General features: G+C 44.8%; 50 protein-coding genes (1 of these 50 running past the window's edge). 15 read left to right on the forward strand and 35 right to left on the reverse strand.

Features of this window, described 5'->3' with window-relative positions:
* Positions 1 to 660: 660 nt before the first annotated feature.
* The gene (locus tag DSM107010_RS20855) at positions 661 to 888 is read left to right on the forward strand and encodes an indolepyruvate ferredoxin oxidoreductase subunit alpha (RefSeq protein ID WP_127023847.1); all 228 of its coding nucleotides are present in this window, start codon (positions 661 to 663) and stop codon (positions 886 to 888) included.
* Positions 889 to 924: 36 nt separating this feature from the next.
* Here DSM107010_RS20855 and DSM107010_RS20860 read toward each other — a convergent pair whose 3' ends face one another.
* Positions 925 to 1,149: a hypothetical protein gene (locus DSM107010_RS20860; RefSeq protein WP_127023823.1), complete on the reverse strand. Its 225-nt coding sequence runs from the start codon at positions 1,147 to 1,149 to the stop codon at positions 925 to 927.
* Positions 1,150 to 1,530: 381 nt separating this feature from the next.
* Here DSM107010_RS20860 and DSM107010_RS38610 point away from each other — a divergent pair, with 381 nt between their 5' ends.
* Together DSM107010_RS38610 and DSM107010_RS20870 are read left to right on the forward strand one after the other, a co-directional pair.
* On the forward strand, positions 1,531 to 1,695 hold the full coding sequence (locus tag DSM107010_RS38610; RefSeq protein WP_158631830.1) for a hypothetical protein: 165 nt from the start codon (positions 1,531 to 1,533) through the stop codon (positions 1,693 to 1,695).
* A 157-nt stretch (positions 1,696 to 1,852) separates the two neighbouring features.
* Positions 1,853 to 2,164 (forward strand): hypothetical protein, encoded by a 312-nt coding sequence (locus tag DSM107010_RS20870; protein WP_127023829.1) that lies wholly within the window; start codon positions 1,853 to 1,855, stop codon positions 2,162 to 2,164.
* A 553-nt stretch (positions 2,165 to 2,717) separates the two neighbouring features.
* Here DSM107010_RS20870 and psaB read toward each other — a convergent pair.
* On the reverse strand, positions 2,718 to 4,931 hold the full coding sequence (gene psaB, locus DSM107010_RS20875) for a photosystem I core protein PsaB (protein ID WP_015155246.1): 2,214 nt from the start codon (positions 4,929 to 4,931) through the stop codon (positions 2,718 to 2,720).
* A gap of 821 nt (positions 4,932 to 5,752) precedes the next feature.
* Here psaB and DSM107010_RS20880 point away from each other — a divergent pair.
* Together DSM107010_RS20880 and DSM107010_RS20885 are read left to right on the forward strand one after the other, a co-directional pair.
* Entirely contained in the window at positions 5,753 to 5,983 is a 231-nt protein-coding gene (locus tag DSM107010_RS20880; protein WP_015155247.1) for a hypothetical protein, read from the forward strand.
* Positions 5,984 to 6,015: 32 nt separating this feature from the next.
* Positions 6,016 to 6,213, forward strand: coding sequence for a hypothetical protein (locus DSM107010_RS20885; protein WP_015155248.1), 198 nt, complete (start codon positions 6,016 to 6,018; stop codon positions 6,211 to 6,213).
* A gap of 387 nt (positions 6,214 to 6,600) precedes the next feature.
* On the opposite strand, the gene DSM107010_RS20890 is transcribed toward DSM107010_RS20885, so the two are convergent.
* From DSM107010_RS20890 to DSM107010_RS20915, 6 genes are all read right to left on the reverse strand, one after another.
* On the reverse strand, positions 6,601 to 6,972 hold the full coding sequence (locus DSM107010_RS20890) for a hypothetical protein (protein ID WP_106171438.1): 372 nt from the start codon (positions 6,970 to 6,972) through the stop codon (positions 6,601 to 6,603).
* A gap of 169 nt (positions 6,973 to 7,141) precedes the next feature.
* Positions 7,142 to 7,444, reverse strand: a complete 303-nt coding sequence (locus DSM107010_RS20895) for a Mo-dependent nitrogenase C-terminal domain-containing protein (RefSeq protein WP_127023832.1) — start codon at positions 7,442 to 7,444, stop codon at positions 7,142 to 7,144.
* A 55-nt stretch (positions 7,445 to 7,499) separates the two neighbouring features.
* Positions 7,500 to 7,925 carry a hypothetical protein gene (locus DSM107010_RS20900; RefSeq protein ID WP_015155251.1) on the reverse strand — a complete coding sequence of 142 codons (426 nt, stop codon included), beginning with the start codon at positions 7,923 to 7,925 and terminating at the stop codon, positions 7,500 to 7,502.
* Positions 7,926 to 8,132: 207 nt separating this feature from the next.
* Positions 8,133 to 8,516: a response regulator gene (locus tag DSM107010_RS20905; RefSeq protein WP_106170810.1), complete on the reverse strand. Its 384-nt coding sequence runs from the start codon at positions 8,514 to 8,516 to the stop codon at positions 8,133 to 8,135.
* Complete coding sequence (locus tag DSM107010_RS20910) at positions 8,503 to 12,423, reverse strand: PAS domain S-box protein (RefSeq protein WP_127023835.1); 3,921 nt, start codon at positions 12,421 to 12,423, stop codon at positions 8,503 to 8,505. Before DSM107010_RS20910 ends, DSM107010_RS20905 begins: the two co-directional genes overlap by 14 nt.
* A 73-nt stretch (positions 12,424 to 12,496) precedes the next feature.
* Complete coding sequence (locus DSM107010_RS20915) at positions 12,497 to 14,833, reverse strand: response regulator (protein ID WP_127023838.1); 2,337 nt, start codon at positions 14,831 to 14,833, stop codon at positions 12,497 to 12,499.
* A 498-nt stretch (positions 14,834 to 15,331) separates the two neighbouring features.
* On the opposite strand from DSM107010_RS20915, the gene DSM107010_RS20920 reads away from it, so the two are divergent.
* Both DSM107010_RS20920 and DSM107010_RS20925 read left to right on the forward strand, forming a co-directional pair.
* Positions 15,332 to 16,363 carry a fatty acid desaturase family protein gene (locus DSM107010_RS20920; protein WP_106169147.1) on the forward strand — a complete coding sequence of 344 codons (1,032 nt, stop codon included), beginning with the start codon at positions 15,332 to 15,334 and terminating at the stop codon, positions 16,361 to 16,363.
* A 615-nt stretch (positions 16,364 to 16,978) separates the two neighbouring features.
* Positions 16,979 to 18,202, forward strand: coding sequence for a ParB/RepB/Spo0J family partition protein (locus DSM107010_RS20925; RefSeq protein ID WP_015155256.1), 1,224 nt, complete (start codon positions 16,979 to 16,981; stop codon positions 18,200 to 18,202).
* A 986-nt stretch (positions 18,203 to 19,188) separates the two neighbouring features.
* On the opposite strand, the gene DSM107010_RS20930 is transcribed toward DSM107010_RS20925, so the two are convergent.
* Positions 19,189 to 19,437 (reverse strand): helix-turn-helix domain-containing protein, encoded by a 249-nt coding sequence (locus tag DSM107010_RS20930; protein WP_015155257.1) that lies wholly within the window; start codon positions 19,435 to 19,437, stop codon positions 19,189 to 19,191.
* A gap of 1,356 nt (positions 19,438 to 20,793) precedes the next feature.
* On the opposite strand from DSM107010_RS20930, the gene DSM107010_RS20935 reads away from it, so the two are divergent.
* The 4 genes from DSM107010_RS20935 to DSM107010_RS20950 all read left to right on the forward strand — a co-directional run bounded on the left by DSM107010_RS20935 (position 20,794) and on the right by DSM107010_RS20950 (position 26,823).
* The gene (locus DSM107010_RS20935; RefSeq protein WP_106167098.1) at positions 20,794 to 21,399 is read left to right on the forward strand and encodes a helix-turn-helix domain-containing protein; all 606 of its coding nucleotides are present in this window, start codon (positions 20,794 to 20,796) and stop codon (positions 21,397 to 21,399) included.
* Positions 21,400 to 21,425: 26 nt separating this feature from the next.
* A complete protein-coding gene (locus tag DSM107010_RS20940) occupies positions 21,426 to 24,545 on the forward strand; it encodes a peptidase domain-containing ABC transporter (RefSeq protein WP_106167096.1) in 3,120 nt (1,039 codons plus the stop codon).
* Positions 24,546 to 24,564: 19 nt separating this feature from the next.
* A complete protein-coding gene (locus DSM107010_RS20945; RefSeq protein ID WP_106167095.1) occupies positions 24,565 to 25,956 on the forward strand; it encodes an HlyD family secretion protein in 1,392 nt (463 codons plus the stop codon).
* 66 nt (positions 25,957 to 26,022) lie between these two features.
* Positions 26,023 to 26,823 (forward strand): peptidylprolyl isomerase, encoded by an 801-nt coding sequence (locus DSM107010_RS20950; RefSeq protein ID WP_106167093.1) that lies wholly within the window; start codon positions 26,023 to 26,025, stop codon positions 26,821 to 26,823.
* A 167-nt stretch (positions 26,824 to 26,990) separates the two neighbouring features.
* On the opposite strand, the gene DSM107010_RS20955 is transcribed toward DSM107010_RS20950, so the two are convergent.
* From DSM107010_RS20955 to DSM107010_RS21035, 16 genes are all read right to left on the reverse strand, one after another.
* A complete protein-coding gene (locus DSM107010_RS20955) occupies positions 26,991 to 27,881 on the reverse strand; it encodes a hypothetical protein (protein ID WP_106167089.1) in 891 nt (296 codons plus the stop codon).
* Between the two features lie 283 nt (positions 27,882 to 28,164).
* Positions 28,165 to 29,286, reverse strand: coding sequence for a T3SS effector HopA1 family protein (locus tag DSM107010_RS20960; RefSeq protein WP_106167087.1), 1,122 nt, complete (start codon positions 29,284 to 29,286; stop codon positions 28,165 to 28,167).
* A gap of 25 nt (positions 29,287 to 29,311) precedes the next feature.
* Positions 29,312 to 30,520 carry a phosphotransferase family protein gene (locus tag DSM107010_RS20965; protein WP_106167084.1) on the reverse strand — a complete coding sequence of 403 codons (1,209 nt, stop codon included), beginning with the start codon at positions 30,518 to 30,520 and terminating at the stop codon, positions 29,312 to 29,314.
* Complete coding sequence (locus DSM107010_RS20970; RefSeq protein WP_015155265.1) at positions 30,517 to 30,768, reverse strand: hypothetical protein; 252 nt, start codon at positions 30,766 to 30,768, stop codon at positions 30,517 to 30,519. Before DSM107010_RS20970 ends, DSM107010_RS20965 begins: the two co-directional genes overlap by 4 nt.
* 294 nt (positions 30,769 to 31,062) lie before the next feature.
* Entirely contained in the window at positions 31,063 to 31,317 is a 255-nt protein-coding gene (locus tag DSM107010_RS20975; protein ID WP_015155266.1) for a hypothetical protein, read from the reverse strand.
* 235 nt (positions 31,318 to 31,552) lie between these two features.
* Complete coding sequence (locus DSM107010_RS20980; RefSeq protein WP_015155267.1) at positions 31,553 to 31,813, reverse strand: hypothetical protein; 261 nt, start codon at positions 31,811 to 31,813, stop codon at positions 31,553 to 31,555.
* A 644-nt stretch (positions 31,814 to 32,457) separates the two neighbouring features.
* Positions 32,458 to 32,769 (reverse strand): hypothetical protein, encoded by a 312-nt coding sequence (locus tag DSM107010_RS20985; protein ID WP_015155268.1) that lies wholly within the window; start codon positions 32,767 to 32,769, stop codon positions 32,458 to 32,460.
* A 1,600-nt stretch (positions 32,770 to 34,369) separates the two neighbouring features.
* Positions 34,370 to 35,152 (reverse strand): hypothetical protein, encoded by a 783-nt coding sequence (locus DSM107010_RS20990; protein WP_106167081.1) that lies wholly within the window; start codon positions 35,150 to 35,152, stop codon positions 34,370 to 34,372.
* A 416-nt stretch (positions 35,153 to 35,568) separates the two neighbouring features.
* The gene (locus tag DSM107010_RS21000) at positions 35,569 to 36,093 is read right to left on the reverse strand and encodes a DUF4242 domain-containing protein (RefSeq protein WP_015155270.1); all 525 of its coding nucleotides are present in this window, start codon (positions 36,091 to 36,093) and stop codon (positions 35,569 to 35,571) included.
* 153 nt (positions 36,094 to 36,246) lie between these two features.
* On the reverse strand, positions 36,247 to 36,540 hold the full coding sequence (locus DSM107010_RS21005; RefSeq protein ID WP_015155271.1) for a Mo-dependent nitrogenase C-terminal domain-containing protein: 294 nt from the start codon (positions 36,538 to 36,540) through the stop codon (positions 36,247 to 36,249).
* Positions 36,541 to 36,871: 331 nt separating this feature from the next.
* Positions 36,872 to 37,804: a hypothetical protein gene (locus tag DSM107010_RS21010; protein ID WP_015155272.1), complete on the reverse strand. Its 933-nt coding sequence runs from the start codon at positions 37,802 to 37,804 to the stop codon at positions 36,872 to 36,874.
* 457 nt (positions 37,805 to 38,261) lie between these two features.
* Complete coding sequence (locus tag DSM107010_RS21015; RefSeq protein ID WP_015155273.1) at positions 38,262 to 39,458, reverse strand: PAS domain S-box protein; 1,197 nt, start codon at positions 39,456 to 39,458, stop codon at positions 38,262 to 38,264.
* Entirely contained in the window at positions 39,455 to 41,923 is a 2,469-nt protein-coding gene (locus tag DSM107010_RS21020; RefSeq protein ID WP_127023841.1) for a hybrid sensor histidine kinase/response regulator, read from the reverse strand. Before DSM107010_RS21020 ends, DSM107010_RS21015 begins: the two co-directional genes overlap by 4 nt.
* Positions 41,924 to 41,926: 3 nt before the next feature.
* Positions 41,927 to 42,097 (reverse strand): hypothetical protein, encoded by a 171-nt coding sequence (locus DSM107010_RS38615; RefSeq protein ID WP_158631831.1) that lies wholly within the window; start codon positions 42,095 to 42,097, stop codon positions 41,927 to 41,929.
* 75 nt (positions 42,098 to 42,172) lie between these two features.
* The gene (locus DSM107010_RS21030; protein WP_106166879.1) at positions 42,173 to 43,630 is read right to left on the reverse strand and encodes a sugar ABC transporter substrate-binding protein; all 1,458 of its coding nucleotides are present in this window, start codon (positions 43,628 to 43,630) and stop codon (positions 42,173 to 42,175) included.
* A gap of 28 nt (positions 43,631 to 43,658) precedes the next feature.
* The gene (locus DSM107010_RS21035) at positions 43,659 to 45,005 is read right to left on the reverse strand and encodes an ABC transporter substrate-binding protein (protein ID WP_106166877.1); all 1,347 of its coding nucleotides are present in this window, start codon (positions 45,003 to 45,005) and stop codon (positions 43,659 to 43,661) included.
* A 314-nt stretch (positions 45,006 to 45,319) separates the two neighbouring features.
* On the opposite strand from DSM107010_RS21035, the gene DSM107010_RS21040 reads away from it, so the two are divergent.
* Positions 45,320 to 45,592 carry a hypothetical protein gene (locus DSM107010_RS21040; RefSeq protein ID WP_106166876.1) on the forward strand — a complete coding sequence of 91 codons (273 nt, stop codon included), beginning with the start codon at positions 45,320 to 45,322 and terminating at the stop codon, positions 45,590 to 45,592.
* Positions 45,589 to 45,966 (forward strand): clan AA aspartic protease, encoded by a 378-nt coding sequence (locus tag DSM107010_RS21045; RefSeq protein WP_106166875.1) that lies wholly within the window; start codon positions 45,589 to 45,591, stop codon positions 45,964 to 45,966. Before DSM107010_RS21040 ends, DSM107010_RS21045 begins: the two co-directional genes overlap by 4 nt.
* A gap of 19 nt (positions 45,967 to 45,985) precedes the next feature.
* Here DSM107010_RS21045 and DSM107010_RS21050 read toward each other — a convergent pair whose 3' ends face one another.
* From DSM107010_RS21050 to DSM107010_RS43045, 3 genes are all read right to left on the reverse strand, one after another.
* Positions 45,986 to 47,551: an AAA-like domain-containing protein gene (locus DSM107010_RS21050; RefSeq protein WP_015155278.1), complete on the reverse strand. Its 1,566-nt coding sequence runs from the start codon at positions 47,549 to 47,551 to the stop codon at positions 45,986 to 45,988.
* A 4-nt stretch (positions 47,552 to 47,555) separates the two neighbouring features.
* Entirely contained in the window at positions 47,556 to 48,917 is a 1,362-nt protein-coding gene (locus tag DSM107010_RS21055; protein WP_106166874.1) for an AAA-like domain-containing protein, read from the reverse strand.
* A 245-nt stretch (positions 48,918 to 49,162) separates the two neighbouring features.
* The gene (locus DSM107010_RS43045) at positions 49,163 to 49,366 is read right to left on the reverse strand and encodes a zinc ribbon domain-containing protein (RefSeq protein WP_158631832.1); all 204 of its coding nucleotides are present in this window, start codon (positions 49,364 to 49,366) and stop codon (positions 49,163 to 49,165) included.
* Between the two features lie 93 nt (positions 49,367 to 49,459).
* On the opposite strand from DSM107010_RS43045, the gene DSM107010_RS21065 reads away from it, so the two are divergent.
* Positions 49,460 to 49,705 carry a hypothetical protein gene (locus DSM107010_RS21065; RefSeq protein WP_106166872.1) on the forward strand — a complete coding sequence of 82 codons (246 nt, stop codon included), beginning with the start codon at positions 49,460 to 49,462 and terminating at the stop codon, positions 49,703 to 49,705.
* Positions 49,706 to 49,782: 77 nt separating this feature from the next.
* Here the strand turns inward: DSM107010_RS21065 and DSM107010_RS21070 are convergent, their stop codons facing one another.
* From DSM107010_RS21070 to DSM107010_RS21085, 4 genes are all read right to left on the reverse strand, one after another.
* Entirely contained in the window at positions 49,783 to 50,841 is a 1,059-nt protein-coding gene (locus tag DSM107010_RS21070) for a Fe(3+) ABC transporter substrate-binding protein (RefSeq protein ID WP_181245347.1), read from the reverse strand.
* A 96-nt stretch (positions 50,842 to 50,937) separates the two neighbouring features.
* Positions 50,938 to 51,606 (reverse strand): Fe2+-dependent dioxygenase, encoded by a 669-nt coding sequence (locus tag DSM107010_RS21075; protein ID WP_106166871.1) that lies wholly within the window; start codon positions 51,604 to 51,606, stop codon positions 50,938 to 50,940.
* Positions 51,607 to 51,782: 176 nt separating this feature from the next.
* The gene (locus DSM107010_RS21080) at positions 51,783 to 52,736 is read right to left on the reverse strand and encodes a histidine phosphatase family protein (RefSeq protein ID WP_199755672.1); all 954 of its coding nucleotides are present in this window, start codon (positions 52,734 to 52,736) and stop codon (positions 51,783 to 51,785) included.
* 183 nt (positions 52,737 to 52,919) lie between these two features.
* Positions 52,920 to 54,593: an ABC transporter permease gene (locus tag DSM107010_RS21085; RefSeq protein ID WP_127023844.1), complete on the reverse strand. Its 1,674-nt coding sequence runs from the start codon at positions 54,591 to 54,593 to the stop codon at positions 52,920 to 52,922.
* A 134-nt stretch (positions 54,594 to 54,727) separates the two neighbouring features.
* Between DSM107010_RS21085 and DSM107010_RS21090 the strand changes: the two genes are divergently transcribed.
* Positions 54,728 to 55,774, forward strand: coding sequence for an ABC transporter ATP-binding protein (locus tag DSM107010_RS21090; protein ID WP_015155285.1), 1,047 nt, complete (start codon positions 54,728 to 54,730; stop codon positions 55,772 to 55,774).
* A 19-nt stretch (positions 55,775 to 55,793) separates the two neighbouring features.
* Here the strand turns inward: DSM107010_RS21090 and DSM107010_RS21095 are convergent, their stop codons facing one another.
* The 3 genes from DSM107010_RS21095 to DSM107010_RS21105 form a co-directional block, all read right to left on the reverse strand.
* On the reverse strand, positions 55,794 to 56,288 hold the full coding sequence (locus DSM107010_RS21095; protein ID WP_106166869.1) for an anthrone oxygenase family protein: 495 nt from the start codon (positions 56,286 to 56,288) through the stop codon (positions 55,794 to 55,796).
* A 65-nt stretch (positions 56,289 to 56,353) separates the two neighbouring features.
* Entirely contained in the window at positions 56,354 to 56,632 is a 279-nt protein-coding gene (locus tag DSM107010_RS21100; protein WP_015155288.1) for a hypothetical protein, read from the reverse strand.
* Between the two features lie 227 nt (positions 56,633 to 56,859).
* Positions 56,860 to 57,671, reverse strand: the 3' portion of a protein-coding gene (locus tag DSM107010_RS21105) for a glycosyltransferase family 2 protein (protein ID WP_106166868.1). 220 nt of this gene lie beyond the right edge of the window; only the last 812 of its 1,032 coding nucleotides appear in the window; its start codon lies beyond the right edge, outside the window; the stop codon is at positions 56,860 to 56,862.

The raw sequence follows: 57,671 nt of genomic DNA on the forward strand, positions 1-57,671 counted from the left end.
GTATGCCTTCATTTTTATCTGGGCAGAATACACAACATTACTATTAATCGTACCTCAGTAGACTAGGAATTGCTCTATTACCTGCTTAAGTATCTACAGCTAGAACTAGAGGAGTTTATTTCATTTTTTGCGAAATTTAGTTGCTGCCTAAATTATTCTTGAAACGCTAGCCTCGTTTACTACTTCATTCAAACTCTATTTATAAAACTATAAATAGGGTCGAGCTTCCACCTTGATTATTCTTGCCACTAGATCAATTGTTAAATACCAAAGAGTAATTTATATATCCCTAGAGAGATAGTTTTTAGAACAAAAATTTGTTGTACAACATACATATCGCACATACCTATTGCATTGCTCGGTTCTAGCTTCTGAGTTTAAATTTACACTTATCTTTTTACACTGTTAATATGAATATCTTGCCTAATACTAAATGTTTAATACGCTACTTCGAGCTAAATTTAGTGCGTCATTCTCGATTGCTAAAGTTTATACGCAGCAGTAACTAAGAGATGTCTTGTATTAACGAGTACAAAGCAGCTTAATATTACGCTCTGACCCTGGATAGAAGAAGAAAAATAAGAATTATAGAAACCTAAAAAGCAATTAATAATTTTTTCCCCAAAGCTCATGGGTAAAAGTATTTTGAATGGAGATGTTATGGGATATACAATTATTGCTAACACTTGTGAAGGTATTGCCGATTGCATTGATGCCTGCCCCGTTGCCTGTATTTATCCAGGCTCAGGCAAAAATGCCAAAGGTACTGATTGGAACTGGATTGACTTTACTGGCTGCATTGACTGCGGTATTTGTCTGCAAGTATGCCCTGTGGAAGGTGCAATTCTTTCAGAAGAACGACCAGATTTGCAAAAAACTAATGCGTGATTTCATAATGCGTAAATTGGCGCGAAGCGACTCGACTTATTGGCTTCTGACTTGCTGCCAAACCTTTTTAATCAAAGTTTCCTCCTGAGGCGAACGAACTAATTTTTGCAGTAATGGTGCAACTCGATTGGCTTCTGCTGCTGCTACTCCAGCGTGGATAAGGTTCCTGACAAGAATCTGTTCCTGCACTGGATCTCTACCTTGAGCAGTCAGTTGCAAGTATTCCTCATCACTCATGCCTAGATCGAAAATTTCCGCCATAAATGCTTAGCCAACTCTTGTGCTTACCTCTTATGTAGAAGCGTTAAGACCTTATCCACTTTACCCAGGCTGAATACAAGTCCTCTTCTACAACTCCTCGCTTTCCAGAAGTTTCAGCGTAATCTACCAGTACTTTCAGTGTCGTTGTATAAACACCATTAAGTATTTCGTGTCCGTAACCAATGACTTTACCGATGTGCCCTGTCTTTTGATGAAGCACATACTCTCCAATGCCGAACATAAATTTCTATTCTTTTGGTGAAGTTAGTGAAGCACCTTTTCATCTCTTATGATGAAAAACTCTAAGTATTACAGCTTCATCCTTTCAGTCTGTTTTACCTAGACTGAAGATATATTTTAGGTTGAGAAAAAATTGTATTTTTGAATACAAAATATAGCGATGCCTTTGGCGGTTCGCAAAGCGACCATCTCACTTTGCTAAGGCTTCAGCCAAGTTACAGACGTAGTGAGAAAATTGCTGATATTCAAGCTTACGAATCGATCCCTTGTTTCGTGCGGCAGCGAAGACGTACAAACAACGAGTGATTGGTATTGTATTTAGCGTTACAACTAAACTTTAGATCGAGCTAACTCCTTTGATAGAAACCTTTTTCAAGCAGTTGGTTCTATAGAAAGATGCAGTCACTAATCAATATTTGAAACTATGGCAATACATGTGTTACTAAAAAACCACTAAACAATCATGCGATCGCCAGACAACCAAACACCAAACACTGAAACCCCCGACTCCCCCAAGGATACATCTCCTGAAATAGACAACCGCGAAACTGCGCGCCCAGATCCGGCATCGAAAACCTCTCCTGCTTTAGCAAACGACACAACTTCTCACATTAATCCTGACTCGAAATCTGAACCGATAACTCAGGTACAAGCAGATAGCGTACTAACCCGCGAGCAACTGCCTAATACCAAGTTTCGTATCACTCTCAGCATAGTGACTCTAGCAATTCTCGTTTTTATTGCTGCTCTCTACTTCGGCATCATTAACCCTTAGCTGAGTTCGACTCAAAAGTAGTGTCAAAATCTAATATTTAAGCTAATTTTCTCCTCCTTTCCTACCCGCCTGCGATATAACCCTGGCGGTTTTTCTTGCACCAATAAAGTAAAAATCCTAGAAAGCTAACCAGTGCCCAATCAGAGAAGAAAAACTATACCAGTTCTGTCTCTTTTAGGAAAGCTATCTAGGACAGTAAGTCTGCATGAGGCAGAGAATTCACTTATTTATAGATTAACTAAATGTATTAGAAGCTCAACACTAACTAAAGAAAGAGATAGTTGTTAAAAGTTATGTTTATATGGATACAAGTTGCTGTTAGAAAACGACACGAATTTTTACTAATTTCAAGACCGCTCTTCGTCGGTATAGGTAGTAGAGATATATTAACGTAAGTCTCTAAAAAATAGTATTTTACCTAATTGAGAAAAGCAAGAAATACTCATAATAAAAAACCCTACCTATAAGATAGAAATAGGTTGGGTTTTATGTAGAGACGCTACATCTAACGTTCGTAAAGTCTCAATTAAACATGTATTTCTCCTCTACAACCTCAACCAAATTTACCAGCGGTTGAAGCAATGAGAAAAGCGCCATAGGTAAGGATGTAGCCAACCGCAAAGTGAACTAAACCAACCAGGCGACCTTGAACAATAGACATAGCTACAGGCTTGTCTTTCCAACGAATTAGGTTGGCTAGAGGTGTCCGCTCGTGCGCCCAGACCAAAGTTTCGATCAACTCTTGCCAGTAACCGCGCCAAGAGATCAGGAACATGAAACCAGTTGCCCATACCAGGTGTCCGAATAAGAACATCCAAGCCCAGACAGATAAGTTATTCATGCCATATGGGTTATAGCCGTTAATCAACTGAGCCGAGTATAGCCAGAGATAATCGCGCAGCCAACCCATGAGGTAGGTAGAAGACTCGTTGAACTGAGCCACGTTACCTTGCCAAATACCTAAGTGCTTCCAGTGCCAGTAAAACGTCACCCAACCAGCAGTATTGAGTCCCCAGAAAGCAGCTAAGTAGAAGGAGTCCCAAGCGGAGATATCGCAAGTGCCACCCCGACCGGGACCATCGCAAGGGAAGGCATAACCGAAGTCTTTCTTATCGGGCATCAGTTTGGAACCACGGGCATCCAACGCACCTTTGACCAAAACCAAAACAGTAGTATGGATCGCCAAAGCAAAGGCATGGTGTACTAAAAAGTCACCAGGACCAATGGTCAAGAACAGAGAGTTCGTGGTGTTGTTAATCGCCTCATACCAACCTGGTAAATAGGTCGCGCCAGCTGTGGAAGCAATGCTATCGGGATTTGATAACAGAGTGTTAAAGCCATATAGAACTTTACCGTGGGAAGCCTGAATGAACTGTGCGAACACTGGTTCAATCAGAATTTGCTTTTCGGGAGTTCCGAAGGCAACCACTACGTCGTTGTGGACGTAAATCCCTAGAGTGTGGAAGCCTAAGAAGAGAGACACCCAAGATAAGTGGGAGATAATCGCTTCTTTGTGCTTCAAGACGCGATCGAGAACGTTACCCTTATTTTGTTCTGGGTCGTAGTCGCGTACCCAGAAGATCCCCGCATGGGCGAACGCTCCTATCATAAAGGCGATCGCAATGTACTGGTGGTGCGTGTACAGCGCTGCTTGAGTCGTAAAATCTTGCCCGATGAAGGCGTAGGGAGGCATGGCGTACATGTGCTGTGCCACCAAAGAAAGCGCCGTTCCTAACGCTGCTAAGTGAATAGACAGTTGGAAGTGCAGCGAGTTGTTATAGGTGTCGTACAGCCCTTGGTGAGGCAAGTTGAACTGACCTTCTGTTTCAATCCCAAAGAAGTTCTTAGCATTGAGCATCTCTTTGATGCTGTGACCGATCCCAAAGTTGGTGCGGTATTGGTGTCCGGCAATGATAAATATGACTGCGATCGCCAAGTGGTGATGTGCCATATCCGTCAGCCACAAGGACTGGGTTTGGGGATGGAAACCACCTAAGAAAGTCAGAATTGCAGTTCCTGCGCCCTCTGACGTGCCGAATACGTGGTTCGCCGTGTCGGGACTAACAGCATAAGCACCCCAGTCCCCAGTGAAAAATGGTCTCAATCCCTCTGGGTGTGGCGGAGTGGTGAGGAAATTACTCCAACCGACGTGCTGACCGCGAGATTCGGGAATCGCAACGTGAATTAGGTGTCCAGCCCAAGCCAGAGAGCTAACGCCAAATAGCCCTGCTAGGTGGTGGTTGAGGCGAGGCTCGGCACTCTTGAACCACGAAAGACTGGGACGGAATTTAGGTTGTAAGTGTAGCCAGCCAGCGTATAGGAACAGAGACGCTAGTAGTAGCAGGAATACAGCGCCCATATAGAGGTCGCCATTTGTCCGCATCCCGATGGTGTACCACCAGTGATAAACCCCAGAGTAGGCAATGTTAACGGGATAGTTTACCCCACCTTGGGTAAAAGCATCGACTGCGGCTTTACCAAAGTGAGGATCCCAAATTGCGTGAGCAATGGGACGAACGTGCAGTGGATCTTTAATCCATTGCTCGAAATTGCCCTGCCAAGCAACGTGGAATAGCAAGCTAGATGTCCACAAAAAGATGATTGCCACTTGAGCAAAATGAGTCCCGAAGATCTTTTGATAAAGGTTCTCTTCGGTCATCCCATCGTGGCTTTCAAAGTCGTGAGCTTGAGCAATCCCATACCAAAGCCGACGAGTTGTCGGGTCTTGGGCGAGATCCTGGCTAAACTTAGGAAATTTTGTTGCCATGAATTTTACTCACATTTTCTCTAACTGCCGATTTGAGTTGAAGCGCGATCGCAATACTTTACTGTAAATCTACGCTTTTTTATTATTCAACTCAAGGGCGACATGAATTAGCGTCATGGTGTTTTACACCAGATAGATAACAACATTTTAGAGATAAATTGGTTAAAAAAGAAAACAATAAAAATTATTTTTAATATTTTTATTTATCTTTGCTGTATTTGCTTATTCGAGCATAAAAAGTTTGAATTGCTAAGTAAATAGCAATTCAAAAAATTGAGGTTATGCTGTTACTGACACAAAACACTTTGTGCTGTTCGAGCGTATTATTCTTGCTTCTTCCTATGGGTAATCAACAAGATAACTACTCTTCAAAGCTCAATCCTCTAACTAAGGAAAGAGATAAATCTCAAGTTTCATTGTGATAAAAATAACTAGAATATTTACCTAGCAACCCAGCTAATATTCGCAGTCATTAAACTGAAATTTAAAAACCAGCGTCTCCTGAGACTTTATAGAAACTCCAACTTGAGTTGCCAAGCTTCCCCCAAGTTGATTTTTGAGAATCATAATTGAGCGCGCGTTCTACATCTGTCTCATAGTTCTGACACTTCCTAGTGAAACCGTAGTACAGCTCAAGCTTATTTCCTGTCTAGCTTCGAGCCACATTTCTAGCACCGGGCGATCGCCAAAGCAAACTAAGAGCTTTGTTTAGAGTTGTAACGATTTTTTGCAACAGTTAAGAAATATTGCCGTTACTTGCTGTAGTTGCTAACGTATGCATGACAGGACGAGATCGAGTATTTCTACTATCAGGAGGTTTTATGTTGCTCCCTTTACTGACATTCATTGCCTTGCTAGCTGGCATAGTTACTGTTTGGAGTAGCAAAGAGCGATCGCGATTGACTCAACCTGCTTTTCCCCGTCGTTCGTTCTCACGTTCATTCTCATTGTGGTCGTTCGTGTTATTCCTCTTTTTTCCGCCAGCAGAGACGCTATGGGCATCAAAGTACAAACCTAGCAGTAGGCAGAGGCATAACTACTCTGAAATTTAGTCAGACATTAAAGAGAGAATTTGGATAAATTTATGTCACACTTAGAAATTTTCTTCACCTTCAGTTCGATCTCGATTTTAGTTGTATTCCTCATCACCACTTGCTCTTACTTTCTACCTACGTTAATGGCTCTGTACAAAATTTTTGTCCGTCAACAGGATCGCCGAATTTCATCCAAGTACGTTTTGGACGATTTAAAGTTTAATCTAGCCAACGATGAGGAGGCTTAGCGAAATAAGGGGTGACATTGTTAGATTTCAAATTAATAGATGTCAAAAATCCTGTTGTGTGGCAGGAAAGCGTGGAACCGATCTTATGTTATGGGTAAAAAAAACTACTCCGGTTCTACCAAGCTATGCCTTGCCCACTATGTAGCCATGACAAGACCCATAAACAAGGGTTTAACAAGCTCATGTTGTCAACGATATTATTGCCCAAATTGTCAGCAAACATTCACGCTGAAGAACAAGTACGAATCATCTTACAGGCAGACTGCAAAGCAACAAGCCTACGTGATATTAGTCGGGTGAGTGGATTATCCTACAATACCGGAGTCAGCTTGATTCGAGCCGGAAGCCAAAAAGCACAACTGATTCATAGTAAGTCCGTTGTGGCTCTTAGTTTATCACCGCCTGAAGATCTGCTTCATACAGCACGATCGTTGTTTCGGGACCAATCCTACCCATTTCTGGCTCGGGACCTTGAGCCATTTCTACCATATAAAGCCATGCGCCAGCACTGGCTCTACAATTCTCGATCGTGCCTATACCACCAATGAAGCGAACCATCTGGCGCTTGCGAAATCTAGGTATTGGTAAAGAGAGCGAGGTTGATAGGTTTAATGAACCTTCTACACCGCGAGTGAGAGCAACTTTCTTTTCTACGCGCTTCATGTAGCAGTTACTAACACTTTGCTTTACCTGCGGCTGAGGCGCGAACGCCTGTTTTTTGCTCGCCTCGTCTAGAGTTTTTACTTGAGTGTCGGTCATTTAATACTCCCTTTGTTTCAACGAACTATCGGCATATATATAGCCTGCCGCAGGCTAGAAGCCTGCTTTACAAATCATTTAGAACTGCTATATCTCTAGTTTTCCATTCAATATAGTCTTGGCATAGACAATTTTTACAAATGGCGAACCATTGCGATCGCGAGACATATTAGTCTCCCATTGTTTGGTAGTAAATAGTTACATCTTCACCGCATTCATCTACTAAATAACATAAGGATTTGTAGCGCAGTTCAACTAATTGCTCGTAGAGAGGATTAAGCTTGCACAAGGGTGAGATGTAAAGTAACGTGCGGTTAAAAAGTTGAATCTTGCGCTCGAATGGACAACGAGCAGGAATAACTCGGCATACCAAGCGAGCTATTCCAGAATCAACAATTTTTATCGATTCAATCCACTGACGCAGCGGTGAAAATAAACTAATTTGAGAGCGGTTTGAACTCAGTGCGTTCATGTTTTAATTACCTGACTTTGATTTTTAAGTCCTACTTTTCAGTAATTTTGTACGATTATTCAACAACTTGTAAAATTTCTTTGAGAAAGTTCCAATCTGCATCTGATATATTTTTTAGCAAAGATATTTTAGCTGCTCGATTAAGTAAAATTTCTCCGTTGGCATTGGCACTAAAGTCTTTGCCCAGAACAAAACCTAACTCAATTAATTTTTGGATAGCAAACTTAATAGCTCCTTCGATTAATTGAAGACAAGCATCCAGCTCGTAAAAAGTGTGTAAAGCCCAGTGACAAGTATCGGAATCAGTTGCAGCTAACTGAAAGACTGCGGCAGTCATCATATCTGTTGTACAATCAGAACCAAACAGAGCAATAAAAGTCTTGCGGCAAGATTCTACAAGTGCCTTGTTTTTTAGCTTGAAAATATCAACTAATAAAGCGACGCTTGAATCAAATTCTTCTGTGCGATCGATGTTATACACGATAAATATCACTCCATCTGAGTTATCTATCTCTCCAGCTAGCTACAAGCACTGTACTAGAGTTTGAAATTTTCAGTCACTCAGAGCTGCGAAACGATCTTTGTACCTGGTTGAGCTACTCAACTTCAGTGAAAGTCAGGATCGGTTAGCTCTATCTTGAAGTTAGAGTGAAAAAATGGAGAACTCGTGGAGAGGGAAAAGATTTTTTCAGCAATTCCAGCCTAAGATTTCTGTCACTCGATCGGCTAATTCCATTGGATCGAAAGGTTTGTCGATTGCTGCTGCCATGCCGAGTTGAGCGAAGCGCTGCCGATCGGCAGATTGCACTTTCGCCGTAAGTAAAATGACTGGGATATGCCCAGTTGTTGGGTTGGCTTGTAGTTGTTTAAAGGTAGCAATGCCATCCATGTCGGGCATCATCACATCCAAGAGAATAGCATCAGGCTGTTCGGCTGCTGCTTTCTCCAATCCTTCTATACCCGAAGCGGCGGTTGCAACTTCCCAGCCACCTACTGCTTCTAAACTAAGTTGGGCTACTTCTCGAATATCATCTTCGTCATCAATAATGAGGATACGCTTAGCTACCACCATTGCTATTTCTCTTCCGATGATGAATAATGCGGTTAAGCAAGCTAATGACCTGTTGCTCAAATTCCTCTGGTTTAACTCGTCCTTTAGTAAGAAATAAAGTTTGTCCTAGCTTTAATCGCTCGCGGTCGGTAACGCTGATATCTTTTGCAGTGTAGACGACGAGCGACACTTGGCACAGACGGTTATGCTGTCGCAGCCAGTCTACTACGGCAAACCCATCGCCTTCTGGCACGATCAGATCGAGTACCAGCAAGTCAGGGATAATCTTTTGACCCAGTTGGATCGCTTCTGTGCCTGTTTGGGCATGAAAAGTTTCAATGCCATAGCGTTCAAACATAGCAATCAGGACTCGCGCGAGATCGGTGTCATCTTCTACGATCAAAACTTTGATGTTGCGATCGCATAAGGCTCGACTTAAAGCCTGGAACAGCGATCGCTCATCTGGAGGTTTAACAATCCAATCGCTTACCCCTGGATGAGGTGATGCGTCTGGCAGTAAGCCGCTGAGGATCGTAACTGGAATGTCTTTTGTCTTCGCTTGTGCTTTTAGCGCTGCTAGAGTTTCCCAGCCGTTCATCCCTGGCATCATTAAGTTGAGGAGGATCGCGTCAGGATGCTGTTGGGCTGCCTCCACGACTGCTTCCTGCCCAGAAGCTACTGTTATCGCTCGGTATCCTCCCTGTTCGAGCATGGCTTGCACTACAGTGCGGACAGAGGGATCGTCGTCGCAGACTAAAATGAGGGGTGAAGAGTAAGGGGTGAGGAGTGAGGTAGCGGTTGATATTTCTGATTCAGCGGGTGGCGTAGGCTGGAGGATGGGCAGGATGAAGTAAAAAGTGCTGCCTGTGCCAAGAGTGCTAGTCACCCAAATTCGCCCTCCATGACGCTGCACGATATTGCGACAGATGGCTAAACCCAAGCCAGTCCCTCCTTTTTTTCGCGAGTCAGAGGCATCCACCTGCTGAAAGCGTCCAAAGATAGTTTCGAGCTTATCTTCTGGAATGCCTCGTCCTGTGTCTTTCACTTGGAACGTGACATGAGGAGTGAGGAGTGAGGAGCGAGGAGCGAGGGGATCGGAGAAGTTTGAATTTTGGATTTTGAATTTTGGATTTTGGATTTCTCGCCCTGTGTTCTCACCTCTCCTAGTTCCCTCTACTTCAGGTTCCCTCACTCCTCGCTCCTCGCTCCTTGCCCCTAATTCCGCACTCAGCCACACTGTAGATCCTGGGGGTGAGAATTTAATCGCATTGCTGAGTAAGTTGGTAAAGACCTGAACGATCCGATCGGGGTCACCCCACAGTTGAGCGGAGATTGGAGTTACAGATAAACTGATTTCTGCCTTCTCTGCCAGGGGTCGCACGACTTCGATCGCCTGGCTCATCAGGGAAGCAGCATCGCAAGCTTGTTTGTTCATGGCGACTTTGCCTGACTCGATGCGCTCGATATCCAAAATGTCATTGATCAGGCGAATTAACCGATCGGTATTATTTACGGCAATATCTAACATGCGTTGCGCCTTTTCAGGGTTAACGTGCAGTACGCCGCTGGCTAAAAGACCTAAAGCACCGCGAATCGAAGTTAGGGGTGTCCGCAGCTCGTGGCTCACCACCGAGACGAACTCATCTTTGATCCGTTCGATTTCTCGGCGATCGCTAATGTCTTTCATAAAGCAGTAATGACCGATGAATTGCTGCTGGCGATCGTATTCATTGACCATGACGAGTTGCTTGTCGAAGACTGAGCCATCTTTACGCACTGCCCTAGCTTCAACTTCTACCTTGCCTTGTAGTAGCATCTTTTGGTAAGCAGCCTGCATTTTTTCTCGGTCTTCGGGGTGGACGGTGAGCTGCCACTGCATACCAACCAATTCTTCTGGTTGGTAGCCTACCATGCTGGCGTATGCTGGGTTGACCATGATATAACGTCCCTGCGTGTCTAGCCGCGAGATGCCCTCGACTGCACTTTCCAGCGCCCGACTCAGGGCGTGTAGTTCTTGACGTTGCCGAACTTCTTGTTCTAGAAGTTGAGCTTGGGCGATCGCAATGCCGATTTGGTTGGCTAGATGTTGCAACAGTTCTAGTTCAAAACTAGTCCACTGTCGGGGGGCAGTACAATGGTGTGCAATTAACAAACCCCAAAGGTCTTCCCGTAGTAAAATCGGTACTACCAAGTTTGCCTTGACATTAAACTGCCGCAAAAATTCGACGTGGCAAGGTTGGATGTCAGCCTGCTCGATGTCAGCGATCGCGCTGATTCGTCCCTGACGGTACAATTGGACATACTCTTCTCGAAAGCAATGGTCAACAATGTTCCGTCCTAGAATTGGCATACAGCCAGGTACTACTGCTTCTTGCACGACTGTGCCAGAGCCATCCGAGCGCAACTGATAGCACAGGACTCGATCTACTTGGAGAATTCTTTGCACTTCTGTAACGGCAGTTTGGAGAATTTCTTCTAAATGCAGAGACTGACGGATCTTCTGCGAGACTTCAGCAAACAGTTGCAAGCGCAAATTCTGGCGTTGTAATTCTCTTTCCGAACGCTTGCGTTCTGTGATGTCGCTGCCAATGCCAAGAAATCCAGTAATGTTGCCTGCCGCATCTACCAAGCGCGTCACTGATAGTAGCACTGGAAAGCGGCTGCCGTCCTTGCGGATGTAAGACCATTCGCACTCGTCTGGCTCTCCGCGCCGTGCCTTGGCAACAAAAACCTCAAATCCAGGCTCAATCGGTACTCCCATCTCCTGCGATAATTCCTGCGCCCGTTGGACGATTTCGTTCCAGTCGTGAATGAGTGCGGGTGTGGTTTTATCAACAACTTCGGAGGCAGTATATCCCAACCAGCGCTCGGCGGTGGAGTTGAAGGTGCAAATCGTACCGTCAACAGTGGTAGAAATAATCGTATAGTTGGCGCTCTCTAAAATTGCCTGCTGTAGCAATGTAATCTGTTTTAGTTTCTGCTCTGCCGATTTGCGTGCTGTAATATCATTGAAATAAATAGACAAACCTTCTTTAGTAGGATAGGCATGGACTGCAAACCATGTCTGAAGCGGCGGATAGAACTCTTCAAATTCGACACTAACCTGCTGCGCTCTTGCTTGGCAATACTTTTGGTAAAAATTAGAATTGACGGCTTCAGGAAACTCTTGCCAAATACTTTGCCCTAGCAAGCGATCGCGCGATCGCTGTAAGAGTTGCTCTGCGCGATCGTTCAAGTAGGTAAATCGCCACTCGCCATCCAAAGCAAAAAACGCATCGGTGATACTTTCTAGAATGCTTGTCACTCGATTGCGGGCTGTTTCTGCCTCTGTCCGTGCTGCTTGTTCGCGAGCCAAAAGTGGCTGTCGTTCCGCTTCGATCCGCTGGCGATCGCTGATTTCAGCTTGCAATTGAGTATTGAGTCGCGCTGATTCTACTAAATGCCGCTTCAACTCCAGTTGAGCCATGACCTGACGACTCAGGATGCGTAGTGCCTCAACCTGTGCTTCAGTTAACTGCCGTGGTAGCCGATCGATAACGCAGAGCATCCCCAATGGATATCCCTTAGGAGTCACGAGCGGAGCGCCAGCATAAAACCGAATGTGAGGTACAGCAGTCACTAGCGGATTAGTGGCAAATCGTTCGTCTTCAAGTGTATCGGGGACAATCAGAACATCGCTGGGTTGCAGAATGGCATAACCACAAAACGCCAGATCGCGAAGTGTTTCTCTTGCCTGCAATCCCACTTTTGACTTGAACCACTGGCGGCAATCGTCGATCAGGCTGACTAGGGCAATAGGAGTGTTGCAGATCTGTGCTGCTAATCGAGTTAGGTCGTCAAAAGCTACTTCTGGGTCGGTGTCCAAAATTTGGTATTGATGCAGGGCTTCTAGTCTAGCTGCTTCATCTTTAGGCAATGGAGCTTTCATAACGTTTCTTTCCCTACTTCCCTTACTTCCCCTACTCCCCTAGCTTGCCCCAACGGGTAAACTAGATATTTAACTAACCGCTGAGTACGCGATCGCCTCCCGCGACTTTAGCTTGCTGTAATACAATACCCGCAGCTCGATATAACGCTTGCAAGTCGGAACCGTCTTGGGGATACTGGACGACACCAGCACTAAAAGTCGCGGTCAATTGTCCGCGATCGGGAGTAAAATCCTGCCGACGCAAGTTAAGCAGGACTTCAAGCAGCCGCCGCACTCCATCGCTTGCCGTCATCCCATACATCCCAACAACGAACTCTGCCCCACCCCATCGACCTACAACATCTTCACTTTGAAAGGTGCGTCGCAGCTGCTCTCCCAAGCGGGACAACACTTCATCTGCGACTGCATGACCGTATCGGTCGTTGATCTGCTTGAGACGATCTAAATCTAGAATAGCGAAGCATAGCGGTCGGTCGTGCAACTGGGCTAAGCGCAGCAGTTGGGATAACTCTTGGGTTGACTGGCGGCGATTGGCAACTTTAGTCAGAGCATCGGTTTGAGCGAGATTCTGCAATAGGCGCGATCGCTCTAGCCGATTGAGGATGCGGCTGACCAGTTCCGGTCCGACTATTGGTTTACTAACATAATCGTCGGCACCTGCAGCAAATACGCGCTGCATCGTTTCAGCATCCGCGTGCGCGGTCAGAAATAGAATTGGTAGTCCACTCCAACGCGGATCGTTGCGTGCAACTTGGCAAAGCTCAATCCCACTAATTTGCGGCATTTCTACATCAAGAATGAGTAGATCCGGTGCTACAGCTTCTAAAGTGTCCCAGAACTGCAAGGGATTGTTGACGGTCGAGACTTTGATGCCCCAAGGTTCTAGTAAAACGTGTAGGGCTTGCAATACCTGCGGGTCATCGTCCACAGCAATAATTCTCGTTGCGGCAGTACGGCAGCGCTGCAACATTTGCGTCACGGCATCGAGGACTCGCGCTGGAGGTAGAAACTTGTGTAAAAACCCGCGTCCACCCAAACGAGCAACTGTAACGCGATCGAGCAAGCTATCTCGGTCTGTGAGAATTAGTGCTGGCACAGGTGGGGTATAAGCATTCAGCTCTGTTAGCAATTTTACGCCTGCTTGAGCCGTATCAGCCGAGAAGTCCAGCAGCACCGCATCAGGACGCGATCGCGCTTTGAGCTGTTCCTCAATGGCAACTGGGTCTGTCGCGATTTCGCCGCGCATTCCCCGACTAGCCGCCTCCATGACTAAGCCTTCAGACAATGAGCGGTCTGGCTCTACGATCAATAGCCAAGGAGATTCATCTTGCGATAGCAGTTCTGGATTCTGAACGGTTGGGCGTTGCAATTCTCGATGCAGTGCCGCAACGAGTTCGGACAGTTGCCGCGATCGCTCTGGAGTTACCAAGTCCCCAGCTCGCAGCAAGTTTTCGATTTGCCGAGCGAGGCGAGAACCCAAGGCAAAGCCGTACATTCCCAGCGAACCTGCTAGCTTGTGCGCCTCCTGCTCTGCTGAGGAACGCAATTGCTCGTCCAGCGATCGCTGTGGCAGTAAAGCGATCGCTTGCTCGATTGTTACGACTCGCCCAATAAACTTTTCTTTAACTCGTTCCCAAACTCTTGCCACCCCTGTAAGCGTCTGCTGTTCTTGTTGGGGTGAAAGACGAGCTGCTTTCTTCCCAACTTTGGCTTTTTCCTTGGTTTTTGTCTGTTCTACCGATTTGAGGCGGTAGCCAATGCCGTAGACTGTCTCAATTGGATCGTCTAGCACTCCCGCCGCTCGCAGTTTCATCCTTAACCCCTTGATGTGAGATCTCACCGTATCCTCACCTGGAGTTTCTTCATCATAAGACCATAAGCGATCGAGGATTACTCCACAACTAAAAACGCGATGGCGATTGCGGAGGAAAAGCTCTAGTAGTACATACTCTTTTGGAGTCAAATCGATCGGCTGGTTGCTGTAGCTGACTTTACATATACTCGGATCGAGGCGTAGGTCGCCCCACTCCAATACGGGAGGTACGGCAAAATCCCCTCGTCGCAGTAGAGCGCGTATCCGAGCCGATAATTCTGCTAAGTCAACAGGCTTAGTCACATAATCATCTGCCCCTGCGTCCAAACCAATAACTTTACTAGTGCCATTGTCTTTAGCAGTCACTAAGATAATCGGGGTGCGATCGCCAATGCGTCGCAACTGCCGACAAAGGGTAATGCCATCTAGCTTGGGCAACATGACATCTAGTAGAATTAAGTCGTACGTATATGCTGCTAATAGTTCCCAACCTACCTCACCATCTGTAGCGATATCGATAGCATAGTGCCGATCGGTAAGGAATTGAGCTAAAGCTTTGGCAACCAGTTCATCATCCTCAACTAGTAGGATTCTCATAGCGGTTGATTACCGCAAAATTTATCAAAATCAACTGCAGCAAAGTCAACAAAACAGTAACTGGCTGCACATTTGCGACCAATTTCAGCTTATCCTACGTTAGGCAAGACTTTAAGAGTGAGTTGTAAATCTAAACACTACTTGTGGCAAGCGATCGTCAAGTAAACCGATCCTGTTGATTGGGGGAAATGTTTACTTCACAATCAGCGTGGCATCGCGCATTAGAGTCCAGCGACTTGCACTAACGATTTCCTGTCCGGATTTGGTGACTTTATTTAACTCTCCCTGCTACTCGCCTCGATTGATAACAGTCTAAAGGGCTATTTCTAATTGCGGCGAAATTATTACCTCATCGGAGATTCTTTAAATTATGTCGCCCGATCTTGAAAAAGAAAACTGTCTAGCCTCTGGTGGCGCTATCGTTAAAGTATCAACAATATCAGGCTGCATGAATTTTAAGAACGCCTGAATTCATCTCTATATTAGTAGAGGTGGAATATGAAAAACAATAACGCGCTTTCTCACAATCTTCCTCAAAATCTACGACCTACGATTGCCGATCTTGAAACAGTCAATCCTTGGCTAGGATTATGGCGTTTTATCAGCTTGGGGTTGGTGGTCTTAAGCCTTGCTACCCTTGCTTGGTCGTCCCACCACAGCATCCTGTTCTTTGGCTATACGATGCTGATGGGAATATTTTATACTTTTTGGCTGATTTGCACCCATGATGCAGTGCATCATACGTTGACTGGTTGGACGTGGTTCGACGAGCTAATACCGCGTTCGATCTCTTATTTTATGATGTGGCCTCATGGAACCTATGCTCAATTACATCGACTACATCATGCTTGGAATGGAATTAATCTAGATGACCCAGAGCGCGTGCAATGGACATTGAGTGAGTACCAGCAAACAAGTCCTTGGATGCAGTGGTATATACGCCATCAATTAGTTATCGATCTATTCGGATTAGCTGGGGTGGGGCTAATTGCCAAAACGAGCGCGAATGCGTTTCGATTGAGGCAGCACAAGCCTTCTCTACCTTGGATGTTACTGCTAGATGGCATTGGCATTCTTATAGTGCAAAGTACTTGTATCATATTTGCGATTTGGCACAATAAAGTTTTGGAATACGTGCTGTTTTGGCTGGTTCTCGAACGTGTCGTTGGCATGATGAGTCAGGCAAGAGATCATTTAGAACACTACGGACAGTGGGGTAAAGCAAGCGGACACCAATTGACCCAACTTTACGCCTGCCGTAACCTTCAGACCATTCCCTTGGTTGCATGGCTGATGGGGGGGTTGAATTATCATTCCATCCATCATGCTTTTCCAAGTATTCCATTCAATCGCTTGCCAGAAGCTTTTCACCGTATCCAAGCAATACTAGAACAGCATCAGTTACCGCCGATGACTGTTGGTGCGGGATACGTGCAAGAAACTTTACAACTAAGCAAGCGAGCTTTACTAATTGGGGAGCCTAACCTAAACAGCTTCACTGGTCGTCATCAGATGCTTTCACAGTTTTAATCGCACTCAACAATTATTAAATTTTACTTTCCTACTCGTGTCAAGTTTTTTAACGAGTGGGTTCGAGCCAACTTTTGGTGAAGCTCAATGCGAGGAGGGCTTCTACACAAAAAGCCCTCGTTGCCCGATATTAGTGCGCGGTTGAGAATTCGAGCTTCGTGCCGTGCCAGTGCTTCACACTAGGGCTGTATATTAGTAACTCTATAACTAGACAGACAGCTTGGCTGAGACTTCTAAACCTTTACCTAAAGCTTTATAGCGGACGGTCTGAAACTAAAAATAGAAAACGTGTTGAATACTGAGTTTGTTAGTAATACTAAGTTTGTTGGCTCCTCTAGAAGTAGGATGTGATAAATCTTTCTTCAGCAGTATTCGATTGTTGTTGGAACAACCTAAATTTAGGGTTATACTTCTAACATCAATAGATTCTTCAAAAAAACATCCAGGAAGATTCTTTTATCAACAAACTGCTAAAAAATCGTCATGTTTGGAGAACTGCTAGAAATGCGTAATCGCCCGAGAAACAAAGCATTTCTGAGCGACCTAGCTAGCAAGTTTCTAGTAGTTGAGACTCATCTAACTTAACCTGTGTCTCGCTCGTTGGTTTAAGTAGTTATGGCAGAGGGTGAAGCCAATCGATTCAAGCTAGTGCCGATCGCACAAATTCAGCTCAGCCACCTGGAGCAACCACGGCATCACTTTGAGTTTGAAGCCTTAAATCACCTCGCTTCATCAATTCTGCAACACGGTATTCTGCATCCATTACTCGTCAGACCGATTTCCAGTGCAACTGTAAAATACGAACTAGTTGCAGGGGAACGGCGATTTCGTGCCGCTATGCTAGCAGGGTTGGATGCAGTACCTGTAGTCATACGGGAACTGGGCGATCTCGAAGCAGCTACTCTAACCTTAGTCGAAAACCTCCAACGTGAAAACCTTGATGCCATCGAAGAGACACGCGGCATCGTGCGCCTGCTAGCTCTCCGTTTACAGATGGGGTGCGAGGCAATAGTTTCGCTGCTCGTGCGCATGGCAAAGGAGGCTAAAGGACAAACAGCCCAAAACGTTTTGGACTCAACTACAACTGCAATTGTGATTGACGTGTTTAGTTCCCTGGGGAAGATGAGCTGGGAGTCATTTGTTACATGTCGCTTGCCTTTACTCAATTTGCCTTTGGATTTGCAAGCGGCGATTCAAACTCAAGCACTTAATTACACCAAAGCGCTCGCTCTCTCTCGGCTTAAAGATGACGAACGACGTTCTCTTCTGCTGCGGCAGGTGTTGGAACAAAACTTATCCGTGCGCCAAATTCAGAACCAAATTCGCCAGTTGCAGCAGCTCGAATCACCAAACCAAATAGGCAGAAACTTATTCAATCATCAGAGCGGTTGCTTTCAAACCAATTTTGAGGCTGACTTAGAGGCATATGGCGCAATCTGTGAAGATCGCAACACAAAAGCTAATACAACTGAAAATCAGACCTGGAGCCCTGCGAGCGAAACTGGGGCTGCTGAGCCATTAAGGCTGGAAACAGAGTTAGGCATAGTTCAAATCGTGCCGTTGATTCATGCAACCCAATTAGAACAATCAACTGGCGAGCAAGTCAGTCTTGCACCTAATAGTATTTCTACTCAATCAGGTCAGCAAGATATCGAGGAGCCTCCCTTCCAAGAAGCACTTGACATCCAGATAGATACATTAACTCAAATAGAAACTATTTCCCGGCAGGTGCGGGAGTCGCTCGCTAGCAATTGCCAAGGTATCTGCACTCCCAAGCAACAAAGGCAATTGTTAAAACTTCTGGCTCAATTGCATCAAATTTTGGGTAACAAGTTATAGCAGAATTATCTATTGGCAGCAGGATTGTTGCTCATTACTAATAAAATTTGAGTTATTGAGGGGATCGACGATAACGATCGCAAGTCAATCGCCCCGTACCAAAAAGACTCCTCGAATTGATTCCAAGGATTGAGAGCAGGGAAGAATCCTTAAAGCTATAGAGCGAGAATACTGCTAGATTAACAATACCAATAGCTTAAGTGGGTGATTGGTATATTATTACCAAATGTGAATTTATTTCAGTGTAAAAAAGAAGATGGTTTAAAGTTAATGGGTAGGAAACTTATCGAGTAGCTTAACTTACTATTGAGTTAATACTTCACTATCGTCTCTAAGATTAGGCAGTAAATTTTTACCTGAAAGAAAGGTTTTGAGTTAAAAACTCTCACTGCTCTAAAATTTTTGGGTAAGTTTTGAAGCCAAGAAAACTTAGCTTCAACTACTTGTTCAGAAAAAATAGGAGATTTTGACTCAGCTATGTTGTTCGCTAGTAGCACCTAAAAGCGAAGCTTAAGCATGTTTATGGGAGTTCAAATTATTGAAAGTAGTTTGAGGTAGGTTAGGGAGTTATGAATTTATTTTCGCTATCAACTCAGTTATCGAGTAACTCCTGAGAAAGTCTTTGTTATCAAGTCTTCTGTCCAGCATCTAAATATTTTAGAGCAATGTTTGAAAGCTCGGTTTTTTAAGCATTGCTCATTTTGAATATCTATCAAGCTGGAGAGTTACCTTTTGTAAAAAAAATGAATTTTTCCTTGGTAGAAATTTTCTATACAAGTCTTCTAAAAAAGATAGTAGACAGTCAAGTATCGTTATTTAAATACGAGATTTGGTCATGCAGTATCTGCTAAAGAAAAACTCACCAATTATAGGAGTTATAAAACTAACAGCAGCATTATCTTTTGTTCGCTACTGCTTGCTAACTAGACCAAAGCACAATTTACTCAAAACTGAGAGACGATTACGATCTGAAAGAACTGCCCCCATCATATAGCTTCTTGGTTGCTGTCGTCCTCCTTAGGAAGATATTTAATCAAAACTCCAGGTTGGATGCTGTAAGCCTCGCAGATCTTGAGCAAAGCTTCTGAACCAGGAATATAATTAGGGTCTTTATATAGCCGATATACAGTGTTCTGGCTTAGACCAGTAGCTTTGCAAAATTGATAGCGGGTTATTCCCTTACTATCTACAAATGCTTTTATTTGATTTTTGAGTGGCATGGATGATAGGTTCATGTTTTTATTAGAGTTATTTACAAACTTTTTTGTTAACTATGCCTTGGCTTATGACTAGTTAATCCTTTTGGGATCGGCAGGAAATGACCGCTTGTAGGACTTGCCTAGCTTCAATTTCGCTGAATACAGCAGAACACAATCTGCAAGTACTAGGCGATCGGCAATGAAATATAAGTTTTGAACTCTTAAAATTGAAGCTAGTTAAAAATTCTCTATATAGGAGTGATTAAGAAACACTCACTCTTTTACTTGCAACTTATTTTACCAAATTTGAGTAGAAATAAAATAGAAAAATCATGTCTTTTAAATCTTTTTTTTGCCGCAATAAACTTATTTATGTCTATAAATTTAACAAAATTTTTATCTATTTTTTTGACAAAACTCAGTTATTTTTGTCTGCAAATCTTTGAAAACTCCGAGCGCTATTCTGATGCTTTAATAAGTTAAGATCGATGTCTAAATGCTTGTGTTTGCAGATTAAAATTACTTATATTTATAACCACATCTACTACAAATCAGTTTCATACTTTAGATAGATATGGTTTAATAATAATAGTCAGTATTGTACTATTACAAACTAATTTAATATAAGGCGATAAAATCCACATGCAACTTCTCATCTACTTGCGTTAACAGACTTCCTTCTCTATCGTTCAGTAAATTTAATTGAACAGTAGGGCGACGACGATTGATTACAATTTGTTACATAATTAAGAAAAGGAACAAACTTCAATTGATATAACAGTCCTAAATGATGTGTAAGGTAGATGCCATACCTGCCACAGGCTAAAAGGCTGTTCTACATTTGTAAATTAAATAGGATTGCTATACAGACCTATAAAAAGCAACCTATGGTGTTATAAACCTTGGATTTTTATCAATCTTTCATTTTTTTTGATAAGTTAGGGTGTATCGATCTACTATCAATCAATCATTTGTTTTTTTTATCAATCGCGATGTAATTATCAACGTTAATGTCTCTAAAAGCAGGCGGATGAAAAATCCTGATACTTTGTAGGAGAACGGTTTGGCTGCAACCATAGAGGCTGTATGCGAAGTTAATTTTGTCAAGTGATTATACAGAGACCGAAATCCTACGTAAAAGGAAGGTCGGCAATGATAAATATTTCACAAGAGCAAAATTAATAATTTTGTAGTTTGCAGGCACGCCCTACATTCATTCTTCTAGTCTGCTCCTTTGATTAAGATGAATCTTAATCAACGTGTTTCAATGGAGAGTTCGTGGAAGCAACGTTTTTAAACAACAATTACACCTCAGCGTTTAGGTTTAGTCATTTGCACTCACAAATGCTAAAGCTAAATTTTGTCTAGAAATTAAGCTCGGGTCTAACTAATATGTCTACTAATCGTTTGAGAACGTATAGCACCTTAGATAGGTTCTATACAGAAGAAAGCAAGTTCTTAACAACAGTGCAGCGAAAACATCTGCTAGAAAGCCTGCAAATGGATTTGCGCTCAGAATACCGCCGTCGGATCGAAATTATGTTACTGGCAGATATGGGTTACTCTCAGGCACAAATTTGTGCAGCATTGGGGTGTTCCAAAGAAACAGCACGGTACTGGATTGCTATGACACAAGCAGGAAAGGCTGACAACTGGAATGAGAATGTAATTGGTCGACCCACCACAGTGAACGAGCAATATCTCGATCGTCTGAAAGAATTGGTGAGTAGTAGCCCTCGTGAATATGGCTATTCATTTCGCTGTTGGACAGCTGGATGGTTAAGTAAGCATTTAACGAAAGAATTTGGGATCGCAGTGAGCGATCGCCACATTAACCGTTTGCTAAAAAAACTGGGGCTTTCTACTCGACCTAGACGCTCGGGCACAGAAACAGTAACTCATGGCAGCAAGAATTACGGTATTAACATTGGCGATCTGCCATCTTCCTCACCGTCTAGTTTCCTGTGGTCATCCAATTTCATCAAATTTGGTAGCTAGTTATACCATTGAGTTTCTAGGAAGCTATGATTCAACAGTCATTCCCACTTTCCAAGCAACAGCTAGGTCAATACCTCGCCCAATCTCTAGGTCAGGCTCTTACAGAGCAGGAACTCTCGAAATGCTTCGAGCAAATTCAAATTTTGGAGCCAACTGCTGGCAAACTATTTTGGCAGACAGCAGACACAACCGCTGGCATCTACATAGTTCTGACGGGAAAAGTCAGATTACTCGATAGCACTGATAACTTAATTACTTCTTTTGGGGCAGGGGTGTCGTTCGGCGAGCAAACTTTGTTTCCAGAGTACTTTCACCCTTACTCAGCTAGAGCTTCTGTCAATTTAAAGCTTTGCTATCTACCTAGTGAGTTGTTGCACACTTTAGCTTACAAGTATCCCATCATACTGGAGCATCTTTATCACCAAGCAGTACTTTGGGATCTACTGCTGATATGTCGTAACAGTAAAATCTTTCGCGCTCTACCTGTTGAAGAGCTAATGAAAACGCTGTCACTCATGGAGCGGCATAATCTGGAAGTAGGCAAACTTCCAACTTCCCTGCTCAAAGATCGGCGGCTGGTGCTACTGCGTCGAGGGGAAATTATACATTCATCAGACCGAAAGCTAAGTATTGGAAAAATTTATCAACTTTCCCAGTTACCTCAACAACAAGCTTGGCAGGTAACTCAACCAACCCAACTGTATACTTTAAGCCGTTCTCGTTGGGAGATGGCACTGCAATATTTGCCACAACTAGCCGATGTAGTGGAATCATGGGAGCAGGAAGCTGAGGAAGTTGGGGAATTCGGGGGAGAAATTTCAATTTCTGATTCAAAATCCCAAATCCGCTCCTCCCAGTCTCCCTTAACAAGGGAGGAGCCAAAATTTCCAGAGTTTACTGTTGAGCCAAGAAATCGACAAAAGAGAATAATCAGTAAAGCCTATTTCCCAAACCCAACTGTAAAAATAGGTCATTTGTGGCAGCGCGTCACTAAACGCTATCCATTCATTGCACAACAAAGTGCATCGGACTGCGGTGCAGCCTGTCTGGTGATGGTTGGTCGCTACTGGGGCAAGCACTTAAGTATAAATCGCTTGCGGGACATAGCCAATGTTGACCGTAATGGGGCAACGCTACGAGGTATTGCAGCTGCCGCAGAAAGTATTGGATTTGCTACCCGACCTGTAAAAGCTAGCCTCGACAAACTTGCTTCAGCAAACTTGCCTGCTATTGTTCATTGGGAAGGGAAGCACTACGTTGTGGTCTACGAAGTGACGCGCGATCGCGTCGTCATTATCGACCCTGCTATCGGTCAACGAACCCTCAGCCATAGACAATTCAAAGCGAGTTGGACTGGCTATGCGTTGTTACTACAGCCCACCGTTCTACTTAAAGACGCTGAAGAGACCCGTCAACCCTTTTGGCAGTTCTTTGAGTTAGTAAAACCTCACTGGCTGATACTACTGGAGGTGTTAATTGCCTCCATTCTGATCCAGCTTTTGGGGCTGCTCATGCCGCTGTTCACCCAGTTATTATTGGATCGAGTGGTCGTACAGCGCAGTACTCTGACTTTAAATGCTGTAGGGTTAGGTTTGCTCATCTTTAGTCTGTTTCGAGTCGCTATGACCGGACTGCGGCAATACCTGCTGGATCATACGGCTAATAGAGTCGATTTAGCGCTGATTGTAGGTTTTATTAGACATACTTTCCGCCTGCCACTCAGCTTCTTTGAGTCGCGCTATGTAGGAGACATTATTGCTCGCATCCAGGAAAACCATAAAATTCAGCGCTTCTTAACGGGTGAAGCACTGTCAATCTTTCTCGATTTGCTGACAGTCTTTGTCTACGTGGGGCTGATGTTTTGGTATAGCTGGAAAATGGCGCTGCTAGTGTTGGTAGTTGTGCCACCATTTTTTTTACTAGCGCTGATTGCAACGCCCTTCTTGCAACGCATCTCAAGAGAGATCTTTAGTGCCATTGCCGCTGAAAGTAGTTATCTGATCCAAGCGCTCACAGGCGTTCGTACTGTTAGATCGATGGCGCTGGAGCATACGGTTCGCTGGCATTGGGAAGGACTCCTGAGTAAGTTCATTAAAACTAACTTTTCTGGACAAGTTATCGCCAACAGCCTCCAAATCTTCAGTGCAACCATTGAAGCTACAGCAAGTGCGGCACTACTGTGGTTTGGGGCGTGGCAGGTCATTCAAAATCAACTGACTATTGGGCAGTTAGTTGCTTTTAATATGCTATTGGGCAATGTTATTAGACCCTTTCAGCGGCTAATTGTTCTCTGGAATCAGTTACAGGAAGTCATCATTTCAGTTGAGCGCATTAATGATGTGCTTGAAGCTGAACCAGAAGAAGACTTACAGAAACAAGATCGTCAATCCCTGCCACCGATTCGGGGTCACATTTGCTTTAACCAAGTCACTTTCCGTTACCACCCAGAAAGCGATGTTAACACCTTAGAAAACGTTAGCTTCGAGGCGCAACCAGGGCAAATGATAGCACTTGTGGGGCGCAGTGGATCTGGGAAAACAACAATCGCCAAGTTGATTTTGGGTCTCTATCCCCCCACAGAAGGAAAGATTCTGATTGACGGCTATGATGTGACCAGCCTATCCCTGCGATCGCTCCGTTCTCAAATTGGCGTTGTCGATCAGGATACCTTTCTTTTTGGTAGTACCATTCGGGAAAATATTAGCATTGGTCACCCAGAAGCTACCTTAGAAGAAATTAGGTTGGCGGCGCAGCAAGCTGGTGCAGATCAGTTTATTCAGCAACTGCCAATGGGTTATGAAACTCAAATTGGTGAGGCTGGAGGATTGCTTTCTGGCGGACAACGCCAGCGCCTAGCGATCGCCCGCGCCCTACTAGGTAATCCCCGCTTGTTGATTTTAGATGAAGCAACCAGCCACCTCGATGCTGAATCAGAGCGGATTATTCAGACTAACTTGAACGCAATTCTCAAAAATCGGACAACGCTAACGATCGCTCATCGCCTCTCCACCATCCGCAGGGCTGACCTAATTCTGGTGCTCGATCGAGGGGTATTGGTCGAAAGTGGTACCCACGAAGAATTGATGGCAAAGCGCGGTCACTACTTCTACCTGAACCAGCAACAACTAGCTGGAACCACTATTTGATAAAAATTTCTTCACAACTATGTCATATACACCTAATTCACACATTCTATCCAACCAGAACGCAGGCGAACAGGGCTATATCAACAACGGTAAAACGCCACCTTCTCAGCCAACGATAGCAACACAGAGCGATCGAGACTGGTCTTACGACACCCAAGAGCTGCTCGATACTTTGCCACGGGTTTGGACGCGGGGCTTGCTGTATCTGTTAGTGTTTTTTGCAGGCATCATCTTACCCTGGTCAATGCTTGCCAAGGTCGATGAGACAGGTAGCGCCAGAGGGCGGCTTGAACCCAAGGGCAAAACCGTAAGGCTTGATGCACCTGTTACTGGAGCAGTTGCTGAGATTGAGGTAAAGGAAGGTCAATTTGTCAAGGCTGGTCAAACATTATTGGCATTGGAATCAGAGGAAATGCTTGCCCAGCTCCAACAAGCTAGAGCAAAGTTAGAAGGTCAGCTAGATCGCCTCCCACAAGTGGAACTGATAAAAAACCAACTGAAGATGACTGCCCTGACGCAGCGACAGCAGAGCAAAGCCCAAGCAGCAGGGCAACAGGCACAAATTCACCAAAGTCAGCAACAGATAGACTTTCATAAAACAGAGATTGATTCGGCAAAGCAGCTGTTAGCAAAGGATCGAAGCACGGTGCAACGCTTCCGACAGCTGCGGCAGAGCGGTGTAATTTCGGGGCTACAGCTAGACGAAGCAGAACGCACGATGATTGACAACCAACAGCGTCTTATAAAAGCTAAGTCAGACATCCAACAAGCTCAAAACGAACTCAAAAAACAGCAAAGTACTTATGAAAGCACTCTTCGCGAAGGTGAACTGGCAGTCATGGAGAGTGAGAGAAGTATCAAAGAAGTCCAAGCCCAAATCACAGACCTGCAAGCGGAAATCGCCCAATCCAGACAACAGATTGAGTCTCTGTTATTTCAGTTGCAGCAACGCGTGCTACGCGCACCAATTGACGGCACAATTTTTCAGTTGCCCATCCAACGTGCTGGAGCCGTAGTACAACCTGGTGACACAATCGCTCAGATTGCGCCAAAAGGGACTTCTCTTGTAGTTAGGGCACAAATGGCTAGTCCAGAAAGCGGTTTTCTACGTTTGGGGTTGCCGGTCAAGATCAAATTTGATGCCTATCCCTTCCAAGACTATGGAGTGGTGGAAGGTCGCGTGAGTTGGATTTCACCAGACTCCAAGACTCAGGAAACAAACCAGGGTAGGATAGAAAGCTTTGAGCTGGAAATCGCGCCGCAACAGCCCTACATCCAAACTGCCGACAAGCGTATTGCCATAAAACCAGGTCAGACAGCGACAGCAGAGGTGGTTATCCGGCAGCGTCGCGTCATTGACTTCATTTTAGATCCGTTTAAGAGGTTGCAAGCAGGCGGCTTGGAACTCTAGATCGGCAAATGATGAAAACCTCTCGCCTCTCGCCATCCCTTCACCCATTTTCAAGTGAGTTTTATCATGTTAGAAGCGATCGCTGTTTCCCGTGACGATATTATCGAGCAGATCAAACTTTTGTGCCAAATTCCCTCCATTATTGAAGCTATAGTGTCTCGCCAAATTATTGCTAATGCTGCAAAAGAAGCAGGCATTACAGTGGAACTGGCAGAACTGCAGCAGGGAGCAGATAATTTTCGGTTAAGCAACAATCTCATACGCGCTGACGATACCTGGTCGTGGCTGCACAAACAGAGTTTGTCCCTAAATGAGTTTGAGCAATTGATTTACACTACTATCATCTCAGAGAAATTAGCTCGACATCTGTTTGCAGATAAAGTCGAATCGGTTTTTTTTGAGCAACAGTTAAATTATGGCGGAGTGGTGATGTATGAAGTTGTCTTGGACGATCGCGACTTGGCTCTGGAATTATTTTATGCTCTTCAAGAAGGCGAGATCGGTTTCTGTGAGGTAGCTCGTCAGTATATCCAGGATAAAGAGCTACGCCGTGCTGGGGGATATCGGGGGATGCTACGCCGCAGCGAGCTTAAACCAGAAATTTCTGCTGCGGTTTTTGCAGCTACTCCGCCCCAGATGCTCAAACCAATTGTTACTTCTAAGGGAACGCATCTAATCTTGGTTGAGGAGATCGTGCATCCACAATTGGATGATACGCTGCGCTTAAAAATCCTTGCAGATTTATTTACTACATGGCTAAAGCAACAAATCGAGCAAGTTGAAATTGTTAAGTATCTTGACCCAGAAAACCTAGCCGCTAATTTCGAGTCCCAAGTTTCCAATGGTTTAATTAGCGATCGGCTATAAACCAAATATCACAAGCTCTTGCATTAATACTAAGCTGAGGCAAAGCTTTAGTCTCTTGTTTCTACCCTGAGAAAGCTTGGCTGGTTCTGCTGCCTCACTGAGTTATAAATAGAAGATCGAGATTGAAAACGTGGATCGCAGTCGTTTTTCTCCTGAATTATTGCACGCTAGTGCAGTTGATAGACATGGTGAGCATTGTGGAACCACTCATACAGCAGATTAAGGATCTCTTGCTGATGTTTTATGCCAGGGTAATTGATATTCTGGTGCTCGATCGCTTCCTCAAGGAAACTTTGAGTAGCGTGCAAGCATAAATGGGTAGCATCGCGCACGCATGTGAAGTTGGGTTCGGGATTGACTTTAGTACAAGAGCTTGTGGTAAAGGAATTCAAATAATTGAGTTGAAGATCTAGCCAGCTTGCTGGTACAATCTTTAAAGCTATTTGTCGAGCTGGATTAGTGAGAAAATTCAATCCAACAATTGCTCCACGCTTAAAGGTAGTATCTGCTTCTTGGGGTCCCCACAAGTATGCTTCTGAATCAGTAGGAAACTCAGGTTCAGCATCATGCTCTTGCTGTTGAGCAATGAAAGCCTCAAGTTCATCTTTTAAAATTAATAAATCTGGATGATTAGGAACTTTCTGTAATTGCTTTTTCACGTCAACTAATAAAGACTGAGCCTGGTATAACGAAGCAGAAATATACTCAGAAACAACATATTCGCCTGCTCCTTCAAGCAGGTATGTGAGCGTAACAGCAGTTTCAACTAAATGTTCGAGTAAGAACTGACTTCCTATTTCGTCTTGGTGGATTTTGAGTAAAATGTAAGAATAGTAAATGCGGTGCATTTTGGAAAATAAACCTAAAATAGCCAAGTTAAAAAGCTTTTTTGTAAAGTCTTTAGTGGTTCCTAGAATTAATTCAATCTGTTCGAGCTGTTGGCATAAAACTTGAGCAGCCTTGAGAAAAGCGTTACCAAAGGATTGCTTAGAAAGTTCGATTAAATTGATGTTTGGTAAGCATGGTTGAGGTTGAATTAACCAAACTTTTGTATTCATTATTACCCTCTACCGATCGGAAAGTTAGCTGCCAATATTTGAATTAGGTAAAAAGCCGAGAACCCTAGATTTAGGAGACATATGGTAAAGTTATGTAGTGCTTTCTAAAAATTCTCGATTTACCGTTATTGCTAAATCTACTCTAAATGCCCGTATTCGTTATTAGTACAGAGTGTTTGAAGCTAGAAAAAGCCCCCTAAGTGGCAGGCTAATATCTGAGCAAGAGAAGCTAGTTTATGAAGAGAAACTTTTGATTTTTGGAACTAAACTCAACTTAGAAAAATTATTTGATGACTATGTAACGCCAGTCTAATGGAGTGTAAATGTCCTCAGATTTAGGATTAAGGTAAGGACGCTGCAAATCAATTTCTTGCAATGAAAAGTGTTTGCTGATAGATGCCATCCGACCTTCGGTCGAACTGTCCTGTTGTTGCCAAGCTTCGAGTAAGCCATTGGCAACGATTTTACAACGGTTCAGACCAAAGCTTTCTTGGGCAGAAAATTTGCGGTTTGGTTCTTCTGCAAGAGCGAGTCCGGGTGCTAAAAGCTTGGTAAACAATGGCACTTCTGATTGAAAATGCGATTGGTGTTCTACATAAACAGCCTGCAATAGTGGTTGTACATCTTCATAGTTACTTTTATCAAAGTAGAGTACTCCTGAATCATAGCGCTTGTAATCTGGGGGATTGTATAGCACCTTGAAGCTGAAAGGAATATTAATGTCATTCAGCTGCCGCGTGAGGTTGCCCATAACTACAACCGCACCTTCGGAACTGAGATTGAAGTAGATGCGTACTATATTGCCGAGTCTGGTCGGACCTGCATCGCCTACCGCCATGTAGAATCCATTTTGCACTAGGTTGCGCGGCATTAGGATTGCCACTGAGTCTCCAACGGTTGCAGATTGCTCCACTGGTTGTAAATGGCGATCGCGTTCGATATGCAGGGTCAAGTCGGTCTTTTTCACTGCTAGGCTGCCATCACTCTCCTCTCTTAGCACTTGCCAACCAGGGTCAAAGTAGCCTTTACCGCTGTTGCTAGAGTGCAATCGCTGATAAAATTCCAAGTCCACTCCCAGAAACGTATTATTCTCTAGATTCTGGTGCAGTTCTACACCAACTGAATCTGCGTCTAGAGCCAAGGCAGATTTGAGAGAACCGTTGTAATAGATGCTGTAGAGAAAACCGCACAGCTGCTGGCTTAAGTACTTAGTCTGAAGCTCTAAGGGTAGTTGTTGAAAACGCGGTAATCTATCAGCCGGAAGTTGCCAAGCTTGGTAATCTAGATGACGAATACAGAATGTAGACTCAATTTGAATTTTGCGGACAATGTCATGAAGAGCAGCCAGTAGTTTATCGGTCTCAAAGTCCGATAGTTGATTTTGCGCCGAATCCAGCAATTGCATAACAGTCTGCCTACAACTAAAATACTCAAACGGAAGAATAGCTAAAGCGAAGAAATTCCGACGCTGGTAAGCCAAAAACAGTCAGCATTGATTGTTCTGGACGACACAGCAAAGACTTGGCAACCTGGAGTATGCAAATACCTGGATTGCCAAAGAATTTTTGGTGCTGGAGTCTTGCCTGAATGGCATTAATCAAGCACATACCAGCAAATTGCACGACGCGCTGCAAAAAATCAGGACGACGCTCTAAAATTTCTGGAAAGTGACTCAAATAAGCGCTAGTCAGAGCAGCAATCGAATGTTGCAGTTCCTCAAGGGGAGTCATGGCAAGGCGTAAAGACTCTTCGATCGCGATCGCTTTACTAGTAACTAAGCTAGATAGCCAGATTAGTAGATAGCTAGAGATGAGCATTCCTAAGTCGAAAGCAGGATCTCCCCAAGTGGAGCGCTCCCAATCAATTAAACGAATAATGCCATCCTCTCTAACCGCTCGGACTTCAAGGGAATTAAGGGGAGAGCATGTCGAGATAGCTTGCTCCCAACTGTTGGATAGTAGGATATTGTTTAGCTTGAGATCGTTGTGTATTAGACAACAAGGCTCTAAAGCAGCGCTAAGCTCTTTAATCGCCTGCCCTAAGCTATCGTAGCGCTGATAGAGTGCAAAGAATCTCAACCCATCTGCGGGAACTAGACCAAAAACTTCAGGACCGATCCGGTCTAAGACACGAATGAGATGAGGAGCCTGATTAATAGATTCATCCTCTGACTTTTGGGAGAAGAATTCTTGATAGTCTTGACGGTCTAAAGTCACGCGATGAATAGTAGCCAGAAGGGTTCCGATTGAAGTTGCGATCGTAGTTGGGAATATATTCTCTTTAGTATAAAAATCTATGAGATCTCGATAGTCTGTGAGGTAATTAAAAACAATGATTGAATGTCTCTCATCAAAATGGAGTATCCCTGGAAGCCAAGTGCGCAGATAGCTATGTTCTGGGAATCGTTGTAAAAACTCTTGAACTCGCCATTCTCTTAGAAACTCTCTAGCAGTTTTCCCTTCTCTGTCGTGCAGTTCTTGCTTAACTAAAAGTTGGCGACCCCTTGGCAGAGTGAGTAACAAATTAAAATTTTTGGCAGTTTTTCTCTCAATCTTACTCGAAGATCGATCTTCTTGAGTACAGAGTCCCTGCTTAATCAAATAGTCGAAAACATTTTGAGAGCTTAATAAAAATGTCATAATTCATTGTTTCCTTGAATATTACTTAGAATATTATTCAATGGAGTGCCGCTATTTTGGTTGGTAGAAGAAAAACTCTGCACTAGGGACACGATTTGACTAATAGCATATACAATCAGCACAGCCGAAAGTAACTGATTTAATTCATTAGCTGAACCACTTCGTATAGCCAAGTCTGCATCAGTTAGCTCAGTGAAGAAACTTTCAGATTCAGCAGGTTGCAGATCGGAAATTTTAATCCTAGCCATTAGTGTTTTTTCCAAAACTCTCAATTACAATTTTTCGGGATGAACACCATAAAATCAAATTTTTTCAACTGCTTTTTCAGACCTAATTCCTGTAATTATGTCCGGCAAGTCTTCAAGTTACCGCTTCTGAACTCCAACGCGATGCTTAAGAGTAGCGACAAAAAAACTGTTATCGGTTAGCCATCCCACGGGAATGCAGAATAGTGATTTCAGCGTGAAGGATTAATGAACCGATAACAGGAATTTAGTCGGTGACTAGCTAGTAACTATTGGAACTCAACTCATGAATCCATTCTATTTACCGCCGCCGTTACCGCCGCCAACGTTACTTGCTAGGTTTCCTACCAGCTCTGCGATAAACGATAGATGGTGGATGACAGCGATGTCTACAATTGCATGATAAGCATATTGCGAATCGTTATAACCTTTCTCTGAACCACCCAGCACAGACATAGAATCTGTATCGGTTAGGTCATTCAGAAAGCTTTCGGAATCTTGGAATAGATCGAAGCCAGCAGGACGCAGTTCAGAGATTGTGATGTTAGCCATTTGTTATATTCCTCTCATTTTTCTAGAGTGATGTGATTCAGCTTTTGCTTGCCTAGTCGTTACTTTCATCTAACCCTTAATGCGATGCTTAAAGTAGCAACAAAAAACTGTTATCGGTCAGCCATCCCATAGGGATGCAGAATAGTGATTTCAGCGTGAAGAATGAATGAACCGATAACAGGAACTTAGTCGGTGACTAGCTAGTAACTATTGGGACTCAACTCATGAATCCATTCTATTTACCGCCGCCGTTGCCACCACCGCCGCCAACGTTACTTGCTAGGCTTCCTACTAGCTCTGCGATAAACGATAGATGGTGGATGACAGCGATGTCTACAATTGCATGATAAGCGTATTGCGAATCGTTAAAACCGTTCTCTGAACCGCCCAGCACAGACATAGAATCTGTATCGGTTAGATCGTTGAGAAAGCTTTCGGAGTCCTGGAATAGATCGAAGCCAGCAGGACGCAGTTCAGAGATTGTGATGTTAGCCATTTGTTGTGTTCCTCACCATTTTCTAGAGTAGTGCGATTCAGCTTTTGCTTGCCTAATCGTTACTTTCAATAATCGAGCAATAACTTTAGAAAATCAAGGGTTGTTAACGGGTTTCTGCGACTTAAAAAGAGTCTTTCTGTCAGTCTATTTTTGGCGGTTTACATTCAAAATTACGTGTTTTTTTAATTGCTCTGTTAGACATAAATCAGGTAATTGCGTCTACCAATTTTCTGAATGAGGCTCTTAGAACAACTCAAGAAATAACTTGGTAGATGACATCTTCCCTACCTAAACGCTTTCATACTCCAAGAATATCAATCTGCATAGACTAAATCAACCATAGGTGGTACTAATACCTACTAATCAGTTCCATTGAGTAGATATTAGAAATCCCGTTGAAATAGAAGTGCTACAGTATTAATGTCAGTATGAGTATCCCAACTGTAAGTGCAATAGTACTTATTTTTATATTTAAGTGTTAATTTAATATGTATAATTCAATATTGATTCTATCTTTCTATGATAAAAATAATGGTTAATTCAAGAGTTTATAAACTCTTGAATTAACCATTATTCATCCTGTTCACCAAATGTCTTAGTTGAGCGCTAGCTTAGCTGTATGTGTTAGGCGTGAGTCACTAACCCTAAGAGTATGCACCGTAAGTTCCATAAACCCTAGAACGTCTGGAACCGTTATCGGAGGTTGGAGTTGTGTTTGTAGAAGAACTCGATCCTGTATTTGTAGAAAATTGCTGACCCCAACTATCAAACAACTGCTCCATTTGAGCATCGAAATCTGTAACAAGATCTTCGATGTTTGCTAGTACTGAAGCAGCAACTGAACCACCTACTACAGCTTCTATTTCTCCAGCCGTTAAGTCGTTAAGAAAGCTGTTGGAGTTTCGGGATAGTTGAGAATCCTCAAAACTCAGTTCCAATATTGTGATTCTAGCCATTTGTTTTTCCTCAAGAAAGTACTTCGAAGTAAATTTGAGTGAGATTCAGCCAGAGATTGCTTAATCTTGCTTTCATAGTGAAGGATTAAATTGATTAAATCAAGGTTTTAAGACAAATTTTCTAGACGTAACGAAAATAGTTATGTCTCTGAAGTTTGCGAATACTTTAATTTAGATAGCTATGTATAGCAATCCTATTTAATTCATGAACGTGAAACAGGCTTCTAGCCTGCCGCAGGCTAGAAGCCTACTTTACAAATTATTTAGAACTACTATATATTTTTTAACTAATTTTTGTTGAATCTGCACGAGCGTACCCTGAATTTAACTTTAGAGTTTTGTCAGTAGCTTAGTTAAGACACTCTTGCTCAAGCAACCTTATAAACATAGTAGTTTCATCAGCTACTTCTTTAGATATAAGTCAGGCAGATATGTCTCTAAAGTTTGTCAATAGTGTCTATTGCAGTCTTATAGCAATTCTCGGTTGTGTGGATGACATTTGTAGGGGCACTTTCTCTGTGCGCCCCTACCAGACGTGCATTGCATCCAATTGAAAACCGCTACTAGGAAAGCTATCTTGCAATAAAGAATGGATAGCATGTAACCGCACCATAGAATCTTGCTGAAACCTTGCTGAAACGGCTGAGTTAGGGTTTTAGTAGCAATGGAAAGATGCTTGTACGCACTTGCCCAAAACGTAGACGAAGGAAGCATTTAAGCGTTGGCTCAACACCTGCCTTGCTTGATTCTTTTTAGGTAAAGTCGAACAAGCACGTACATTTTTGTTCGCCTACTACTCAAGCCTTAGATTCAGCTATCTGCAAAGCCGGTTAAAGTGCAAAGTAGTCAATATACTAAGCTCCATTGTTACCCTAAACACTGAGGTCGGCTTTAGCATCGCCATCATCGTCGGCAGGAACGGGAGCGTCATTAGTATCGCCATATCTGTTGTATGTCGCATCCCAGCTACCATAACCGTTGTCAGAGTAGTTGAGATACCAAGCTCCATCGAGAAGCGTTGCAGGCTTTTGAGTGGTTCGGCTCTGGGAGACCAGTCAAGGTATTGCAGGCAAGCAAGTGCAGCTCATAGATGCAGTCATAGTGCCGGGATTGTCCAAAATGTTTTTCTCAAGGTAGAAAAAGCTTTCAAGCCCATAAAATACTTATCGATAGTACTTGAAAGCTGATAAGACTACTACTGTGACAAATCGTGTGGAAATTCTCGCTTCAGAAATTTAAGCAGAGTCTGGGACTGCCGTTTCAAAACCTATTGCCCCACTCAGAGATTCAAAAAGTCCTCGATGACTTAAAGATTAAATACCGTCGGCGATTGTTTGACCCAGTTGTGACTTTTAATCGCTCGTTTCTGAAAATTCACTTATTAAGGTGGAGACACAGCCGTGCAAACAGTTCTGCTGCCTTTCATCTCTTGCACCCGCTCTAGCTCGATGATTAACTTTGTAACGTCAAGGTGAAATTGCATCACCTAATCCCTGTGTGAGTTGAATTTTTAAATTCAACAGCGCGCGTCGCGATCGAAACACCAATAGCCTAACACGTTTCAGTGTCCGTACTCGCGATCGACAACAGGCTATCGACATTACAGTGCAACTAAAAGCGCAGAATATATACTTGCACCGAGGGCAAAAGCCCAGAAGCGACTTTGGCGTTCTTCTGGGAGTTCTTCTTTCAAAACATTAAGTACAATTCCTCCGGCGAGAAAAGCAAAGAGTAACGCGATCGCCGCCTCAGACAGTTGAGTTCCCAGCCCGATCGCCCAACCACAAATAATTGCTGCTGCCAGTATCCAGCGACCAGTTTTTTCATAGGTACGCTGGTGATGTTCGCGCAATCCATTGTCATTGACTATGAAATGCAAAGCCATTGCCATAAAGAAAAACCATAAACTTTGAACTCTTGGTTCCTCTCGATGCAAGAGCAGATAGCCAATTAAGGCATTGTAGAGAGCAAACGAGGCAATATGCACCCAGAAAACACCCGATGAAGCAACATCTCCCCTACCTGCTTTGCGGTTGCGCTGGCGCGATACTTTAGTAACCCGTTCTAAGCCATAAAACACGGCTAATCCTAATAGTGCTAAAAGATATACGTGATGTTCTAGAAATAATAGTGCCTTGCCTACCGTACCTTTAACTGTCTCCTGTGCCTGACTCAATTCGGGCAAGATATGGACGAAGACATAGGCAACTGAAACACCGCCACTTACAGACAGCCAAATACTACGAGGAGTTCTTTCGAGAAAGCGGAGTTTACTGGAAAACAGATGCACTAGAGCCAAAATCAGGGCAAATAGTGCCGATAACCAAACAAGATTAAAATTAGATGTTGATGGCTCGGCAACTGCAAACAAAATTCTAAACATGTGTTGTTAAAGTCATTTTCCTCAGATCTGAGAGCGCAAATCACCTGCATTGCAAGTCATTTCTTTCTTCAGGCTGAGCTGGTTGGCAAAATATTGCTTCTGCCAATGAGAGGATTTTGCGGCGATCGCCACTTGCGATCTAAAGCACTTTCATCACTGTATGATATCGCCGTTCAATATCTTTTCGATTCAACTCCTGGGAAACGGCTTCGCAACTGTCGTGCAAAATCATGTCGGCGTGGCGGCGTAGTGCCGCACGGTCTTTTTCATTTTGGGTGTAACGCGCAATAGTGGCGTAGTGACAGCAGCAGTGGGCGCGCCATACTTTCTGTATCTGTTGGTGTGTCGCCGTCAGTAATCGTTAACAAGTGCCAGTGGAGGTGAGTAGAATGATAATGTTCTCAGAGGACATGCTCTTACGGTTTGACGATCGTTGCCGACCAGACGCGGTCGAAAGAAACTCCAGCTTGGTGCTGAGCTTCCCGAATGGACTGGGTATCAGGTGCGTTCAATTCGCAAATAACGCGGGTGCGATCGAGCGACAGGTAAGATCGCACCCACTCAATTCCTCGGTGGGCGTAACAGCTTAAGGTTCTACTGCTGATTTTGTTCCACTCCTCCTGCTCGAACGGGGGATAGGTGCTTTCAATCACCTTGAGCATTGATGGATTGCGCCGTGGTTGAATGTCCTGTGGCTGAATCAATTCCCCAGCCCAGATCCGACTAAATATGCCGCCACCTTTGCGATAGGATTCTCGGACAGATTCTATATCGGGGGCATCAAAAGTACAGATTGCTCGCAGGCGATCGCGCGATAGCAGTGAATAACGCCACGTCACATTGCGTTCTGCCAAGCAAGCCAAGACTCGAAGATTGGTATCAGTCGGTGATTCTGGGGTGAGAGGGGAATCTGCAAGGGTTTCCACGATCGCAAGCGACATAACAACTTTGATGAGATGATTTAAATTGAGGCAGCAGGTCGTAACAATTCGATCGCCTGAAGAATTTCTTCATCCGATATAAGTTTTTCCCGATCCTTTCGTTCAATTAATATGTAGAGAACTTTCCGCATATTTCATCTAGGCTCGAACTTACTAACAATAGACGGCTACATCTTCACCGCATTTATCTGCCAAATAGGACAAGCACTTGAAGCGTAGACCAATTATTTGTTCGTAGAAAGGGTTCAATTTGCATAGAGGCGGAATTCGGAAAATAGTGCGATCGCAAAGTTTGATTTCTCGCTCAAAGGGACAACGAGCAGGGATCGTCATGCACAGCAATCGAGCTAGATTGGAGTTATGAATTTCAATAGAGTCAAGCCATTGGCATGGCGATCGCAATAGATTACATTTGAAATGAGTTAAGCTGATAGTAAAGCCAGACATTTGTTGTGACCTCTGGTTATTTTCAAGTCGAAGTAATTATTATAGTTTTTAGCAACCCTTCTACTTAATAAGTTAATTTATAATTTTATATTTGTCGTTACAGAAATTCTCTGGAATTTCATAAATAAATCTCAGAAAAATACAGGTTGACTAACTAAAACTTTGAGAAGCGATCGCGCTTAATTTAAAGAAACTCTAAGCTCGGTAGTAATATCTGCTGCTAAAATCTCTGGTAATCTCAGGTAATAAACTAGAGGAGTCGTAGGGGCGCACAACCGTACGTCCCTACAAAAATCGAACATTAATTCTGAATTCTCCAATCTTCTGTCTCCTATTTCCTGTTTCCTTTTTGAAAAAGCCTCGTAGCGTGATAGCAAACTTTTTCTCGCAATCGGTAAACATCTTTAGCGGTCAAATTTAACTGAGAAGCGATCGCTTGCTGCGATTGTCCTTGGAGGTATAAATTTAACCATTGAACAGCTGAATGTCCCAACTTTTGTTCTAGATATTGAGATAGCTGCTGTTTAACTTCATCCCGCTCGCTCTGTTGCGCTGCGGCTTCTTCTTGTTCCTTGTATTGCCCGATCGCTTGTACATCTAGCAAGTTGAAGCTGCGATCGCTATCTTCAGTAGGAATTTGAGCAAAAACAATCCGAATCTCACTGTTGTTCGGTACTTGCGTCACTCCTCCTGGTGCATAGCGACGCATATAGTTGATGAAGCGATAGACAATCAGCGGTTGATTGCGAACTGGTCGCAAACAGTATTCTTCGATCGCAGTAAATAGTAAGGCGTTTCGCAAGCGAAGGTCATCCGTACATTCAGCGATCGCTGTTATTTGCTGTTGTAGGTAACAATCGCGTTGCAGTAAATCTTGCAAAAACTCTTGCAATACTTCGCTAATTTGACAACGACGATCGCGACCCAGAGCCACCATCATGCGGATTTTATTTTGCAGCACGACTAAGCTACCCAAGCGGGTCAAGAGGCGGCGATAGCCTTGTTCTGGTGCTTGTCCTAAGTAACGATTCTGCAAAATCCGGTAGCGGTAAGCTATCCCTTGCTGTACGAGTTTAAACTGCTCTGAGTCTAAATGTTCCAAACGGTTTCCCAGTAGCCAGCAGACAATACTCTCTTTGGTAGCCACACTGCTATTAGGATAGTCAAATGCCAACTGCCATTGCCAAATCTGAGCTAGATCTTTGAGCGCGATCCCTTGGCTGGGATCGAATTTTGGTTCTAAAGGTAATGTGACAACTTGCATTTGTGACTCCTGGCGTTGCTGAAAGGGTAATGATGATTTCGCTAGAATAAAGAATACGCCTCAACTCCAGCTCCAATTGCTACGGTCAAGAACGGGCAGCGTCAAGGCAGGCAGTGTTACAAATGCAAGCTGCGCGATCGCCAGCTCTCAAATGAGAGTTATATTTATTGCTAGAACTCTTGCAGATGATCTACTGCAAACTTACCTTTTTAGAGGCTGTTGCTGCATACCTTTCGTTCATTAATGTAATTTGATAGATTGTATTTGTCATTACAGGAAATCTCTGGACTTGCTTGAGTCCTAATCTTAGGACAACAGAGATATCGACCGATACTTACGGATCGGCGATCGCAGTTGAAAAGCTGCAAGTGGTTGCTGTTTTGAGGAACTTGAAATTCTTAAGGAAACCTTGAGGAGCTAAAATCTCTGGTAATCTCAGGTTGACTTTTGTTTGTCCCTAAAAGCGATCTTTAATCTCTGCAATCGCGCCTACCAAGCAATCCTCTGCTGCATCAATTCGTAGTGCTAATAGCACCCAAATTACCGTTCCGTCTTGTTTGCGGATCTGGATTTGGCACTGGCAGACTTTTCCCGCCGCCTGTTTTGCTGCCAAGATCTGCTGTTGGGCAGTCGGATCGCTCAAAAAGTCAGTTACAGATTTTTGCGCGATCGCATCTGTGCCAATAGCTGTGGCACAAGTATAACCGAGTATTTGCCCAAACTGCTGATTAGCATCCAGCAGCGAACCATCGAAAAGGCGTAGAGAGAAAATCCCTACGGGCGCAGACTCGAACAAATGGCGAAACTTCGCTTCGCTGCCAAGCAATGCTGCTTCTGCCTGTTTGCGAGCAGTGATATCGCGCACGATCGCACAGTTGTACTCTTGACCGTTAAACTCTAAATAATTAGCAGTTATTTCCACGCTGATGTCCCGACCATCTTTAGTCCGTGAGGTCGATTCAAAGGTGAAGGAGCCTTTCTGCCGAATTTCCTGCCAATGTGACTGCCAGATTGTGGTTGGGAAATTGGGATTGACATCGCAAACAGCCATATCTAGCAGTTGGATGCGGGAGTATCCCAGGATGCGACAGGCTGCTTCATTGACATAGACAAACCGTGCATCTGCATTAATGATACAGATTGCATCTCTAGATTTGTCTAAATAAAACTGACTCAGCCATAGTGCTGATTCTGCCTTTTGGCGATCGCAAATTTCTTGTTGCAGGCGAGCATTTTGCTCTGTCAGCTGCTGTTGCAACCGCCGCAGCGTCAGATTATTCTCTACGCGGGCAAAAACTTCTTCTTCACTGAAGGGTTTCGTGATGTAATCAACTCCCCCGACTGCAAAAGCTTTAACTTTATCGATGACCTCATCTAGGGCGCTGATAAAAATTACCGGAATATCGCGGGTTGTTGGCGAAGCTTTCAGGTGTTGGCAGACCTCATAGCCATTCATGTTTGGCATCATGATGTCAAGCAAAATTAGATCGGGCGGGGCAGCTTGCGCGGTCATCAAGGCTGTTTTTCCGTCGATCACTTTACGGACTTCATACCCCAGCTGAGATAGCATCGCAGATAGAAGTCGTAAGTTATCCGGCTTATCGTCAACTACTAAAATATTCGCTTTAGGCTCCTGAGCGCGATCGTCATTCATGCTGAATCTAGTTGCGTTAGATCGATAATCTTATCAATACGAAAGTTATTTACTAAATCGGCTAGAGCAGTTGCCATAGGAGCATAATCCTGTGGAATTTGTTCTAGAAGATCGAAAATCAGCTTCTCATCAGTCCGCAGTGCTGCTTGGTGTAGTTGCGCCACCCACTCAGAAGGCATGACTCTCAAGCTTTGGGCTGTCAGCGCATAGGGTTCTTTCTCTTCTAGCTGGCTGGGAATAGCTGCCTGCTGGGTGTCTTCATAGATATAACGCACCCCTAAATACTGCATCATTTTTTCCCAGATAACTTCTTCCCGCAAGGGCTTGCGGACAAAATCATTACACCCAGCAGATAAAACTACAGCGCGTTCTTCGTCAAAGGCACTTGCTGTTAGAGCAATGATAATCGTCGCATGACCTTTTAGATGGGCTTTAATCTGTCTAGTCGCTTCATAGCCATCCATCACTGGCATTCGCATATCCATCCAGATTAATTGTGGTTGCCAGCTTTCCCAAATTGCCACTCCTTCTTCACCATTTTCGGCTTCGCGCACCTCGAAGCCGACTGATTCCAGCATCTTGACTAGAAGTTGGCGGTTTTCCCATTTATCTTCAACTACCAAGATACGATACTTCGGTTGGTCGGGCGCGAGTCCAATGACTCGCCGATAGTGCTGTCGAGGCGGCACTTCCACCACTGCTGCGGGGCTAACTGGAATCTCGAAACTAAAAATCGTGCCATGACCCAAAGTCGTGCTAACCGCGATCTCTCCTCCCATTAGGCGCACAAACTGTTGGCTAATAGTTAAGCCTAGACCAGTCCCTTCATGAGATTTTCGCCCTGCTTCCGTTTGGACAAAGGGTTTAAACAATCTCTCCAACTCTGATGCTGCAATGCCAGGACCAGTATCTTCAACTTCAAAGTGTAGGGTACAGGTAGTAGGTGGTGACTGAGATACCTCCTGCTTGTCCTGCTTCGTTCTCACGCGCAAGATTGCTCCGCCTGCTTGAGTGAATTTAATTGCATTTCCCAGAAGATTAATCAAGACTTGGCGCAATTTACTCTCGTCTGCGCGTACGCATTGGGGAACTTCAGGGGTGCGTTCAAAGATCAACTGTAAGCCCTTGGCTTCTGCTTTGAGCCGTAACATCTCTTCAAGTGAATCTAGTAATTCGTAGAGATCGAAGCTATTTTCATTGAGAATTGTGCGCCCCGCCTCAATTTTAGCCATTGACAGGACATCATTAATTAAGGTCAACAAATGCTCGCCGCTGCGATTAATCGTGTCTAAATTTTCTAGCTGTGCCGCACTGAGCGAGCGATCGCGGCTCATCAGTTGGGTGAAACCAAGAATGGCGTTGAGTGGAGTCCGCAGTTCGTGGCTCATGTTAGCCAAAAATTCGCTTTTGGCAAGGTTGGCAGCTTCAGCTTCTTGTGCTTTTTGTTCCAATTTATGGCTGTAATTCTCTAACTGCTCGCGAGAGATTTTTAACTGTCGCGTTAGCCAATACACTCCAATCGACAGACAACCTACCGATGCTAGTCCTACGAGTACGATTGTTCCTGCCAGTTGGCGAGCAGGGGCAAAAGCTTCTTCCTGCTGCATCTCCACTAACAAAGCCAGATCTTGCTCGTTCAGCCAGCGATAGACACCAATAACTGGCAGTTTGGCATAGTTGCGATAAAGTCCAGAGCCGCTGACACCACTCATCGCTGCATCAATGCCTTGACTGCTAATTCCTTCTGGAAATTCCCGTGCTTCAGTTTTCTCTGCTTTGGAGATAAAAGCGTTTTTTGATACCAAAGAGCCGACTAAGTATGTCTCGCCACTATTACCCAAGCCCGTGCGTTCTCGGACGATTCGATCGATGCGGTCTAAGTTGAGGTGAGCTAAAACAATGCCTTGGCGCACTCCTGCTGCATCGCGTAGAGGTGTTGCCAAGGTAACTGACGGTTTACCAGTGACGGGTGAAACGTAGAAAATCGGAGCGAAAGTATCTTTTAGCTCGACTCGTTCAAAATAGCTAACGTTAGCTAGAATTTCGTAGTTACCTTTGCGCTGCTTGTCAGTTGAGAGAACGATCTGATTGCTGCGATCGAGGATGAAAATTTCTCTTAAAGCTGGCTTGGTTTGGGTGACACTGATGAGATAATTGGAGAGAATTTTGTCAGCGGCAAGATAATTCGGATCGGTGATTTTGCCACTTAGTAATATCTTGATATTCCTTTGTAGTTCTGGATGCTGAGTTACAAGGAGAAAATCTCGTTGCTGGTCTTCAAACCAACGCCCAATTTCTTCTTCTTTCAGGGTAGCAGCAACGCTGAGGCGATTGAAAGCAGCCTGCTTGAGAGCCTCTCTAGCACTGAAGAAAGCAACGCTTCCCACCACGCCAACAGCCACCAGGGATAGAACTAAGAAGGAACTGGCGACTTTAGCAGTCAGGTGTTGATTCCAAGACTTCATAGATTAAGTCACTCGATTTTGGATTGGTAATTGGTAATTGGTAATTGGTAATGGGTAATTGGTAGTTGGTAGTGGCTGGTGACTATTGGCTAGAATTGCTCCCTTGTCCCCCTTGTCCCCCTTGTCCCCCTTGTCCCCCTTGTCCCCCTTGTTCCCCCCACTTGATAATGCCAAATCCGCCAAGGCCGCGTTGGAAATGTCCCCCTTGTCCCCCTTGTCCCCCTTGTTCCCCCCCCTGCTCCCTGCTCCCTATTCACTGTTTATTCGCTGCCACCGATCGAAAATTTGCTTCATCCGCGCGATCGCTTCATCCGCTGCTTGCTCTGGAGATATGCGGTCTACAACTATGCGATTGAGAGCTTTGCCCCAAAGATTCTCCGCCACAACTAAGGTGTAAGCGGGATTTTGGACGTGATAGAATGGGCGAGTTTGACCCTGGATCAGTTGCTTCATGGCAGTCGAGATATGGGGGTCTGTTGGATCTGTCCAGAAAGGGTCTTGCCAAACTTGTCGATTGACTGGCAAAAAACGTCCTCCCGCAGCTTTGAAATATTCTCCAGCTACCTCTGGTCGAATTAAATAAGCGAGAAAGTCCTTGGCTAATTTCTGGTGCTGGGACTGGTTAAATACAACAGCCTGCCTCAGTGTAACCAACAGACGCATTGGCTTACCACTAGGTTTATTGGGAAACTCGATCGTACCCAGATGATAACGGTAGACATTTGGATCTTGACGCACAGCAGCAGCAATTGAAAGCGTCAAATTGGGTGTCGTCAGCACAACGCGGTTGAGCAAGCTGCGATTGTTATCTGGATTTGACCAGGTGGTTGCCTCTGGTGGCACGTAGCCCTGTTTGTAAAATTTGGCATACCACTCTAAGCACTTAACAATACCTTGACGGACTTTAGGATCGTCTACGCGCAGTTGACCTTGGGAGTTGAGAATTTGGACATCGTAGGCTTCTAAAATCTGTTCAAAAAAGAAGTAGGTTTCCACCGCTCCCATCGAGAAAGGAAAGCCTAAACCGTAAATCTGCCGCTTTTGCTTTGCCCGCAGATCGCGCTGTGCTTGCAACCAAAAATCCCAAAAGCCATCCCAATCTTTAGGAATATCCCGTTCGTGCCAACCTACTTGTTCTAGCAAGTCCCGCCAGTAGAAGATGTGGATAGTTGCCTGATAAATTGGCACGGCATAGTAACTTCGCTTTTTAGCTGTATTGTTATAAAAATTAACAGCTTGTAGTGCCGAATTGGGATAAAGCTGCTTCACTGGTGCGATCGCCTCTGAGATATCTGCTAATTTGCCCTCCCAAGCCAGACGCGGATTTAGCTCCTCCCCAGCACGATGACTCATTAAAATATCGGGTGGCTTGCCTGCCCTAATTGCCCTTTGCGCCTTCTGTAGTAGCTCGTCGGTGGGATAGAAAGACAGCTTGACTTTGTTGCCAGTTTGTTGTTCCCAGCGGCTCGCAGCTCGTTGCAGTGCTTCGTCTTCTTCCAAAGTAAAGCCTTTATCCCACCAAATATTTAACGCTTTACTCTCAATAGAGGAACTGCTAGCTGGAGATACACTGACTTTAGAGTTTTGTTCTTGAGAGTTTTGAGTGCAAGCAACACCTGTGAGGCTGAGAAATAATGCCAGAAATTTGTAGCAACGGCTCAACCTCAAGCGATCGCGACGTTTAAGTCGTAAGTCAGAACTGGTCACTGGTAACTGGTAACTGGTCACTGTTTACTCACTGCCATTGAGCGAAAATTTGCTTAATTTGGGCGATCGCTTCATCTGCGGCTTGTTCGGGAGCAACGCCATTGACAACAACTTTATTAACAGCCTTACTCCAAATACTTTCCTTGAGAACTAGGCTGTAGGCAGGGTTTTGGGCAGTAGCAATCAGGCGCGTTTGTTCCTGAATGACTGGCTTGGCAGCAGTGGAGATGTGAGGATCGCTCGTGTCTGTCCAATATGCGTCTTTCCAGACGAGTTTATGGACTGGCAAAAAACGCCCTCCCGCAGCTTTGAGAAAACTTCCGATGATCTCCGGTTGGATTAAATAAGCAAGAAAGTCCTTGGCTAACTTCTGGTTCTTGGAGTCGGCTAGGACAACCGCTTGCTTAACTAGAGCTAAATAACGCATTGGCTTGCCACTAGGTTTATTAGGATATCCGATTGTGCCGAGCTTATAGCGGTAAACGTCTGGTTGTTGGCGCACAGCAGCAGGAATCGAGAGGGAGTTATTGGGAGTCATAACGATCAGGCGATTGAGCAAGCTGCGATTATTGTCTGGGTTCAGCCAGTTGATTGCCTCTGGTGGTACATAGCCCTGTTTGTAAAATTGAGTGTACCAATCTATACACTTGATAATGCCTTGGCGGACTTTGGGATCGTCAACGCGCAGTTGACCCTGAGAATCTAGAATTTGAACGTCATAGGCTTCTAAAATTTGTTCAAAAATTTCATAGGTATCTACAACTCCAGCTGAGATCGGAAAGCCGATTCCATAAATCTTCCGATTGTGTTGGGTTTGCAGAGTATCCTGCATCTGTTGCCAAAACTTCCAGAAGCCATCCCAATCCTGGGGAATATCCTGCTCGCTCCGTCCTGCTAACTTGAGTAGATCGCGCCAGTAAAAAATATGAGGTATACCCTGATGAATGGGGATTGCGTAATAGCTGCGCTGTTTTTTAAGGTTGTTATAAAAATAAACACTGGCTAATACAGTATCGGGATAAAACTGCTTCACTGGCGCGATCGCATCGGAGACATCTGCTAATTTGCCTTCCCAAGCCAAACGCGGATTTAGCACCCGATCGGCATTATCATTCATTAAGATATCGGGCGGACTTCCCGCCTGAATTGCCCTTTGAGCTTTTTGCGAGAGTTCGTCGTTGTTATAGAAAGAAAGCTTGACTTTGTTGCCAGTTTGTTGCTCCCAGCGGCTCACAAGTTGTTGCAACGCTTCATCTTCTTCCAAGGTATAGCCTTTATCCCACCAGACTTTCAAGACTTGACTTTCATTTGAAGACTCGTTGACTGAGGATAAGTTTGTTTCAGTGCTGTTAGTGCAGGCAATGGCGATCGCCATGAGAGCGATCGTTATGAATGGGTATCGCCAGCGAAAGTTCGTGTGTCGCGATCGCCAAGTACGTACCCAATTAATAAGTTCTATAAAATTGTAAAACATCAAACTACAACTCAGCTAAAAAAATACCAAATGCTAAAAAAACAGGTCGAAATTTATAGTTTTTTTTTGGTAAGAGAACTAAAAAAACTAGCAATAATAACTATTTACAACCAGACAGCTAATATTTGAGCGAATTTTTGTAACGCAATTTCGCGATCGCACAGATGGCGATCGCCCAGGTTAAAATGCAAAGGTAATATTGAAAGGTCAAGCCAATGGCAGTGCGACAACCCCGCTACAGCAAAGAAGAGTATGCTCGACGGGGCGATGAGATTTATGAATCTCAGGTGCGTCCTCAAGTCGAGGAAGGTAATTACGGCAAAATTGCAGCTATCGATATTGAAACCGGAGACTTTGAAGTTGATACGAGTGAGATTGTAGCCTGCGATCGCCTCGAAGCTCGTCGTCCAGATGCTCAAATTTGGATTGTCCGCATTGGCTCTCGCTATGTCCGTCGATTCGGTGGGCGTAGCCGGAGAACTATGTGATTATTGGAGTAGTTAACAAGGAATTTGAACCGATTATTTCACTTTCAATTCGCTGCTCTGATGGCAAAGTCTTCGCCCAAGATGCGATCGTAGACACAGGATTTAATGGTTGGCTTTCATTGCCTCCCGATTTAATTGCTGAGTTGAAATTGAGATGGAAGAGACGAGGACGAGCAATTCTTGGAGATGGCAGTGAGTGTGTATTCAACGTTTATGAAGCAGTCGTAATTTGGGATGGCACGCTGCTAACAATTCCAGTAGACGAAGCTGATTCAGAACCACTCGTTGGAATGTCGTTGATGGAAGGTTATCAGCTAACGATGCAGGTCTTTCAAGGCGGGCAGGTTGAACTTTGCAAGATTAGCAATGATTGAATTTTATCAGAATTTTTTCTCAGTTCATCGCCGATTGAAGCCCGACCGCACACCAACGGTATTGAAAGAAAGTTGCTAGCCCCAATCCTAAAGCGATCGCCAAGACCAAACATAAAGTGCCTAAAAATAACTTTTGGAATCTGGCAGCTTTTCGCTCTTGCAGCAATCGCGCTGCTATTTCTTGAGTCCGTTCTGCTTCCAATCGCGTCTCAACTTCTCGGCGATCGCATTCTTGGCTTGCGGCTAAAAACTGATAATCCAATTCGCTCAAGCTTTTACCCTGCGACCAAGCTTGAGCCTCAACTAAGGCTTGCCCGCGCAACAACCGCGAGGAGTCGCGCCTTTGTGAAATTAACCAAGCATCTAACGCCTGGGAGTAGGGGCGCAGTTTTGCCAATTGTTTTTCTACCCAAGTTTGATTAAATACTTCTCGATAGATGCGGTTCTTGACTTGCAATTGTCCTTGGTGCTTGACAACCAAACCCGATAACAACAACTCGATCTGCTCTTGAGAGTCATCTACGGGGATTTCAACTCCTTGTAAAATTTGCTGATAGATGCCCAGCAAAGCACTAGCACGCTGTTCGTTTCGCAGCAAGCGATCGCGGATTGTCTTCAAATGCTCTGGCTCGTCCTTCGCTTCCCAGTTTTCAATAATGTGGATTCTGACCAGCTTTTCTAAAATTAATGGTGGGAATTGGTAATAAAAGCGGATCAGATGATAATTAACGATCGGCAGATGGTAATCTAACTTGAAACGATCTCCGCCTTCTAGACTTGTAGGTTTTTGTAAGTCCTGACTCCCACTCATCCTTTCGTGAATGACAATTTGACAGAGCTTCTGAGTCAGAAATGGCTGTCCGTCCGTCCAAGCCAAGATCTCTTTAAGTACAGATATCGGATTGGCTACCTTATCCTCCAAGCCAGATGCTAGCGGCTGTACTTCTGATAGATCGAAGCCATGCAGATCGATAGATTTACCAATATTAAATGGGGTACGATGGCGATCGGCAATCAAATCTGAAGGCGTTGCTACCCCAAATAGCGCCCAAGTGAGGCGATTGTATTCTGGATTCTCCGCTCGCTGGTTATAGCAAGCTCGAATCAAGGCAAAAAAATCTTCAGTTGGGAAATTAAGTCCTAGAACGCTATCAATTTCATCAACAAAAATAAAGATTTTCTCGTTGTTAATTTGGACTAACAAAATGTCTTCGATAAACTGGCTGAATCGCTGGAGGAGAGATAAATCTTCTCGTTCTTGCCACCAAGCTTTGAAATTGATTTTGCCAAAGAGATTGAAGCCTCTTAATAGATCGACCATCACACCCTTGTACCACTGAGCGGGAGTAATATTTTCGCTGCCGATCCGCGTCATGTCGATTGAGGCACAACTAAAACCTCTTTTTTCTAAGCGATGCCGAGTTCTTAGCCGCAGGCTAGACTTGCCCATTTGTCGGCAGCTAAAAACATAACAAAACTCGCCTCTGAGCAAAGCACGATCGAGTTCAGCGTCAGCCTGTCGCTCCACGTAGCTAGGAGCATCCATTTTGAGACTGCCACCAACTTGATATTCGTATGCGTTCATAGGCTTAGCCTAATTGCTCGCGGAAATACAATCGATACAACTCACAGCTTGGCGTTGCCAAATTTCCCTCCAGCTTGACTAGCCCCATACTTTCTAATTTATAGGCAGCGATCGCTTCTAATTGCACGGGTTCATTGGATGTTACGACTCGCTTGAATGCTGTCGCTAGTTCGGGATGCTCTTGGAGATTCGCCAGGTAACCCCGTAAGCGATCGCTATAGACTCCAGAAACTGTAGGAGCAGTTTGTAGGAGTTGGTTTAGACTCAGCTCCTGGCGTGCCAAATGATAGAGCGCAATGCGGATCAGATAGGGATGTCCCCCCACCATTGCTAGCAAGAGAGCTAGATTTTTCACCCCCTCCTCGCTCTTACTCCAATCCAGACGATGACGTACTGCCAACTCCTGCGCTTGCGCCAAACTAAATTCTGGTAATTTAATTGGCAATCCGACGTTAAAAGGAGATTGATTGATATCTAAAGGAATATAAGCTTCCGTAGCATGAACTACCACCAGTCGGAGTTTTTTCCAGATTTCTAATTCCGAGGCATCTTCATACCAGGAGCGCAGCAGTGGTAGGAAATCGCTAGAGATTTCAGGATACTCGAAAATTCGATTGACTTCATCCAAAGCCAAAACCATTGGAGAGTCAATCTCTGCCAGTAAAAATTCTTGGAAATATATCGAGCAGCTGACTTTACTGCCAATATCCTCATCCCAATAGTCATCCAGCCTCGGCTCTAAATTCAACTGACGACTAACATTCGCACACAACCAGCGTAAGAATTTATCTAAGGACGTGAAAATGCTATTGTCTGCCCGTTGCAAGCTTAACAGCACGGTGTGGAACCCCTGCTGTTTGGCATGAGCCAAAATTCTATGCATCAAGGATGTTTTTCCCATCTGCCTGGGAGCTTTAAGTCGCAGTAAGCTTCCAGGTTTGCTAATTTGGGTATAGGCAAGTTCTTCAATCGGCGGACGCTCGATGTAAAACAGAGAATCAAGCGGTACTGGTCCGTCAGGAAATTCTAAAAAGTCAGGCTTGGGGCTAATGGATGCACTTTGCACCTCTCTTCCTTTTTGTCCCTGAGATTCATGCATCGACTCGCGCCACTGACGCTCTAAGGCAGCGCGAAAGTTAGTTTTACTGACATTTTCTCCTAAAGCTTTGCTCAAGAGCTTCCAGAATTTGGGACCGACATCGCGTGTCAAGTAACTGACAGAATAACCCGCAGCCTCAGCCGTCTGCTCGTAGGTCTGACTTTGCCAAGCACCTATGAGAATAGCAGTTTCCACGTCACTCAGGTGTCTGCCCCACTGGGCAAACACAACTTTGTTGGTTATTTCAAGTGCTTGGTCAAAGTTCATACCAATACTACACTGACCCTGCTGCTTTACTTATATTCTGAGATTACCAGAAATGTTGAAATCCGTTAGTTAGTAGTTAATTGCCATGACCGGTTAAATTAACATATGCATTGCAGCATGAGTCATGTATTCTTTTTGTTGACGCTCCCACCGAATCGCGCGGGGGATTCCTACTTCACATCGAGAACTTGTACCAGGTTTGCTGCAAGCAGAGTAAAGGTTTCCTCTCCATCGGCTTGAGATTCCTAGCGCCCCTGGGTATTTAGTTTTAAAATGTTGATGGCAGCGTTTGTGGCACAGTCTAAAACTAATCCACAGACATAAACATGAGTTCTGTTGTTTAATGTTTTAGCGACTAAAACCCCATAGCAGCTATACATTTGAGAAGTATTGTACGGATTGATGGCTATTGTTTGCCGACCATACTTACACCCGAAGTAATCTAACACTGAAAGAAAAGACCCCAAGTTACATCGTTAACCGACTTAGCATTTCAACCCCTAGCTAAACCTTTAACTCGTACGCCATATAATCAAAGGATCGTGGACAAATATATTCTTATTGATTGCGGGTTTCACGATGAGCTAGAAGCATTAGCAACCTTGCGCCAATCATGTCGGATTGTATATCGTAATGCAGCTGGTGAATCAGTTGAAATTGAAGGTCTGATTGTGGATGTTTATGCTGCAAACCAAGCTGATTTTCTGAGGATGAATAATGGTATAGAAATTCGATTGGATAAACTTGTTTCGGTTAACGACAAGCAGATTTCTTTTTGTACAGATTGATTGATAGCGGTTTGCAATTGGTAAAACAGACGATCTGTAGGGACGCACAGCTGTGCGTCCCTACAAAGCTACCCGCGTTATTTCCACCCAGCTCGATCCATAATTTGTAGAGCTGTTGCACCATTGCGACCAAACACAGCCGCATTGAGCGAATCTTCCTTAAATTTTCCGTAGCTTGCCAAAATCGGATCGACTGCTACACCTGCTACGACTGGATATTCGTGATTACTTTTGGCAAAAATTTCCTGAGCGCGAGAACTTGCCAGAAATTCGAGGAATTTAATTGCGTTTTCTTTGTTGGGAGAGGTCTTGACCAATCCACCACCGCTAATATTGACGTGAGTGCCGCGACCCTTTTGGTTGGGGAAAAACACGCCAATTTTTTCAGCAACGGCGCGATCGGCAGGTTTATCGGAAGCTGCAATTCGTGCTAGGTAATAGGTATTGCAAATTGCTAAGCTCCCCACCCCAGCAGCGCAGGCTTGAATTTGTCCGACATCGTTGCCTTGAGCTGGACGAGCAAAGTTTGCTACTAGCCCCCGTACCCAAGCTTCCGTTTTGGACTCACCATTAGCCGCTAAAATCGAACCTACTAAGGATTGGTTGTAAACATTATTGGATGGTCGTACTAAAATTTGACCGCGCCATTTTGGGTTTGTCAAGTCTTCGTATGTGGACAGGTCTGCTGGTTTTACCTTAGTTTTGTCATACATAATCACCCGCGCCCGCTTCGAGAAGCCAAACCACAGACCATCGGGATGACGCAGGTTTTTGGGAATAGCCTTGGTCAAGAGCGCCGATTTGACAGGTTGAAACAGCCCTGCTTGTTCTGCCCGCCACAAACGCCCTGCATCAACCGTCACCAAAACATCTGCTGGACTATTGGCTCCCTCACTTCTAATCCGCTCGATCAGCGGATCGGCTTCGCCTTCAATTAGGTTCACCTGAATTCCCGTGGCATCTGCAAAAGCTTGATAGATTTCACTATCTGCATCGTAATGACGTGCTGAATAGAGATTGACTACTCGATTACCACCTGTTTGGGCTGACACTCCCAGCCCCCACGTCCCGATTGTCACAGTTGCCGCAGCACCAGCACTAGCACCCAAAAAGGTGCGACGAGTCATCTTGCTCATAAATCCTTCTAGCTTACGTTCTCGCGATCGCAATTTTGATTTAATAATAATAATGTCATTAATAGGTACAGACTTTTAAAAATTTTTTGCATTAGCTCAAAACTCCGTCCACTGGCGCAAAAGATTGGCATGGCTTTTAGAAATTAAATCGAATACGGGCGTTTTGCCGGAGGCTTCAAACAGCGTTTGACGTGCCGTATCGAGATCGAACAAAATTTCTCGCTGCTGAGGATCGCGTACCAAACTTTGAATCCAAGTTACTGCTGCTAGGCGCACGCCTTGAGTCACGGCTTCCACGCGGTGCAACGTTGATGAAGGATAAACGATCGCCGACCCCGCCGGCAACTTAAATGCTACCTCTCCCTGGGTACTCTCTATTATCAGTTCTCCCCCTTCGTAAGTGGTGGGGTCACTGAGAAATATTGTCATTGATACGTCCGATCGCATGAAAGGATCGTACATCAGCGCATTATCAATATGAGTGCCGTAAGACATGCCGATATCGTAGCGACTGATAGTTACCGGACGAACGATATAGGGACGCACCGCCATTTGGAATAAGGCGTGCCGCTGTAAAGCTGCATCGATGATATCTCGCACGATCGCCAGTGCTGGCGATCCCTGGGGGAGTTGGGTATTGTGTTTGACCTGGCGTGCGTGCCAGCCAGCTGTAGCTTTACCGTCCACGAACTCAGCCATCTCCAGTTTGGCGATCGTCGTTTCTAGCTCTGTAGGGTTAAGAATATTGCCAATACACAGAATCATGGCGATCGCAATGCTGTAAGAAGGAGTGAGGAGTTAGGGAAAGGATAAGGGAGACAAGGAGAGCAATTCAAAATTTCCCAACTCTCGACCCCTGCTCCCTGATAATTGTCAACCACCAGCCAAATTACCAATTACCAATTACCAATTGCCCTGATAACTGATAACTGATAACTGATTTATTGTGCCATTTTTGCCCATTCTTCAGGCAACATATTAGCGACAATCTCAAACTTCCCCTTGCCATCTGGCTTCACAATGTATGCGACACCTTGAGGCTCTGGATAAATTCCTGTTGCCGCATCAAACACGTCGTCGTGACCCACAACTACTGTATTGGTTCCGTCAGCAGGCGTAGTCGTGAGGAATGGCATCACCGCAGTCCGCATCTGGGCTTTCTGGGCTTCGGTGTAATCTTCAGCAGGTGGAAAATTTAAGGCTGCTCTCTTTTCAGTGCGACCAAACGCAATATCTGCTGTCTGCCAAGCACGGCAATACTCGCTAGAGTAAACTTGACCCACAGGAATCTTCAACGCTTCAAAGGCTTGACCGATGGTTCGCGACTGCTGCCAGCCAACTTCACTTAGCATCCGCTGAGTCGAACAATCTCCCATTTTTGCAGACACTTGGTCGGCATAATCCTTTTCAGTTTGGGCATGTCGGAAGTAAATGACATATCCACCATTCTGCAAGGCATTTAACAGTTGCTTACCACTGAGCTTATCTTTGAATGATGTTCCTGCTTCGCCGCCTTCACCACCTTCACCACCCTGGCTAGGGGTAGTAGCAGGAGGCTTGGCAGGGGTACTACCTTCACCACCCTGTCTGGGAGTAAAAGTAGTGGGGGGCTTGGCAGGACTACCACCTTCACCGCCTTCGCCACCTTCACCGCCTTCACCACCCTGGCTAGGGGTAGTTGTAGAAGGCTTGGCAGGGGTACTACCTTCGCCACCTTCGCCACCTTCGCCACCTTCGCCACCTTGGGCTATCTGCATTACTGAAGCGCGATCGGGTATTTCGATCGCCCTTTCCGCAGCTGCTTCTACGGCACGATCGGTTGCCGCGATCGCTACCGCGCCTGAAAGAACGTAAGCACCCACACCTACCCAGACTTTTACCTTACCTAAGTTCATAACTCACTAACCACATTAATTAACTAAGACCAGGGAACTACGTGCTACTCGAAAATCGATTCAGCACTATTTAGTCAAGACACGATCTGGCGTTTAACAAAACGCCTTTTCGAGCGCAGATAGTCTGCTAATGATAAGTTTTTGCATTAGAGAGGAATATACCACGATCTCGTGTCAAAAGAACTACCTGTAGTCAATTTCCTCCGGTCTAGTACGGGTAATCTGCCGACTTAAAGCAATCACAGGAATAAACCCAACAGCAACAATTGCCAAGGCGGGTGCAGCTGCCTCTGCCAAACGCTCATCTGCTGCCAGCCGATAGACCTCTACTGCCAGCGTATCAAAGTTAAACGGACGAACGATCAGCGTCGCAGGCAATTCTTTCATCACATCGACAAACACTAAAATTGCTGCCGTGAGTAAGCCACCACTCATCAACGGTGCGTGAATCTGCACCAGAGTGCGAGTTGTGCCACAGCCGAGCGATCGCGCCGCGTCATCCAGGTTGGGTTTAATGCGGCTGAGGCTGGATTCAACCGTGTTATACGACACCGCCAAGAATCGCACCAAATAGGCAAATACCAGCGTTATAATTGTGCCGCTGAGCAACAAGCCAGTCGAAATCCCGAAAGTCGATCGCATCCCAGCATCTACCGCATTATCGATCGCCCCAATGGGAAACAGCACGCCCACGGCAATCACCGCGCCAGGAATTGCATAGCCCACCGTTGCCGTTCTGACTGCTACCTGCATACCCCAATTGGCGCTCAGCCGCAGACCGTACGCTAGGATGGGTGACACGAAGACTGCCACTATTGCCGTTACTGCCGCTAGGATTAAACTATGGCGAGATAGCTCCCAAAAGCGTTGGCTAAAGTTGTGGGTAATATCGCTAGTTGCCATGTACAGCAAGCGTCCGGCAGGAATCAAAAAACCCAGCACGATCGGCAGTCCACAAACGATAATAGCAGCGATCGCCCGCCATCCCCGCAACCTAAACGCAGACAATCGCTGATAGCGTCCCGTGTGGTGATAGCGCGTTTGCTGCCGAGACCAGCGCTCCAGCCCGATTAGTAACAGCACAAATACCAATAACAACGCCGACAGCTGTGAAGCAGCAATTCGATCGCCCATGCCAAACCAGGTGCGGTAAATCCCAACGCTAAACGTATTCACAGCAAAATATTGCACCGTTCCAAAATCATTTAGCGTTTCCATCAGCACCAGCGATACCCCTGCGACAATCGCTGGTCGAGCTAACGGTAATGCGACTCGCATGAAACTGCGCCAAGGATTGCATCCCAGCAACCGACTTGCTTCCAGCGTACAAACTGACTGCTCTAAAAATGCCACTCGGCTGAGCAAGTAAACGTAGGGATACAGCACGAGACTGATAATGGCGATCGCTCCACCTAGCGATCGAACGGTGGGAAACCAGTAGTCATTCACGCTCGTCCAGCCAAACATGTCTCGCAGCGCCAACTGCACCGGACCGTAAAACTCCAACATTTCTGTATATACATACGCCAGTACGTAAGCTGGAGCAGCTAATGGTAGCAGTAGCGCCCATTCTAATAGCCGCTGTCCGGGAAATCGGCACATTGTCACCAACCACGCTGTCCCCACGCCAATCACCACCGTACACAGCCCAACCCCCAGCATTAACCACAGAGAACTACTGATGTAGTCTGGCAGCACTGTGGCTAGGAGATAGTTCCATACCGTGCCGGAGTTTGTCAAGACACTACTGAGTACCACTCCAATCGGAGCGAGAATCAGCAGGGCGATCGCTATAACTAAGAACGTCCAGCCATTCCAGGAACGTTTGAAAAGACGGCGAGAGTCAAGCGTAGGCATAGGGACACAATGAAGCAAAAAGATAATCAGAAACAATTTGTCCAGCAAGATGAAATTCCTGATGAGAATATATTGCAGGACTCCATTACACTATAAAGGCAAGTCTAAGTTTATATACTGGCTTTTCTGGTTTCATGCCCTCTCCTCTTCTCTGTCTGCATCAGGTCACTCGACAATTTTCCCGCCGGACTCAACCCGCCGTCTGTGAGGTTTCCCTGTCGTTGCCAGCAGGCGATTTACTAGCGTTGCTCGGTCCTTCTGGTTGTGGCAAAACTACGCTCCTGCGGTTAATTGCTGGATTTGAACAGCCCCAGAACGGCACGATTGACATTGCCCAGAGGCGGGTATCGGGCAACGGGCATTGGTTGCCCCCAGAACAGCGAAATGTGGGGATGGTGTTTCAAGACTACGCCTTGTTCCCGCATCTCACGGTGAGTCAAAATATTGCGTTTGGCTTAGATCGCTCCTCCAAAACTGCCAAGCAGGTGAAAGATGCACTCGCCTTAGTCAATCTGACTGGCATGGAAAACCGCTATCCTCACCAACTCTCTGGCGGACAACAGCAGCGTGTTGCTCTCGCTCGTGCCATTGCTCCGCGTCCAGCGCTGATTCTGCTCGACGAACCGCTGAGCAATTTAGATGCACAAGTGCGATTGCGGTTGCGGCACGAGTTGCGCGCGATCCTCAAAGCTGCGGGTGTATCAGCGATACTGGTCACGCACGATCGCGAAGAAGCGCTATCAATCGCCGATCGGATTGCAGTCATGTGTAATGGTTATCTGGAGCAAATTGATACGCCAGAGTACCTATATCAGCAACCAGCATCGCGGTTTGTTGCTGAGTTTGTCACCCAAGCCAATTTAATTCCAGCTCAGCGTCAAGGTGACGTGTGGCAGACAGAAATCGGCACTATCCCTATTACCCTAACTGGCAATTGCGATCGGCGGGATGCCGTCGATCTGATGGTGCGCCAAGAAGAGATCGTTCTCACCCCCGTTCCTACCAGTCAAATTTTAATTCGCGATCGCCAGTTCCTCGGACGCGAATATCGCTACGTCCTCCATACACCTAGCGGTCGTGAGATTGTGGCGCGGACTCCCACAAACACTTATTTAGCGGTTAACACTCCAGTGCAGCTAGAGATCGCCACCCAAAAGTTACAGCTTTATCCTAAAACCTAATGCGATCCACAGCCCGATATTACATTGTGCGATCGCACAGCGCGAGCGTAAATAATGCTGCTGCTGCCAGTGCCGCGATCGTCCGAATGTGGTTCCAAAGCGTCCAATCGCTCAGGTATTTATTCCATAGATTTGCACCTTCAGAACTGTCTGGTTTAACGATCGCTAGTGCATCGTTCAACGGTACGTTGAAGGCGATCGTAACTAGAAAAGTGCCGACAAGGTAGAGCAGACTACCAACAAGCAGGTAGGCAGCACCAGTTTGATGCCAATTGAATAACGCAGCAATAGCCAGAAATATGCAAACTGCACCTGTTCCGAGGAATGCGGTCATAAACCACAGATTGATGACCGTAATATTGATGGATTGCATGGCAGCAATTCCCTGTGCAGACGGAATTCGAGCCAGAGCAAGCATTACGAAAGTCGAGAAGGCGAAGAAAACTCCTGCTACCAGTCCAGAACCGAGTGCTGCGAACAGCTTCAATGCAAACAACAAGTCAATTCTCAACATGAATGGCGGAATGCGAGCATGAAGGCGATCGATGTAAGTATTACAGTTTTGGCATGGTGAACCCGTTACGACCAGGAAAGTCTAGAGGCGATCGCGCCTATTAGCACGATCAATCCTAACGCCCGCCGGAAGTAGTTAACACCTTGGAACAGTTCCAGCCACGCCCAAGTGAACAAGGAGCCAAAGGCGAGTGCGTCTAGCCCTGTGTGGATGTTGCCAGTCGTGGGAATCAAATTGAGTAAAGTTGCTGCTAGCCAGACCAGAATCGGCAGATTGGGCTTTTGAGCAATAACAATCTCGCCCTGGCTGTCCCGAAAAGTACGGTTGAACAAAGTGTCTTCCATATCGGTGAAATGTAGGTATGATTAATGAAGTGTACTGTAGGCACTGGCTCACCGCTCATCCACCAAAAGATTAGTGTTTTCGAGAAAAATACTCAAAGAATCTAAATAGTCAAAAATCTCTGGTTTGTTGAATGAAGTGATACAACGAGCGATCGCTTCACTCGTCGATCATCTAAGATAATTGCTTCATTAGCGTAGGAAATGTTTATTTCAGAACTCCCACAATGTTAGATGGGTGTGGTAGCAGTCGAATGTTCTTCTGCATCTGCGATTATTTTGACTCGTTGCAGATCGCGGAGCAACCGAAAACGTCGAATGCTTAGAAAGAGTGGATTTGCATGATAATATGCCCGCAAGTAGATTTCAATCTTTTCTATTACGGAAGTATTAGACAAGTATTCCTCGATCGAGGACTTATACCCTGGCTCAATGCCACCTGTTTGCCAATATATACCCAGACCAATGCCAAAAATCTTATTGGCAAAATCGATCGTAACTGGAAATTTATTTCGCATCCAGTAAGCAGTTAAAGTTAAAATTCTGGCTTCAACTTGTTTCTTATTACCATGAAAAAAATCTAAGGTAAAAGCATTATTCTCATGAACCTTCTGAATAGCTAAGTTCTCATTTAGAAAGTATCCAGACGACAATGCTAAAGCTGTAAATTTGATGTAATGATCTCCTAAGGAGATCTTTTGAGCAACTGGCATTGGTAAGAGTTGTTGAAGCAGCGATCGTTGAAAACAAAGTCCTGATGTTGCAGGAACAAAATATGGTAATTTTCCTTGCCGTACCTGTTGTCTAAAGTCTACTTTGTGGCTAGAAATGCCATCAGGATCGCTTCTTATAACCGTATTTTTACTGTAATCAAGCAACTTGAGAGGGTGATAACACCAACCAATATCTGAATTTAGTTGAAAAATTTCTAGAATTTTTTCTATCTTCGTTCGGTCAAAAGCATCATCGGAGTCTAAAATGCAAATAATTTCACCTTTGCTAGCAAGAAATCCTGCATTAAAAGCAGAAGCTTGTCCGCCAT

It is taken from the genome of Chroococcidiopsis cubana SAG 39.79 (assembly GCF_003991895.1).
GTDB classification, from domain to species: domain Bacteria; phylum Cyanobacteriota; class Cyanobacteriia; order Cyanobacteriales; family Chroococcidiopsidaceae; genus Chroococcidiopsis; species Chroococcidiopsis thermalis.

Coding starts and splice junctions, on each gene's coding strand:
- DSM107010_RS20885 (WP_015155248.1), top strand. CDS start 6,016: ATGTCACACTTAGAAATTTTCTTCACCTTCAGTTCGATCTCGATTTTA.
- DSM107010_RS21095 (WP_106166869.1), bottom strand. CDS start 56,288: ATGTTGAGAATTGACTTGTTGTTTGCATTGAAGCTGTTCGCAGCACTC.
- DSM107010_RS20925 (WP_015155256.1), top strand. CDS start 16,979: ATGGCAGAGGGTGAAGCCAATCGATTCAAGCTAGTGCCGATCGCACAA.
- psaB (WP_015155246.1), bottom strand. CDS start 4,931: ATGGCAACAAAATTTCCTAAGTTTAGCCAGGATCTCGCCCAAGACCCG.
- DSM107010_RS20970 (WP_015155265.1), bottom strand. CDS start 30,768: ATGGCTAGGATTAAAATTTCCGATCTGCAACCTGCTGAATCTGAAAGT.
- DSM107010_RS20910 (WP_127023835.1), bottom strand. CDS start 12,423: ATGAAAGCTCCATTGCCTAAAGATGAAGCAGCTAGACTAGAAGCCCTG.
- DSM107010_RS21055 (WP_106166874.1), bottom strand. CDS start 48,917: ATGAACTTTGACCAAGCACTTGAAATAACCAACAAAGTTGTGTTTGCC.
- DSM107010_RS20880 (WP_015155247.1), top strand. CDS start 5,753: ATGTTGCTCCCTTTACTGACATTCATTGCCTTGCTAGCTGGCATAGTT.
- DSM107010_RS21080 (WP_199755672.1), bottom strand. CDS start 52,736: ATGAACTTAGGTAAGGTAAAAGTCTGGGTAGGTGTGGGTGCTTACGTT.
- DSM107010_RS20985 (WP_015155268.1), bottom strand. CDS start 32,769: ATGGCTAGAATCACAATATTGGAACTGAGTTTTGAGGATTCTCAACTA.
- DSM107010_RS20860 (WP_127023823.1), bottom strand. CDS start 1,149: ATGGCGGAAATTTTCGATCTAGGCATGAGTGATGAGGAATACTTGCAA.
- DSM107010_RS21005 (WP_015155271.1), bottom strand. CDS start 36,540: ATGTCTGGCTTTACTATCAGCTTAACTCATTTCAAATGTAATCTATTG.
- DSM107010_RS20915 (WP_127023838.1), bottom strand. CDS start 14,833: ATGAGAATCCTACTAGTTGAGGATGATGAACTGGTTGCCAAAGCTTTA.
- DSM107010_RS21035 (WP_106166877.1), bottom strand. CDS start 45,005: ATGGCGATCGCCATTGCCTGCACTAACAGCACTGAAACAAACTTATCC.
- DSM107010_RS20905 (WP_106170810.1), bottom strand. CDS start 8,516: ATGGTGGTAGCTAAGCGTATCCTCATTATTGATGACGAAGATGATATT.
- DSM107010_RS21000 (WP_015155270.1), bottom strand. CDS start 36,093: ATGTCGCTTGCGATCGTGGAAACCCTTGCAGATTCCCCTCTCACCCCA.
- DSM107010_RS21085 (WP_127023844.1), bottom strand. CDS start 54,593: ATGCCTACGCTTGACTCTCGCCGTCTTTTCAAACGTTCCTGGAATGGC.
- DSM107010_RS21020 (WP_127023841.1), bottom strand. CDS start 41,923: ATGAAGTCTTGGAATCAACACCTGACTGCTAAAGTCGCCAGTTCCTTC.
- DSM107010_RS20990 (WP_106167081.1), bottom strand. CDS start 35,152: ATGTTTAGAATTTTGTTTGCAGTTGCCGAGCCATCAACATCTAATTTT.
- DSM107010_RS21100 (WP_015155288.1), bottom strand. CDS start 56,632: ATGGAAGACACTTTGTTCAACCGTACTTTTCGGGACAGCCAGGGCGAG.
- DSM107010_RS20895 (WP_127023832.1), bottom strand. CDS start 7,444: ATGAACGCACTGAGTTCAAACCGCTCTCAAATTAGTTTATTTTCACCG.
- DSM107010_RS21090 (WP_015155285.1), top strand. CDS start 54,728: ATGCCCTCTCCTCTTCTCTGTCTGCATCAGGTCACTCGACAATTTTCC.
- DSM107010_RS20950 (WP_106167093.1), top strand. CDS start 26,023: ATGTTAGAAGCGATCGCTGTTTCCCGTGACGATATTATCGAGCAGATC.
- DSM107010_RS21070 (WP_181245347.1), bottom strand. CDS start 50,841: ATGAGCAAGATGACTCGTCGCACCTTTTTGGGTGCTAGTGCTGGTGCT.
- DSM107010_RS20980 (WP_015155267.1), bottom strand. CDS start 31,813: ATGGCTAACATCACAATCTCTGAACTGCGTCCTGCTGGCTTCGATCTA.
- DSM107010_RS20945 (WP_106167095.1), top strand. CDS start 24,565: ATGTCATATACACCTAATTCACACATTCTATCCAACCAGAACGCAGGC.
- DSM107010_RS20965 (WP_106167084.1), bottom strand. CDS start 30,520: ATGACATTTTTATTAAGCTCTCAAAATGTTTTCGACTATTTGATTAAG.
- DSM107010_RS21010 (WP_015155272.1), bottom strand. CDS start 37,804: ATGCAAGTTGTCACATTACCTTTAGAACCAAAATTCGATCCCAGCCAA.
- DSM107010_RS20855 (WP_127023847.1), top strand. CDS start 661: ATGGGATATACAATTATTGCTAACACTTGTGAAGGTATTGCCGATTGC.
- DSM107010_RS20940 (WP_106167096.1), top strand. CDS start 21,426: ATGATTCAACAGTCATTCCCACTTTCCAAGCAACAGCTAGGTCAATAC.
- DSM107010_RS20975 (WP_015155266.1), bottom strand. CDS start 31,317: ATGGCTAACATCACAATCTCTGAACTGCGTCCTGCTGGCTTCGATCTA.
- DSM107010_RS21075 (WP_106166871.1), bottom strand. CDS start 51,606: ATGATTCTGTGTATTGGCAATATTCTTAACCCTACAGAGCTAGAAACG.
- DSM107010_RS20920 (WP_106169147.1), top strand. CDS start 15,332: ATGAAAAACAATAACGCGCTTTCTCACAATCTTCCTCAAAATCTACGA.
- DSM107010_RS20960 (WP_106167087.1), bottom strand. CDS start 29,286: ATGCAATTGCTGGATTCGGCGCAAAATCAACTATCGGACTTTGAGACC.
- DSM107010_RS21040 (WP_106166876.1), top strand. CDS start 45,320: ATGGCAGTGCGACAACCCCGCTACAGCAAAGAAGAGTATGCTCGACGG.
- DSM107010_RS20870 (WP_127023829.1), top strand. CDS start 1,853: ATGCGATCGCCAGACAACCAAACACCAAACACTGAAACCCCCGACTCC.
- DSM107010_RS20955 (WP_106167089.1), bottom strand. CDS start 27,881: ATGAATACAAAAGTTTGGTTAATTCAACCTCAACCATGCTTACCAAAC.
- DSM107010_RS21050 (WP_015155278.1), bottom strand. CDS start 47,551: ATGAACGCATACGAATATCAAGTTGGTGGCAGTCTCAAAATGGATGCT.
- DSM107010_RS20935 (WP_106167098.1), top strand. CDS start 20,794: ATGTCTACTAATCGTTTGAGAACGTATAGCACCTTAGATAGGTTCTAT.
- DSM107010_RS20930 (WP_015155257.1), bottom strand. CDS start 19,437: ATGAACCTATCATCCATGCCACTCAAAAATCAAATAAAAGCATTTGTA.
- DSM107010_RS20890 (WP_106171438.1), bottom strand. CDS start 6,972: ATGACCGACACTCAAGTAAAAACTCTAGACGAGGCGAGCAAAAAACAG.
- DSM107010_RS21015 (WP_015155273.1), bottom strand. CDS start 39,458: ATGAATGACGATCGCGCTCAGGAGCCTAAAGCGAATATTTTAGTAGTT.